Origin of the sequence: Aeromonas sp. sia0103, from assembly GCF_963895295.1 — a bacterium.
Lineage (GTDB): Bacteria > Pseudomonadota > Gammaproteobacteria > Enterobacterales > Aeromonadaceae > Aeromonas > Aeromonas encheleia.
In genome coordinates this window covers 172705-228803 of record NZ_CAWQKG010000011.1, presented here as the reverse complement: position 1 = coordinate 228803, position 56099 = coordinate 172705, and the positions used below count along the sequence as shown (strand labels likewise).

Here is a 56099-nt window from a genome sequence, read left to right as displayed (position 1 = left end):
CACGGTGTGCCGCTGCGTGACATGGAGTTCGTCCAGTATCACCCGACCGGCCTGCCGGGCACCGGCATCCTGATGACCGAAGGTTGTCGTGGTGAGGGTGGCATCCTGCTCAACAAGGATGGCTACCGCTACCTGCAAGACTATGGCCTGGGCCCGGAAACCCCGGTCGGCCAGCCGAAGAACAAGCATATGGAGCTGGGTCCCCGCGATCGCCTCTCCCAGGCATTCTGGCAAGAGCAGCAGAAAGGCCGCGTGATCCAGGGCCCGATGGGCGACGTGGTTCACCTCGACCTGCGCCACCTCGGCGAGAAGTACCTGAAGGAGCGTCTGCCCTTCATCTGCGAACTGGCCAAGGCCTATGTGGGTGTGGATCCGGTCAAGGAGCCTATCCCGGTTCGTCCGACCGCCCACTACACCATGGGTGGCATCGAGACCAACGGCCAGTGCGCCACCCGCATGCCGGGTCTGTACGCCCTGGGCGAGTGTGCCTCCGTCGGTCTGCACGGCGCCAACCGTCTGGGCTCCAACTCCCTGTCCGAGATCGTAGTGTTCGGCAAGGTGGCCGGTGAGCACGCCGGTGAGTTTGCCAAGACCCAGACTCATGGCAACACCGAGGCGCTGGCCGCCAAGGCACAGCAGCTGATCAAGCAGCACCTCTCCTTGCTCGACATCGACGGCACCGAAAACCCGGCCGATATCCGCAACGAGTTGGGCCTGTCCATGGAAGCCGGGGTCGGTATCTACCGTACCGAAGAGCTGATGCAAGGCACCATCGACAAGATCAACGAGCTGAAGGCCCGTTACAAGAAGGTCAAGATCAACGACAAGTCCTCTGTCTTCAACACCGATCTGCTGTACGCCATCGAACTGGGCTACATGCTGGACGTGGCCGAAGCCATGGCCCACTCCGCCATCAACCGGAAAGAGTCTCGTGGCTCCCACCAGCGTCTGGACGGTTACGAAGAGCGGGATGACGTGAACTACCTCAAGCACTCCCTCTCCTTCTACAACCAGGAAGGCGCCCCGACCATCGATTACTCCGATGTGAAGATCACTAAATCCCAACCGGCCAAGCGTGTGTACGGTTCCGAGGGTGAGAAACAAGACGAGGCTAAGAAGAATGGCTGAGATGATCGAAATTGAGATCCTGCGCTACCGACCGGAGCAGGACAACGAGCCCTGGATGCAGACCTTCCAGGTGCCTTACCTGAAAGAGATGTCCCTGCTGGATGCGCTGCAGTACATCAAGGATCAGCTGGACTCTACCCTGAGCTTCCGCTGGTCCTGCCGGATGGCGATCTGCGGCTCCTGCGGCATGATGGTCAACGGCATTCCGAAGCTGGGTTGCAAGACCTTCCTGCGCGACTATCTGCCGGGCAAGATGAAGATCGAGCCGCTCAACAACTTCCCGATCGAGCGCGATCTGGTGGTCGACATGTCCGATTTCATCGAGAAGCTGGAGAGCATCAAGCCCTACATCATCCCGAGCGAACCGCGCAACCTGTGTGACGGCGAGTACACCCAGACCCCGGCCGACATGGCGAAGTATCACCAGTTCTCCATGTGCATCAACTGTGGTCTGTGCTACGCCGCCTGCCCGCAGTACGGCATCAACAAGAAGTTCACCGGTCCGGCGGCACTGGCTCTGGCCTATCGCTACAACGCCGACAACCGCGACGGCGCGTCCAAAGAGCGGATGAAGATCATCAGCCAGGACGAGGGTGTCTGGGGCTGTACCTTCGTGGGCTACTGTTCCGATGTCTGTCCGAAGGGCGTGGATCCGGCCGCCGCTATCCAGCTTGGCAAGGTCGAGAGCGCCAAGGACTACATGATCGCCATGTTCAAGCCGGATTGAGACCAGGAGTGAGACCATGAACAACACCAATAGCAAACGTAAGCCCTACGTGCGCGAAATGAAGAAAGACTGGTGGCTGAAGAACGCCTTCTACACCGGTTACATGATCCGTGAAGGCACCAGTATCTTCGTCTCCATCTACGCCGTGGTGCTGATGTGGGGTCTGCTGCGACTGGTACAGGGTCAGGAAGCGTTCAACGGCTGGCTGGAATCCCTGCAAAGCCCAATCGCCATCCTGTTCCATGTCATCGCCCTGGCAGCTTGCCTGTTCCATGCCAAGACCTGGTTCGCCCTGGCGCCCAAGGCCATGCGCATCTTCCGTGGCGAAGACCTGGTGCCGGAGAAGCCGATCGTCATCGTCCAGTATGTGGCGCTGGCAGTGGTATCCCTGCTTGTCCTGATCATCGTCGCCTGAGGAGAAAACCATGAGACGTTCTGACGAACCTATTTACTGGGGTCTGTTTGGTGCCGGTGGCATGGTGGTCGCCATGCTGCTGCCGGTGATTGTCCTCATTACCGGTCTGCTGGTGCCCATGGGCATCATGGACGTGGAGACCATGAGCTACGAGCGCGTGCTCGCCTTCGCCAGCTCCTGGTGGGGTGCCTGTATCCTGCTGGTGATCATCGCCCTGCCGATCTGGCACGGCATGCACCGCATCTATCACGGCCTGCACGACCTTGGGATCCACACCACCAAGCTGCACCACTATGTGTTCTATGGCTTCGCCTTCCTGGTGTCTGCCATCACGGTCGGCCTGCTGATGGTGCTGGTACTCCAGTAATCCTTCAGTTGCCAGCAACACATGATAAAACCGGGCCCAGTGCCCGGTTTTTGTTTGGCTGTCGTTTAGCCTGCGGGCCAAGGGCGCGGCGCTGGCCACAGGGCCCGCAGGGGGGCCGGCATGACGCCGAGGCGCAGGGCGGGCGTCTGATGCCAATCCGCCAGCTTTTGCAGCGCCTTCGCCAGATCCTGTGCCAGGCTGGCGCTCACCCTGACTCCCTGCTCCAGATAGAGGCTCTTGACCTCGAACAGCCCCTCCTTGCGATGAGCCTTGGCATCCAGCCGTCCCACCAGCTTGCCGCGGCGCAGCAAGGGCAACACGAAGTAACCGTACTGGCGCTTGGGCGCCGGGGTGTAGCACTCGATGCGGTAGTCAAAGCCAAACAGCTCGCTGGCCCGCTTGCGATCCCACACCAGGGGATCGAAGGGTGACAGCACGGCGCTGTGGGTCGCCTTGAGGGTGCCGGCCTGCGCCTGCACCAGCTCATCGGCTAGGGAGGCGTGGACGAAGGCGCCGTGCTGCCACCCCTCGACGCGCACGGGCAGCAGCTCCCCCTCGTCCGCCAGCTGATGAAGCTGGGCATCGTACTTGCCACGGCGCAGGCGGTAGTAGTCCGCCACCCAGCCGGTCTTGATCAGCCCGAGGGCACGGCAGCTGGCGCGCACCATGTCGCGCTGGGCCTGTGCTTGGCTCGGCAGATCCCGGCCATCGTCCCAGCCCGGGCGCACCCGCTCGGCGAGATCGTAGACCCGCTGGAAGTTGCGCCGCTCGCTCACCATCAACCTTCCGGCGGTGAACAACACCTCCAGGTGTCGCTTCTCCGGCTTCCAGTCCCACCAGCCGTTGCCCTTCTGTCCCTTGCGCTCGAAATCGGCCGCCCGCACCGGGCCCTGCTGGCGAATGCGCTCGACTATCTGTTCTATCTCGTCGCCATGGGTCTTGAGCCACTGGGCCGAGAACTTCCAGCCCATGGCGGCGGGATCCAGCATGCGATGACGCAGCAGCCGGTAATCCTCGCGGGGAATGAAGCAGGCCTCGTGGGCCCAGTACTCGAAGATGTCACCCCGCGCCAGCAGCTGATCCAGCCAGGCGGGATCGTAGTGACCGAGCCGGCTGAACAGCACCAGATAGGGGCTGCGCGCCACCACCTGGATGGTGTCTATCTGCAGCAGCGCCATGCGGCGGATGCAGGCCAGCAGGTCGGCGGGGCCCGCCTTGCGTTTGGGGGGGGTCAGCAGGCCCTGAGCCGCGAGCTGCAGATGACGGGCGTCTTGCAGCGAGAGATGGGGAATGGACATGGGGATACCAGCTCCTTGGTAACAGGCCCCCAGCATGCCCAACTCATGGCCAAATGAAAACGGCCCACTCAGGGTTTGGTGATGACGACCACATCGGCATGGGGGAAACAGACCGCCGCCTGCCAGCGAGCCGCCAGGGCACGAAACGAGGCCTCGGCGAAGAAGACGATGTGAGTCGGATCGTGGCGGTAGCGCCAGCTCCTGAAGCGCTCGTCGCCGAGCACCCGCTGGGTCTGCAACACCAGGATGCCGCCGGGCTTGAGGCAATCCCAGAGCCCGTCCAGCACCGCACGCGGGTCGGCGATGTGCTCGATCACCTCGGTGCTGGTGATGAAGTCGTACTGCCTTGTCAGCAGCTCAGGCTCGTCGGCGTAGAACTTGTCGTAACCCGCCATCTCGTAGCCCGCCTCCCGTCCCATGGCGATCAGTGCGGGGCCGGGGCCACAGCCGAAGTCGAGGCCGGAGGCCGGCGCCGGCACCCGGGCCAGCACCTCGCCGAAGGCCCGCATCAGGAAGCTGCGGTAGCGTGGATCGTCCACCTGGTTATCGTGCCCGTCGTAGACCGCCTTCTCCGCCGCCGGCGCCAGATGGCAGGCCGGATCCAGCCAGACCAGCTCGCAGCTTTGGCAGCGATGGTAATGCTTGCCGGCGACGGGCAGCGGGTAGCTGTGGCGAGCCAAGCAGAGGGGGCAGCTGGCGCTTGATGACATGGCGGATCCTCATGGGTGACAGCCGCGCAGATTGCCTGCCCGCCGCCCTGCTGACAACTTTTTTTGCTCCTTAAGGGTCTCTTAAGTTTGCCCTCTTACTCTCAACCCATCGCAAGAGAAGGAGCCAACCATGACCATAGAGATCCAAGCCCCCTACAGGTTGACCCTGGCCGAATCCCCGCCGCAGGTCATGGCGCTGCAAGCTTTTATCCAGGCTGCCTACGGCCTCGAATTCAACGCCCACATTCCCCATTTTCTGCCCTGCCTACTCGGCCTCTATCGGGCAGACGGCATGCTGGTCGGCGCCTGCGGCCTCAACCACGCCAGCACAGGGGGGAGTGAATGCCCCCTCTATCTTGAGCAGTATCTGGAGCAGCCCATCGAGGCCGCCATCGAAACCCGCCTCGGGGTACGTCCGGCCCGCAACCGCATCATCGAGGTGGGCAATCTGGCCTGCAGCGAACCGGGCAATGCCCGCCTGATGTTTGCGGCGCTGTGCCGCCTGCTGTGTGACAACGCGCTCGACTACGTGGTGTTCACCGGTACCGCCAAGCTGCGCAACAGCTTTGCCCGCCTGCGCCTCAACCCGGTGGAGCTGGCCCCCGCCCAGGCCCATCAGGTGGGTGAGGACGCCAGCGCCTGGGGGGAATACTACCGCTGCCAACCCAAGGTGATGGCAGGCGACATCAACCATGGGCGAGACGTGCTCGCCCAGAGCAGCCTGCTGCTCAACCTGCTGGGGCCCATGCCCATCCTTTTTAGCCATGCCGACCATGACGGTGACAAGAGGTGCGCCCAATGAGCCTGTTCGACGCCATCGCCCGCCACGCCAGCCTGACGCCACAGCAACCAGCGCTGCAGGGCAGCCAGGGAGTGCTGGATTACCAGACCCTGTGGCAGCAGATCCAGCGCCTGGCCGACCGGTTGCAGCAGGCCGGCATCGCTCGGCTGGCGCTGCAGCTCGACAACGGCCTGCCCTGGGCGCTGATCGATCTGGCCTGCACCCGGGCCGGGATCGTGGTCATCCCTGTGCCTCACTTCTTCAGCCCGGAGCAACAAGCCTGGTTGCTGGCAAGCAGCGGGGCCGATGCCCTGGTAGGACCCGAGCATGAGGGATGGCAGGCCTGCGAGCCCCTGACCCTGTCGGTCGGCGAGCTGCCGCTGTGGCGCAAGCAGCCGGCACAGGTGCCCCCCTTGCCAGTCGGCACCGCCAAGATCACCTACACCTCCGGCAGCACGGGGCAGCCCAAGGGGGTCTGCCTCTCCCTTGAACAGATGATGGCGGTCTGCGATTCGCTGGCAAGACGCGTCGCGCCAGCGCGGGTCGAGAAACACCTGACTCTGCTGCCACTGACCACCCTGCTGGAGAACCTGACCGGCCTCTATGTGCCCTTGCTTACCGGCGCCTGCAGCCAGATCCCCTCACTCAAGGAATTGGGGTTCGAAGGCTCCAGCAAGCTGGATCCCGCCACCCTGGGCCGGGCCCTGCTGCACTGGCCCAGCCACAGCCTGGTGCTGGTGCCCGAGTTGCTGCGTTTGCTGCTCGCCCTGTGCGGCGCCAATGGGGCGCTCGCCGAGCGCCTCGCCACCCTGCGCTTCATCGCCGTGGGCGGGGGCAAGGTCGCCCCCGAGCTCATCCGCCACGCCCGCGAGCTGGGGATGCCGGTCTATGAAGGCTACGGTCTGTCAGAATGCGGCTCCGTCGTGGCGCTCAATGGCCCGGAGGAACACCGCCTCGGCAGCGTCGGCCAGCCCCTGCCACATTGCAGGATAGCGATCGCCGCCGACGGCGAGATCCTGGTGGAAGGGGCCGCCATGCTCGGCTACCTGGGCACGGACGAGCCCCCCCCCCGCCAGATTGCCACCGGCGATCTCGGTCATCTGGATGAGCAGGGCTACCTGCACATCACGGGGCGCAAGAAGAACCTGCAGATCACCGCCTTTGGCCGCAACTTCTCCCCCGAATGGGTCGAGGCCCAGGCCCAGCTCTGCCCCGCCATCGTCCGCATCGTCATCTTCGGCGATGGCCAGCCCGCCAACGTGGCGCTGATCCAGCCGCTGCCCGGCGCAGATGCCCAACTGGCGCAACAGATCGAGCAGCTCAACCAGCGCCTGCCCGATTACGCCCGTATTCACCACTGGCTGCCGGTGGCACTGGATCAACACCCGGAGCTGCTGACCGCCAACGGTCGCCCCAGTCGCGAACGGATCTATCACCACTTTTCCCGGCAGATCAGCCAATGCCTCACAGGAGAGCGCTCATGAGCTTCTACCAGACCCTGCAACACGCCACCGCCCGGGAGCGTGAGCATCTGTTTCGCGCCCCCATCATCGAAGCCTGCCGCCGCGGCGATATCAGCCGAGAGACGTATCTCGCCTTCCTGGCAGAGGCTTACTACCACGTGCGTCACACGGTGCCGCTGTTGATGACCACCGGCGGCAAGCTGGGGCAGGAGCATGAGTGGCTACGAGAGGCCATCAAGGAGTACATAGACGAAGAGTACGGCCATCAAGAGTGGATCCTCAACGACATCCGCGCCTGCGGTGGTGATGCCGAGGCGGTGCGCCACGGCCAGCCGGGCCTGCCCATCGAGCTGATGGTGGCCTTTCTCTATGACCAGATCCAGCGCGGCAACCCCATGGGCTTCTTCGGCATGGTGCAGGTGCTGGAAGGCACCAGCGTCGCCATCGCCCTGACAGTGGCGGACCAGCTCAAGAGCGGGCTCGGTCTGCCGCCCCAGGCGATGAGCTACCTCAGCTCCCACGGTGCGCTGGATCAGGAGCACCTCAAGTTCTTCGAATCCCTGATGAACCGGCTGGAAGACCCCGCCGATCAGGCCGCCATCATTCACTCGGCCAGGGTGGTCTACCGCCTCTACGCCGACATGCTCTATCAACTAACGGATGCAGAGACACGATGAAGCTTGAAGGAAAAAAGGTGCTGCTCACGGGCGCCAGCGGCGGGATCGGCGAAGCGCTGGCCCAGGAGCTGGCGGCGCAGGGGGCGCACCTGTTGTTGCACGGACGCAGGACCAGCACACTGGAGCGCCTCTGCAAGGAGCTGACCCATCCGGAACGTCACCAGATCGTGGTCGCCGACCTGAGCTCCCCTGAGGAGCGGGCGCGCCTGCTGCAACACCCCGCACTGGATGAAGGGCTGGATGTGCTGATCAACAACGCCGGTTGCAACCAGTTTGCCTGGCTGGAGGATCAGAGCATCGAACAGGTGGAACGCCAACTGCGGCTCAACATAGAGGCGCCGATCCAGCTCACCCGCGCCCTGCTGCCGAGGCTGCGCAAGCCCGCCGTGGTGATGAACATCGGCTCCAGCTTTGGCGGTATCGGTTATGCGGGTTACAGCGTCTACTGTGCCAGCAAGTTCGCCCTGCGCGGCTTCAGCGAGGCGCTGGGACGCGAGCTGGAAGGCACCGGCGTCAAGGTGCTGCACTTCGCTCCGCGCGCCACCCGTACCCATCTCAACTCGGAAGCCGCCTACGAGATGAACGCCGCACTCGGCACCCGCACCGACAGCCCGCAGGACGTGGCCGAGGCCGCCGTCATCGCCCTGTGCAACGAAACCCGCAGCAGCTGGCTCGGCTGGCCGGAGAAGTTGTTCGTGCGCCTCAACAGCCTGCTGCCGGGCCTCGTCGACAAGGCGCTGGCCAGGCAAAGACCCATCATCGAGCGCTATGCCCGCCACTCGGCCGCGCCCGCCGCGGGCAAGTCGGGCAGCCCCACTGCCGTCATGACAGAGAAGGAACCTTAAGATGAAGCACAGCATTTACCGCACCCTGTTTAGCCGCCATGCCCTCTTGCTGCTCACCCTGGGGAGCGGTCTGGCCCAGGCCGCCGACGCCCTGCCCAGCATCCAGCAGCAGTGGGCCCACTGCCAGTATCAACAGACCGGCAAGGCCAAGGAGAGCTGCCTGGAGCAACTCAGCGGCCAGGCCGATCAGGCCAGCGCCAAGGAGGCCTTTCGCACCGATCTGCTGATCTGGTCGGCCATCGTCAAGAGCACCTGGGCCGGCGCCAAGGGTGGGCTGGGAGCCCTCGGCCTGGTGAAAGAGGCCAAGGCCAGGCTGGAGATAGCCATCAAGCAGGATCCCAGGGCGCTGGAGGGCTCCGCCTACACCAGCCTGGGGTCGCTCTACTATCAGGTGCCGGGCTGGCCGGTGGGTTTTGGCGATGACGAGAAGGCCGAGCAGTTGCTCAAGCAGGCACTGGCCATCAACCCGAACGGCATCGATCCCAACTACTTCTACGGCGACTTCCTGCTCGATCAGGGCCGCAAGGCCGAAGCCAGGGCCTATCTCGACAAGGCGCTGGCCGCGCCTAGTCGCCCTGGTCGTGAAGTGGCTGACGAAGGGCGACGAGGGGAGATCCGCGAACGCCTCGCCAAGTTATAAAAACACGCTGAACCAAACAGTTATTTCAACTCTGCCCACCCGCTTGCATACTGGTGGGCAGCGTCGTTTCAGAGAGAATGACGATGCGGATCCTGGTGGTCGCAGATTTTGCATGCTCATGCTGGTGGGCTGCGTCGTTTAAGGGAGAATAAGAATGCGGATCCTGCTGGTGGAAGATGATGTGATGCTGGGGGATGGCATGGTGGATGCCCTTCGCCACAGTGGTTATACGGTGGACTGGTTGCAGCAGGGGCTGCCCGCCCTGTCGGTGCTCAAGAGTGAAGAGTTTGCCGCCCTCATCCTGGATCTCAATCTGCCCGATATCGATGGCATCAGCCTGCTGCGCAAGCTGCGCAGGGAGGGGCACCAGCTGCCCGTGCTGATCCTCACCGCCCGCGATGCCCTCGACGATAGGGTGGTCGGGCTGGATGCGGGCTCCGACGACTACATGGTCAAGCCCTTCGCCCTGCAGGAGCTCAATGCCCGGCTGCGGGCCCTGGTGCGGCGCAGCAAGGGCCAGGCTCAGGCCACGCTGGAGTATGGCGACATCCTCCTCTACCCCGAGTCGCAACAGGTCACCTATCAGGGCGAGCCCGTCAGGCTCACCCCCCACGAATACAAGCTGCTGCTGGAGCTCATCAGCCAGAGCGGCCGGGTGCTGAGCAAGGAGCAACTGCAACAGAGCCTCTACGGCTGGGACGAGGGGGCCGAGAGCAACGCGGTGGAGGTGCACATCCACCACCTGCGCAAAAAGCTCTACTCGGAGCTTATCCGCAACATCCGCGGTGTCGGCTACATCATCCCCCAGCTTGATCAGGCCACACGGATACCCGCACGATGAGACGCCCCAGTTCCATTCGCCGTTTCCTGCTCGCCGGGGTCCTGGCCCTGGTCAGCGTCAGCCTGGCGGTCAGCGGCTTCATCGGTTACCTGGAAGCCAACCACGAGATGGAGGAGCTGTTCGATGCCCGTCTCGCCCAGTCCGCCCGCATCACCAACCAGCTGCTCAGCCGTTATCTGGAGCAGAGCGGCGAGCTGCCCAGCGATGGGGCCGTCTACGAAGAGTGGGAACAGGCCATTCCTGACGAGCCGCATCAAGAAAAACGCAGTTTCAGTCATCTGGGGGAGGACAACGAGTTCACCCCCTTCGGCCACGAGTTCGAGCACAACCTCTACTTCCAGCTGCTGAACGAGCAAGGCGCCATCCTGCTGCGCTCGCCGAGTGCGCCGACCCAGCCGCTGACCACCCTGGAGCGAGGATTCAACAGCGAGACCAAGGATCACCACGAGTGGCGCACCTTCACCCTCTACAACGAGGAGCAGCGCACCTGGCTCATAGTGGCGGAGCGGGATGACGAGCGCGGCGAGCTGGCCAGCAAGATGGCCACCCTGACCATGCTGCCGCTGTTCATCACCCTGCCCTTCCTGCTCGGCCTGCTGTGGTGGCTGATCTCGGCGGGGCTGGCCCCGCTGCGCCAGGTGGCACAAGCCATCAGCGAGCGCCATCCCGCCAACCTGAGCCCGCTCAACCTGGCCATCAAGGCCGAGGAGTTGACGCCGCTGGTGGGGGAGATCAACCGGCTGATGCACACCCTGGCCGACACCATAGAGCGGGAGAAGCAGTTCACCAACGAGGCGGCTCACGAGCTGCGCACCCCGCTGGCGGTGCTGCGCATTCACAGCGAAAACCTGATGGCGGCGGAGGACGATGCCAGCCGCGAGCAGGCGCTGCGCAAGATGTTGCTGGCGCTCGATCGCAGCGATCGGCTGATCCGCCAGCTGCTGACCCAGGCCCGCATCGACAATCAACAGGCGCTGGCGCTGAACAAGCTGGATCTGAGCCAGCAGTTGCAAGGCACCCTGGCTGCCCTGGCCCCCCTCGCCCTGAAGAAAGGGCAGCAGCTCTCGCTGGAGGGGGCCGAGCACCTGCAGGTGATGGGGCAGGCGGTGTTGCTGGATCTGATGTTCGGCAATCTCATCGACAACGCGGTGCGCTACACCCCGGCAGGGGGCGAGATCGCGGTGGTGATCACCGCGGAAGGCAACAGGGTCAGGGTCGACATCAGGGACAGCGGCCCCGGCATCCCCACCGCCGCCCTCTCCCGCCTGTGCGAGCGCTTCTTCCGGGTCAATCCCCAGCAGGGGGACGGGGTGGGGCTCGGCATGGCCATAGTCCGCCGCATCGCCGAGCTGCACGGCGCGGATCTGGATGTGCACAACCGGCCCCATGGCGGGCTGGAGGTGAGCATCTGGCTCGCGACCCCGCCCCAGCCGGCCGAGCACAAATGACGACGGCCCTGTGCGGGCCGTCAACCTTGTGCAATGGGCCTTCGCCCTAAGTCAGCCCCGCTTAGCCACAGCTGGGCTGGACGGTAAAGGTGCGGCTCGCATCCACCGGTCCCAGCTCGGCCAGCAGGCGCCGCCCCAACAGCACCGGATAGATCATGTCGCTGCGATCCCGCAGGGTGAACCACTCCTTGTAGACCTTGTCGCCGAGGCAGATGGACATGCTGACCGTGGGTCGCTGCTCCATGCCGCCGGCGCCACGCACCGTCACGCTGCGCTCCACCGGGCGCTCCAGAGTCTGGCGCACCACCTTGTCCGTGTTGGCGTCGGTCAGCTCCAGGGTGAAGCGCACCCAGGACTTGCCATCGCGCTTGAAGTGCTGCAACGAGCGCGCATCCAGGGACGAGGTGAGGGCGCCGGTATCGAGTTTCATCTTCACCGCCACTCCATCCGGCATGATCAAGCCCTTCTCGATCCAGCCATAGACGGTCGGGGCCGCCCAGACGCCAGGCGACAGGCAGAGGCTGGCCAGCAACAACCAGCGAAATTTATGTGATCCGGGCACGATGTCTTCCTCGTCGGCGCGGACCGGCAATGGCCCGCCCTGCCAGAGTGGGCAGCCTGCTGGCGACTGTCAACTGGCAAAAAGCACGCAGTGGATAAAGTCGGGAAGCCAGACAGGCCGCAGGCTCAGGGCGCGACAACCGCTGACCGAGGGAGAAAATAGGGCGGAAGACGAGGTGGGGAGCGACGCGGTACAGAGGTGCTGGATGACCCTGCTGCCGCGCTCAGGTTGTGACGCCAAAGGCTACCACAACGATGAATGAATTATCAGTCTTGTTCTGAGGCGATTTTTCCCTAGACTGTTGTAAACCGGAGGCCTCGAAAACCTGCGGTTTTTTTGCGCCTGCCGAAAATTTGCCCACTGCAAAAGTGACTTTCAACAAGGCTCAATAAAGGAATTCGTCATGCGTATCGAAGAAGACTTGAAGCTAGGTTTCAAGGATGTCCTGTTCCGCCCCAAGCGCTCCACTCTCAAGAGCCGTTCCCAAGTCAGCCTGACCCGTCAGTTCACCTTCAAACATACCCAGACCCAATGGCAGGGCGTGCCCGTCATCGCCGCCAACATGGACACCGTCGGCAGCTTCGCCATGGCCAGGACCCTGGCCGGCTTCGAGATGATGACGGCGGTACACAAGCACTACAGCCTCGCGCAGTGGCAGACCTTCGTCAACGAAACCGACCCGGCCCTGCTCGGCCACGTCATGGTATCGACCGGCACCTCGGAAGAGGACTTCATCAAGACCCGCCAGATCCTGGCCATGTCGGCGGCCCTGCGCTTCATCTGCGTTGACGTGGCCAACGGCTACTCCCAGCACTTCGTCGAGTTCCTGCGCAAGATCCGCGAGGCCTGCCCGGATCATGTGATCCTGGCTGGCAACGTGGTCACCGGCGAGATGGTGGAGGAGCTGATCCTCTCCGGCGCCGACATCGTCAAGGTCGGCATAGGCCCGGGTTCGGTCTGCACCACCCGCGTCAAGACCGGGGTCGGCTACCCCCAGCTCTCCGCCATCATAGAGTGCGCCGATGCGGCCCACGGCCTCGGCGGCCAGATCGTCGGTGACGGCGGCTGCACCTGCCCGGGGGACGTGGCCAAGGCCTTCGGCGGCGGCGCCGACTTCGTGATGCTGGGCGGCATGCTGGCGGCCCACGAGGAGTGCGGCGGCGAGGTGGTGGACGTGGAAGGCTCCCCCTTCATGAAGTTCTACGGCATGAGCTCGTCCAGTGCCATGGACAAGCACGCCGGTGGCGTCGCCGACTACCGCGCCTCCGAGGGCAAGATGGTGTTGCTGCCCTATCGCGGCCCGGTCGAGAACACGGTGCGCGACATCCTCGGCGGCGTGCGCTCCACCTGCACCTACGTAGGCGCCAGCCAGCTCAAGGAACTCACCAAGCGCACCACCTTCATCCGGGTGCGCGAGCAGGAGAACAACGTCTACGGCAAGGAGTAAGCTCCTCTACCGTTACGTGTGCTCCACCTGCCTCTATGTGGTAGGCGCCAGCCAGCTCAAGGAGCTGACCAAACGCACCACCTTCATCCGGGTGCGCGAGCAGGAGAACAACGTCTACGGCAAGGAGTAAACCCGCCCTCTAGCATCCGTCACTCGCTGACGGTTAGAAGCCAATCTACCGGTGTGCTACCCTGCACACCGGTTTTTTTATCTCTTCTGCGTATCCGGTGACCCGCCCATGACGACCTCTTCGCCTCTCCCTCTGCCCCCCTTCGACTGGGACATCTTCTGCTGCGTCGTGGACAACTTCGGCGACATCGGCGTCACCTGGCGGCTCGCCCGCCAGCTGGAGCAGGAGGGGCTGGGTAAGGTACGGCTCTGGGTGGACGATCTGACCAGCTTCGCCCGCATCTGCCCCGGGCTGGATCCCGAGCTGGACGGCCAGTGGCAGCAGGGTATCTATATCCAGCACTGGCGCCCCAGCCTGCCGCCGTCCGTGATCCCGGCCCGGGTGGTCATAGAGGCGTTCGCCTGCGAGCTGCCCACCGCCTTCGCCCATGCCATGGCCGGGCAGACCCCGCCCCCCTGCTGGATCAATCTGGAGTATCTCAGTGCCGAGAGCTGGGTCGAGGAGTGCCACGGCCTCGCCTCGCCGCAGCGGGTCGGCAATCGGAGCCTCGACAAGTATTTCTTCTTCCCGGGCTTCACCACCAGGACCGGCGGCCTGCTGTGCGAGCGGGGGCTGATCGCTGAGCGGGAGCGCTGGCAGCAAGATCAGGCGGGGCTCGACGCCTACTGGGCCAGCCTGGGGCTGGCACCCAAAGCGGCAGACGAACTGAGGGTCAGCCTGTTTACCTACGAGAGCGCGGCGCTCATCAGCTTGGTCGAGCGCTGGTGCCAGGGCCCGACCCCGGTCACCCTGCTGCTGCCGCTCGGGCGCTCACTCGGGGATGTGCTGCGCGGCGCCGGGCTGGAGCACGCCCTCCCCACCGCCCAGGCCGGGGATCTGCTGTACGCGGGCCAGCTCGCCATCAAGCTGCTGCCGATGACGGATCAGGCCGGTTACGATCGACTGCTGTGGAGCTGCGATCTCAACCTGGTGCGCGGCGAGGACTCCTTCGTGCGCGCCCAGTGGGCGGCCCGACCCTTCCTGTGGCACATCTACCCCCAGGAAGATCTCGCCCACCTGACCAAGCTGGACGATTTTCTCGACCACTATCTGGCCGACTTGCCGCCCCAGGCAGCCCGGTGGCTGCGCGCCTTCAACCATGCCCTCAACCAGGGCGACGATGTCCGCGAACTCTGGGCCCAATGGCCGCAATACGACACTATTTCGCAACAACATGCGCGAACCTGGTCACAGAAGTTGCTTGCCGATGGGGATCTCGTCACTCGGCTGGTGAAATTTTTAGAAAGCCGTATATAATCTGGCAGTTTTTATCTGCCCGTATACGCACAGGAATTTTTTACATGAAAACCGCACAGGAAATCCGCGCTGGTAACGTCGTCATGATCGGTACCGAGCCGATGGTGGTCCAGAAAGCCGAATTCAACAAATCCGGCCGTAACTCCGCCGTGGTCAAGATGAAGCTGAAAGGCCTGCTGAACGGCAGCGCCACCGAGACCGTATTCAAGGCCGACGACAAGCTGGAAGTCGTTCAGCTGGAGCGTAAAGAGTGCACCTACTCTTACTTCTCCGACCCGCTGTACGTCTTCATGGACACCGAGTTCAACCAGCACGACGTCGAGAAAGACAACCTGGGTGACGCGCTGAACTACATGGTTGACGGCATGGAAGACATCTGCGAAGTGACTTTCTACAACGAGAAAGCCATCTCCGTCGAACTGCCGACCACCATCGTCCGTGAAGTCGAGTACACCGAGCCGGCCGCCCGTGGCGACACCTCCGGTAAAGTGACCAAGCCTGCCCGCCTGAAGGGCACCACCTACGAGCTGGCCGTGGCCGCCTTCGTAGAGATCGGTGACAAGATCGAGATCGATACCCGTACCGGCGAGTTCAAGCGTCGCGTCAACTGATCCGACTGCTCGAACCCCGTGCTGAAAAAAGCGAGCCCCTGGCTCGCTTTTTTTTTGTCCATGGCGCGGGCAGGCACCACATTCAGCCCCGGTCAGTGACAAGGCCCCGGACATTGGGGAGAATTCAGTCGGCCCCCTTTCGCCCGACGCGGGATCCGGCTAAATAATGAAGTCATGTTTCTCCCTCACCACAGGTCCGCTATGACATCCCATCAAAAACTCCTGCTGCTGTCCCTCACCCTGGTGCTGCTGGTGATCTCCGGCTGGCAACCCTATGACAGGGTCACCTGGCTGCTGGAGGTCGCCCCCGTGCTGATCGTCGTGCCGCTGCTGTGGCTGAGCAATGAACGCTTCCCGCTCACCACCCTGCTCTACCTCGGCATCTTCCTGCATGCGGCGGTCTTGATGCTGGGAGGGGCCTACACCTATGCCAGGGTACCGCTCGGCTTCGATCTGCAGCAGTGGTTCGAGCTCAGCCGCAACCCTTATGACAAGATTGGCCACTTCTGCCAGGGCTTCATCCCCGCCCTGGCCTGCCGGGAGATACTGCTGCGCGGCCACCATGTGCAGGGCAAGCGCATGCTGGTGTTCCTGGTGCTCAGCGTGGTGCTCGCCATCAGTGCCAGCTACGAGCTGATCGAGTGGGGCGCCGCACTGGCGCTGGGTCAGGGCGCCGACGAGTTCCTCGGCACCCAGGGGGATCCCTGGGATACCCAGTCCGACATGTTCTTCGCCCTGATCGGCGCCATCAGCGCCCTGCTGCTGCTCTCCCCCCTGCACGACAGGCAGCTTGGGAGGCTTGCCCGCCGCTGAGCCAACGGAGAGGGAGGGGCAAGCCCTTCCCTCTCCCTGCCTGCTCTCGCAGATCCCCCTTCAGAAAACCGGCCCGGCGCCGCTAACCCTGTCAACCGGGGAGCGCATCATGGCCAGATTATCCTTACCACTGCTGATATTGACCCTGCTGGCGAGCACCACCTCGCCGGCCAGCGAGATCTCGCCCCCAGCCCCGCTCGATCACTGGCAGGAGAGCGACTGGAAGGGGGTGGCGGACAGCGCCCAGATAGACAAGCAGCGGGTGCTGTTTGCCAAACACGACAGCGACAACTACCTGGGACTGGCGATCCTGCTGCCGGACTGGCAGCGCAGCGGCCAGCTGTGGCAGCTGACCCGGGCCCTCGGCCGGCTCGGCTTCGACACCCTGCTGTTGCTGCCCTCCCCCCAGCAGACAGAGCTGGATCCGGCCGCCGAGAAGAAACAGCAGGCCATCGACCAGTTTCGCCAGCAATTTGCCGAGCGTATCGTCAAGCTGAGTGACGCCAAGTGGCAGGAAGGTGGCTTCAAGCTGCTGCTGGCCCAAGGCACCAGCGCGGCCTGGGCCGCCAACCTCATCGCCAGCGAGCAGCTGCCCGCCCCCGATGCCCTGGTGCTGCTGGATGGCTTCTTCCCCAACCAGCTGAGCAACCAGACCCTGGCCAAACAGGTGGCCCAGGCCAGCGTCCCTACCCTGGATCTCTATCAGGAGGACGGCGGCCGCTGGCCGCTGCTGGCGGCCGAGGCCAGGCGCAGCGAGAGCCGGCGCAGCCACAAGCTCAATTACCGTCCCTACGCCCTGATGGAACTGGACGAGACACCCGCCCGCATCCAGGGCTGGCTGACCCATCTCGGCTGGATCTGATCTTCCCCGGCCGGGGGATGAGCGGCTTCCGACGCGCCATCCGCCACCAGCCCAGCTCATCGGGCTGGCCCCCGCCCCCCCATCTTTGGCATCATGGCGTCTCTGCAGTGGCAGAGAATGGCAGGAGGCTTAATGCAGCAAATCGTGTTTCTCGACAGCGACACCCTGGACGCCGGTATCAACCTGCGTCGTCCCGACTTTCCCCATCACTGGCAAAGTTACCCGCACACCACTCCCGAACTGGTGGTGGCGCGGCTCAGGTGCGCCAGCATCGCCATCATCAACAAGGTGCGCATCGGCAAAGCCGAGCTGGCCCAGCTGCCGGAGCTGCGCTTGATCGCCCTAGCCGCCACCGGCAGCGACAACCTGGATCTGGAGGCATGCCGCGCCGCCAACGTCGCCGTGTGCAACATCCGCAACTACTCGGGCCCCTCGGTCCCCGAGCACGCCATGGCGCTGATGCTGGCCCTGTCGCGCAACCTGTTTGCCTGGCGCCAGTCCCTGCTGGAGGGGCGCTGGCAACAGAGCGGCCAGTTCTGCTTCTTCGATCACCCCATCTCGGATCTGCACGGCAAGCGGCTCGGCATCATCGGCAAGGGCACCCTGGGACAAGCCCTGGGCCAGCGGGCCAGCGCCCTCGGCATGGAGGTGCGCTATGCCCAGAGCCAGGTCGGCGCGGCGGCAGACGAGGATCGGCTGCCGCTGGACGAGCTGCTGCAGAGCGCGGACGTCATCAGCCTGCACTGCCCGCTCACCCCCTACACCCGCCACCTGATAGGTCCGCGGGAGCTGGCCATGATGAAGCCGGGTGCCCTGCTGATCAACGTCGGTCGCGGCGGCCTGGTGGACGAGCAGGCGCTGCTGATGGCGCTGGCCAACGGCCGGCTCGGTGGCGCCGGCTTCGACGTGGCGAGCCAGGAGCCGCCGCCCCCCGACCACCCGCTGATGCAGGCCCTGCAGTACCCGAACTTCATCCTGACCCCGCACGTGGCCTGGGCCAGCGAGGAGTCGATGCAGCGCCTCGCGGATCAGCTGATCGACAACATCAACGCCTTCGCCGAGGGCCGACGCCAGCACCGGCTGGTCTGACGCAGGGCCTCGACACAGGCCCAGCCGGCTGGCAGATCCCAGCCGAAGGAGCTCGACTCCCAAGGCAGTGACGTTGCGGCAAAGAAGCGAAAAAGAGAGGGGAGGCACCATGCCTCCCCTCTTCTATTGTTCCCGATCAGAGCCGGGGTCGAGACCAAGCTGCGGTTGCACCTCGTCTCTTTGCACTTGTCTCTGTGCTTATTTCTGCGCCTATCTCTGCACTATCCGCACATGGCCGAACTCATGCCTGCTGGCACGGCCTCCATCGCGCCTCAACGCGGAGAGACAGAGGGTGGCAACGGGATGCCCCGCGCCTCCATCACCACCCGCAGCCGATCCGGGTAGTCGGTGATCATGCCGTCGACCCCGTTCTCCAGCATGCGGTTCATGGTGCCCTCATCGTCGACCGTCCAGGGGATCACCTTGATGCCCTCGGCATGGGCCGCATCGACCAGATCCGGGGTGGTGTACTCCACATAGCCAGGATCCCCGTAGCGACCCCCCTGGGGATCCCCGTGCACCGGAGAGATGGCGTTGGCACCGAAAGAGGCCACGGCCTGCACCAGATCCCCATTGAAGTCATCGATGTCGATCCCCCCCAACCAGGGAGAGGCGCCCGGCATGCCAACCTGCAGGAATGGCTGGCCATTGGTCAGGGCTATGATGGGCAGGCTGGGTTCGAGCTCCCTTGTCAGCATGAGCGCACCCCAGTCGAAGCTCTGTATGGTCGCCTGCCGCATCAGGCCGGCGTCACGGATATCCTTGAGCACCGTCTTGACGAAGATCTCCCGGGGGGCCGTCTCCTCCGGTGCGGCCGCCTCGACCTTGGTCTCGATGTTGAGCAGCACCTGATCGGCCTGGTAGGACTTCACCAGGGCGAACACCTCTTGCAGGGTCGGCATGGTGGCGCCGGGGACCAGCACCTGCTCGGGAAAATCGGCAAGCGGCAGGGAGCCGCAGTCCAGGGTCTTCACCTGCGCCAGGGTGAGATCCTTGATGTATTTGCCCACGTAGGGGTACTGGGGATCCCCCTCGCTGGCGGGCCGGGTATCCAGACACTTCTTGTCCGAGATCTTGCGATCATGGGTCACGACCGCTATGCCATCCCGGGTGATCTGGGTGTCCATCTCCAATGTGGTGACCCCCATCTCCAGGGCATTGGTAAAGGCGGCCAGGGTGCTTTCCGAGACGAGGCCGAGGCCGCCACGATGCGCCTCTAGATCGAAGGCCCTGGGCTCGTTGAACAGGTGTGGTGGGGTATCAGGCTGGGATGTCGACTCATTGTCATTGCAGGCCGAGAGCAACAGGGGAGAAAAGAGCACCAGGCTAAGGAGGCGAGGTGTTGGGATAGACATGAGAATAACCTTGTTGAGTAAGAGGTCCGGCTAACCTAACTCCTTTATATTGCTAAAATATTAATAGTATTGATGTTTTGATCATTACTTTGTTCGTCTGTCTTCCACCGGGGACGTTGGACCAAGGCGCCGGATGTTTTACGGCCCGGATACCGCAGCCATACCGCAACGAAAAATGCCAGTCAGGCTTGACTGGCATTCTTGTCACGAACCACTGGCTCACCCCACGGATGAGATCAGTCGTCGTCGTGCCATCTGTGCTTCTTGTGCTTTTTGTATTTCTTGTGGTGCCTGTGAGAGTGCCCGTCGTCGTAATAGCGATCGTTGTTGCTCTTGTGGCCGTCACCTGTCTTGGCACCTATGGCAGAGCCACCGGCCCCGCCGATGCCGGCACCGATCAGCTGACCGGTGCTGCCGCCCACGCTCTTGCCGATGGCGGCACCACCCAGGGCACCGACGGCGCCCCCCAGGGCGGCCTCGTTCTTGTTGCCCTTGTTGGCCGTGGCCGCGCCACCGGCCGCACCACCGACTGCGGCACCGACCAGAGCGCCGGTATCACCGCCCAACTGCTTGCCGATCATGGTGCCCGCGACGCCACCGGCACCGCCACCGAGTATGGTGTTGAGGGTTTCAGAGGCCAGTACCGGGCCGCTCGCCAACAGCAGCGCGCCCAACAGCGCCATTGCGCTCATGCCGTGCTTGTTCATCTCCATGGGGTACTCCTGTCAAACCTGATGACTGATTGATTATTTTTCCCTGCACTATACAAAGCGTCCCGGACTCCGCTACTGAAATAACGGCCTCTCCGCCGGCAGGCAGACTGTCTCTCCTTCGCGACATGACGCAATCAAACAAGCTAACAGACTGAAAATTAATTAAAAAAAAAGGTCACATGGGAAATAATCCCCGCTGCGACCCCTTTCTCAGGCATTCAGGCTCTCTTTCTCATGGTGGCGCTCAGACAGATACTGTCACCACCTCCCCTTTGGGGGCAGATTGAGTGGGTGACAGATGCCAGCAGTCCCGTCCCTGTCGCTTGCTCCGATAGAGCTGTTCATCGGCGCGCTCGAACAAGGTGCCCTGCTCCTGCGGGTAGTGGGCGCCCCCCGCACTCAGGGTGACGGGCCCCATGAATTCGCGCCATTGCAACGCCCGCACCCGGACCAGCAGGGTAGTGAGGCGCTGCGCCAGCTCGCTCTGCTCCCAGGGCAGCAGGGCGGCGAACTCATCGCCACCGATGCGATAGACCCGGCCCTCCCCCAGTTCAGCCGCCAGGGTATTCGCCACCCGGCAGAGGACCGAATCCCCCACCCCGTGGCCCCAGTTGTCATTGATCTGCTTGAAGCAATCCAGATCCAGCAGCACCAGCCAGTGGGGGATCTGCTCCTGCTCCAGCCTGAGCCTGTGCTGATCGAAGGCACGCCGGTTCATGATGCCGGTGAGGGGATCGTGCAGCAGGGCATCCTGCCCCTCCAGCAGACTCGCCCTGACCATATCGATCTCCCCCAGGCTGCCGTGCACGAACCAGGGCTTGCGGCGAGCCGGTCGGCGTACCTTCAGCGGATCCCGCACTATGCCATCCAGGGAGCCTGCCACCAGCGCCTGCTCCTGGCGGAAGATCCGCACCAAGAAATGGATGCTGCAAAACCAGGTGGCGAGCATCAGGCTCAGGGGCAGCACCACCAGCAGCAGCGCCTCGTAGAGACTGTCGTGAAACAGGGCGGGGGGCAGATAGATGTTGAGATCCCAGTCGATGTCGGCCAGCTCGAGTCGAAGCTGGCGACCCTGCCGGATCACGTCCAGACCGATCCCGTCGGGCTCAGGTTTGGTCGAGAGCCCGCTCGGCAACAACGCTAGATTGTGGCCCACCACCAGCCGCCCGCTCCCACGCTGGCTGAGGTAGATGGTCGCCTGGTTTTCCCCCATGGCCCGTCGCAGCGCCTGCTGGATGCTGTTGAACGACATGTCCACCATCAGCAGGCCGAGCAGCGAGCCGTCGGCGTCCCTCACTCGCTTGATCAGCGTCAGGATCCGCTGCTGGGTGCCAAATTCTGCGTAGGGGCCGAACCAGACCAGCTCGTCCCCCGGCATCGAGAGCACCTTATACCAGGGCCGCTGATCGGCCCGGTATGCCGCCGGCAGATCCAGGCGGGGATAACTGCTGATCCGGTCGGATCGCACGCTGTAGAAGTGGATGTAGTGGCTGTCGCGCTTGATCTGATGGGCGATGGCCCAGAGAGGGTTGTCGGCCGGCTCGCCACGGGCGATGGCGGCCTTGTCCAGGGAGGCCTCCAGCACAGCCAGCTGACGCCGATTGGCCAGCACCAGCTCGTGGAGCAGGGCCGCCTCGATGGAGCTGATCATGTGGCCGTAGCCGGCCACCGTCTTGTCGATGCTGCGCAGGTAGCTGGCCACGGCCAGCAGCAGGGTGGCGACCAGCACCAGTATGCCGAGGAGAAACGAGAGCGGGGTCAGGAAGTAGTAACGCTGTTTGATGATCTCTCCTGCCATGCCGCCCTCTATAAAATGTCATACGAGAGCGATTCTATGGTGGAAAGTGTTTTAAAAAAAATGATTGAAATCATTAACTACCAAGGTTATTGATTAAAACCATATCAACCATGGCAGATGGGCGATGCCACTCTCTGCATATGAATATCAATAAAAAGTAGAAACAGTCATCACCCTGTGTTGACGGTTTCTTGGGCAGAGGGTGATATAGTCCATGACTCGAGTGATCGGAGCCAGATGGCCTCTAAGACCACCCCTGGCGATGATGATTTATCACATCAAGGAGATGTTATGAGCAGTCCGTTTATCGAACAGATCAAAGTACGTCGTACCATCTATGCCCTGGGTGACCAGGTTCCTCATTCACCGGCAAAGCTGACCGCTTTGATCCAGGATGCCGTCAAGCACAGCCCTTCATCCTTCAACTCCCAGAGCTCCCGTGCCGTCATCCTGTTTGGGGCCGAGCACCACAAGCTGTGGGACATCGTCAAGGCGGAGCTGAAGAAGATAGTCCCGCCCGAAGCCTATCCCCAGAGCGAAGCCAAGGTGGATGGCAGCTTCCGTGCCGGTTTCGGCACAGTGCTGTTCTTCGAAGACAGGGCCGTCATCCAGGATCTGCAGCAAAAGTTTGCCCTCTATGCCGACAACTTCCCGATCTGGTCCGAGCATGCCACCGGCATCGCCCAGTTTGCGGTCTGGACCGCCCTGGCACAAGAGGGGATCGGCGCCTCCCTGCAGCACTACAACCCGCTGATCGACGAGGCCGTCCGCAAGGAGTGGGATCTGCCCGCCAGCTGGCTGCTGCGCGCCCAGATGCCCTTCGGCAGCATCAAGCAACCGGCCGGTGACAAGACCTTCATCGACGACGACGTCCGCTTCCGGGTCTTCGGCTAAGCATCCACGCCCCCTCAACCAGGGGGCGTTTTCTCACCCCGTCCGCGCACAGCTTCCCAGCTGCCCCCATACTCAGGGCAAACCACCCGCCATCAGGAGAGCCGCATGGGAGAGGCCACACACCAGCGCATCTTGTCCACTCTCAACCCCTTGTTTGCCCTGCAGTCCGTCGCCACCATCATCATCCTGTTTTCGCTCGTCGGCATCTTCACCCGCCCTCCCAACCTGCTGGCGGCCTTCTGGCCCGCCAATGCCGTCCTGCTCGGCATCATGCTGCGTTACCCGCCCCTGGCCTCGCCGCCTGGCTGGCTGGGGGGACTGATCGGCTATCTGCTCGCCGCCCTCTTCACCCAGGACCCACCGCTCAGGGCGCTCTATCTGGCCAAGCACAACGGCCGCAACCGGGTCGAGCAGCACAGGGTCGAGGCGCCGAACGGCCAGCCGGGGGAGGCTGCGGCCTCCCCCGACGCGGAGCCGCACGCCCCCTGATACCCGTGCGGATGAGGGCGAGAGTCGGGGCCCAGCCTCAGTCGAGCAGCCGGTTTGGAAAATGGAGCTGCAGGCCGGTCTCATCCTCGCTCAGCCGGACCTGCCGCCAGTCCCGCAGCCGCGCCCTCACCCGGCTGTCGAGCAGTTTGTCGCCCCCGATCTGCACCACCTGGCAGCCAGCCTGCAGGGCGCTCTGTATGCCCGCCGCCGCATCCTCAAACACCAGGCAATCGGCGGGGGCGAGGCCGAGCCGGCTCGCGCCAAGCAGATAGGGCTCGGGATCCGGCTTGCCCCGCACCACATCCTCGGCCCCAATCAACAGCCTCGGCAACGGCAAGCCGGCGCTGGCCAGCCGGTGCCGTGCCACCCGCTGACTGGCCGAGGTGACCAGCGCCCAGCGCGCGGCCGGCAGGCTCGCCAGCAGGGTGCGGGCCCCGGCGATCGGCTCAGCCGCCCCCGTGTGGCGGATCTCCAACTCGTCGAGCAGGGCTAGCTCCACCGCCAGGTCCAGATGCGGCGCCAGGGTCCCGAGCACCTCCCGCGCCCGCACCCCATGGCACATTGCCAACAGGGGTTCAGGCGCCAGCTGATGGCGACGGCACCAGAGTCGCCACACGGTTTCCACCTCGCCGGTGGAGTGGATCAGGGTGCCATCCATGTCCAGCAGCAGGGCCCTGGCCCGCAAGATCTGTGCGCTCATGGGGTCGCCCCCGCCAGCAGGGACTCGGCGCCGGACAGGGAGGCGGCCAGTGCCTGGCGCTGGGCCCCCGCCTCGTAGCAGGCGAGCGCCTGCTCGGTGTCGCTCGCCCACACCTGCAAGGGGGCGAGCACGAAGCCCTGTTGCAACAGGCTGATCAGCAGCTCGCCCGTCTCCGGGGCGGCCAACGGCTGGGCCATGATCAGCCTCCCCTTGAGCAAAAACAGATAGCGTTCGGTGTGCATGATGCGATTCCTCGTTCCCGGTCAAGCCAGCAGTTGGCCCGTTACGACACCATTAGAACAAGGCAGATAGATAATTTATAATCACTAAATCGCCACATTGGATAACCAAACGGAATGAAATTCGACCTGAGGCAACTGCAGGCATTCGTGATGCTGGCCGAGACGGCCAACTACCGGGAGGCCGCCCACCGGCTGTTCATCACCCAGCCGGCGCTGACCAAGCAGATCCAGGGGCTGGAGCTGACGCTCGGTACAACCCTGTTCAACCGGGGCCGTCACGGCGCCGAGCTGACCGCCATCGGTGCCCAGTTGCTCACCCAGGCCAGCGCCCTGGTCGAGCACGGCAAGGGCTTCGAGCGCCATGCCCTGGCACTGGCGAGCGGCGTCGCCGGGCGGCTCAAGATGGGCTTCGGGCTGTCGAGCTTCGCACTGGCCCCCTCGCTGGTGGCCCGCTTCAAGCAGCAGGCCCCCGATGTGATGGTGCACCTGCAGGACATGACCTCGGCCATCCAGCACGAGCGGCTGCTGTCGGGGCAGTTGCAGCTCGGCTTCATGCGGCGGCCAGAGGCGCCCCAGCTGCAGGAGTACCGGCTGTTGACCGATCGGCTGGTGCTGGCCGTGCCGACCCAGATGACCAGACCGGATCCCGCCCGCTTCGATGTGGAGTGGGCGCTGACCCATCAGCCGCTGCTGCAGATGGTGGGCCATCGCTGCCCCGGCCTCAGCCAGCAGATCGCCAGCTTCCTCGGTGCCAACCGGCTGACCGGCATGATCCAGGAGGCGGAAGACATTCAGACCCTGGTGGCCCTGGTCGCCGCCGGGATAGGCAACGCCATACTGCCGCGCAGCGTCAGCTTCATCGCCGGCCCGGACGTGACCCTCTACCCCCTCTCCGGGCCCTACTCCGAGTGGGAAATCAGCCTGGTGTGGAACCCCTCCTTCGCCGATCCCATCCGCGATCGCTTCCTGCAACTGGTCAGGGAGACCCACCCGGAGGCCATTACCGCCCCCTGATGGCGACGGGGCGAACAAAAGAAGGGCCGCTCGGCTCAGCCGAGCGACCCTTGCCACCTCGAGGGCTCAATGGCCGCACCACTGACGTTCACAAGGAATGCCATCCCCTCTCCCTTTGCCATCCATCTTGGTGTTAGGGCAATTTTCTAGGAACCAGGTCGCCTCCTCGCAGGAAGTCATCTGGGAGCAGTAGACCCGGCCGTCGCACTGACGGATAAAGGTAGATGCCTGTGGCGTGCTATGGGAACTGCTGACCTCATCCTGACTGAAAGAGGAAACTGAGGAGGGCGAGACCGACTCGGCCGAGAAGCGGGAGTAGATGGAAAACAGCCCCGCCAGCACCAGCAGGGGGATCAGCTTGCCACGCCAGTCACCCCTGCGCCTATAGGAGGGCTGGAGGCGGGGCCTTGGTGCCGCCGGTCGATCAGAGCGGCTTGCCATGCCGACAGATTCATTGCGCGCAGGCGAGGGCCGCTCGCTGGCGGGGCCGGTTCCCTGCGCCAGAGACAGGGGCCGATCGGGGAAATACACCTGCAGGGCGCGGGGCTTGTCGTCCTTGCCCACCCCCAGCAGGTAGGAGACCCGCTCCCCGACCTCCGGGGCCCTGCCATCGAAGTGCAGGGCGGAGACATGCACGAAGATTTCGGCCCCTCCCTGCTGCGGTTTGATGAACCCGAAGCCGCGCTGGGGGTTCCAGCTCGCGATCCTGCCCTGATAACCCATGCCCTCATCCTTGTGGCCACCGACTAAGCCCCATCATGCCTCGAAACGGACCCGTCTCGACAGGGGCTGGCGGATAAAATGTGAGCGACGTGGGCAATGCCGGCGGCGGGAGCTCAACTCAGCTGGCCGACCTTGATGATCTCGGCGATGCGGCCGAGCATCCGCAGCGAGCCGTGGTGCTCTATGGCATCGGCCGCGGCGCAGGCATCCTCCAGGATGCTGATGGTGTAGTCCCGATCGTGACCATCCCGGGCGGCGGCCTGAATGGCCCAGCTGGTGCTCACCCCGCACAGGTAGAGATGATCGATCCGGTTGGCCCGCAGGGCGGGCTCCAGCGCGGTGCCGTAGAAGGGGCTGACCCTGGGCTTGGTCAGTACCAGATCGCCGGGCTGCACATCCAGCTCGGGATGAAAATCGGTGCCGCTATCGGCCAGCGACAGCGCGCCGAACTGGTGCGCCCGGCCAAACATCGGGGAGCCCTTGGGTTGCAGCCGATACCCTCCGTCAAAGCCCACCTTCATCAGGATCACCAGCCAGCCCTGAGCGCGGGCATGGGCCAGCGCCTGATTGGCGTGGGTGATGGCATCCTGCTCCAGCACATGGGCCGCCGAGGCGGCGATGCGCCCGTCCGGGTGGGCCAGATCGTTGATAAAGTCGATCACCAGCAGTGCCTTGTTCATGGTGCAAGCTCCCTCGTTGTTTATACCAGCCCCAGTGCGTAGCGTAGCGCCATCTCCTTGAGCGGGCCCGCCCTGTCCGCCAGGGTGAGCGCCAGATTGCGGGCGAGCCTGAGCGGCCCTATCTCGTTGCTGAACACCCCGTAGAAGAGATCCATCCCCGACTGCATCAGCAGGTTGTCCGGACGGCGCCGGCGCTCGTAGCGCCCGGCCAGGGCGAGCTGGTGCCAGTCGCCGCCGGCCTTGTGCAATAACTCGACCCAGCAGTCCACGTCCTTGAAGCCGAGGTTGACCCCCTGCCCCGCCAGCGGGTTGATGGTGTGGGCGGCGTCGCCGAGCAGCAGCACCCGCCCGGCGTGATAGTCGTTGGCATGGCGGCGCACCAGCGGGAAGCTGCCGTTGCCGGTCACCAGGAAACCGCCGAGCCGGGCCGGGAAGTGCTGGCGCACCTCGGCGGTCAGGGCCTCATTGCTCATGGCGGACAGGGCCCGGATGCGGGCCGGGCTGTCGTACCACACCAGGGAGCCGTGCCGGCCCGGCAGCGGCAGAAAGGCGCGCGGGCCGCTCGGGGTGAACTGCTGCCAGGTGATGTCTTCCTGCTCGAAGTCGGTATCTATGTTGATCAGCATGCAGTGCTGGCGATACTCGAAGCGCGACACCCCGATCCCGGCGAGACGGCGGGTGAGCGACTCGGCGCCGTCGCAGGCCAGCACCCAGCGCGCCTGCAGCTCGGTACCATCGTCGAGCAGCAGGGTGGCGTGGTCGGCGCTCTGCTGCAGCCGCGTCACCGCCGCCGGGGTATGGGTCTGGATGTTGGGGAAATCTTCCATTCGCTTCAGCAGGGCGAGCTGCACCAGCCGGTTCTCGATGATGTAGCCGAGCTGGGGCAGGCCGAGGTCGGCGGCATCGAAGCGGGTGGCGAAGCCGTCCAGCTCCCAGGTCTCCAGCCGGCGATAGGGGCACAGCCGCATCTGTTGCAGCCCTTGCCAGGCACCGGCCTGGGTCAGCAGGGCCACCGAGGCCTGGCTGATGGCGGAGACCCGCAGATCCAGCGGCTGCTCGGGGGAAAACGGTGCCGGCAGCTGGGTCTCGATGACCCGGACGTTGAGGCCCTGGCTCGCCAGCAGACAGGCGGTGGCGGCACCGACCATGCCGGCGCCGACGATGGCGATATCACAGTGTTGCATAGCGAGTTTCCTGAGAAAGGGGTCGCCCCGGACAAGGATAGAGGGGCCAAACCGAATGGGGGCATGATACCGCAAGGGGGCGCGATAAACAGTGAGACAGGCGGCGAATTGCCGTGCCAAATCAGGGGCAAAGCCCGTGCTGGCGGGAGGACTGGCCCCAGTGGCGGGCTGGATATTCGCTAGTCAGTGCCCGGATTGCGGAGTAAAATGCCCGGTCCTTTGACCCTGTCGATTACAAAAAACAGTCAAGAGTAGCGATGAGCAAGAAACTTCACATTAAAACCTGGGGCTGCCAGATGAACGAGTATGACTCGTCCAAGATGGCGGACCTGTTGGACGCCAGCCATGGTTATCAGCTGACCGATGAGCCCGCAGAGGCCGACGTCTTGCTGCTCAACACCTGTTCCATTCGTGAGAAGGCGCAGGAGAAGGTGTTCCACCAGCTCGGGCGCTGGAAGAAGCTCAAGTTGAAAAAGCCAGGCCTGGTGATAGGTGTGGGTGGCTGCGTCGCCTCTCAGGAAGGAGCTAGCCTGCGCCAGCGCGCCCCCTATGTGGACATCGTATTCGGCCCGCAGACCCTGCATCGTCTGCCCGCCATGATCAAGCAGGTCCAGGAAGGTCGGGGCGCCCAGATAGACATCGCCTTCCCCGAGATCGAGAAGTTCGACAACCTGCCAGAGCCGCGCGCCGAGGGCCCCACCGCCTTCGTCTCCATCATGGAAGGCTGCTCCAAGTACTGCTCCTTCTGCGTGGTGCCCTACACCCGTGGCGAGGAGGTGAGCCGCCCGCTGGACGACGTGCTCTACGAAATCGCCCAGCTCGCCCAGCAGGGCGTGCGCGAGGTGAACCTGCTCGGCCAGAACGTCAACGCCTACCGCGGCCCGACCTTCGATGACCAGCACTGCACCTTCGCCGAGCTGCTGCGACTGGTGGCCGCCATCGACGGCATCGACAGGATCCGCTACACCACCAGCCACCCCATCGAATTCACCGACGACATCATCGAGGTCTACAAGGACACGCCGGAAGTGGTCAGCTTCCTGCACCTGCCGGTGCAAAGTGGCTCCGACCGTATCCTGACCATGATGAAGCGTCCGCACACGGTGCTGGAGTACAAGTCCAAGATCCGCCGCCTGCGCAGCGTCCGTCCCGACATCACCATGAGCTCCGACTTCATCGTCGGCTTCCCGAACGAGACAGACGAAGACTTCGAGGCCACCATGAAGCTGATCGAGGAGATCAACTACGACATGAGCTTCAGCTTCATCTACAGCCCGCGCCCCGGCACCCCGGCCGCCGATCTGCCGGATGACGTCGACATGGAGGTGAAGAAGGCCCGCCTGGCCCGGCTGCAGAACCAGATCAATCACCAGTCGATGCTCATCGGTCGCGCCATGCTGGGCTCGGTGCAGCGCATCCTGGTGGAAGGCCCCTCCAAGATGGATCCCATGCAGCTCAGTGGCCGCACCGAGAACAACCGGGTGGTCAACTTCGAGGGCTCCCATACCCTGATCGGTGGCTTCGCCGACGTGGAGATCACCGACGTGCGGCCCTACTCCCTGCGCGGTCTCTTCATCCGTGGCGAGGACGAGATGAATCTGCGCATCGCCACCGCGCCGAGCGAGATCCTGGCGCGCCGGCCCGACAACGTGCCCGATGATCTGGGCGTCGCGGCCTTCAGACCCCACTAATTTCCCGATCCCCCTCCGCCAGCCGGAGGGGGAAACAGCTGAGACGAGGACACTTTGAGCCGACACATCTCGACCCTGAACCTGCACCTGGAGCCCGCCGACAACCTGCGCCTCGCCAGCCTGTGCGGTCCCTTCGACGACAATCTCAAGCAGCTGGAGCGCCGTCTCGGCGTCGAGATCAGCTACCGTGACAACCATTTCCAGCTGCTCGGCAAGCAGGCCCAGGTGGACGCCGTCGCCGTCATCCTCAAGCACCTCTATGTGGAAACCCAGCCCCTCAAGGGCGGCAAGGTGACCGACATCACCCCCGAGATGGTGCACCTGTCGGTGCAGGAGTCCCGTGTATTGGAACAGAGAGAGTTGGAGCAGGATGACGAGGCGCCGAGCCAGCCCCATGGCAAGGAGGTGACGGTCAAGACCAAGCGCGGCCTCATCAAGCCCCGCAGCCCCAATCAGGCGCAGTACATCGCCAACATAGTGCGCCACGACATCAGCTTCGGCATAGGCCCGGCCGGTACCGGCAAGACCTATCTGGCCGTGGCCGCGGCGGTGGACGCCCTGGAGCGCCAGGAGATCCGCCGCATCCTGCTGACCCGCCCGGCGGTGGAGGCGGGGGAGAAGCTTGGCTTCCTGCCGGGGGATCTCTCCCAGAAGGTGGACCCCTACCTGCGTCCGCTCTACGACGCCCTGTTCGAGATGCTGGGCTTCGAGCGGGTGGAGAAGCTGATCGAGCGCAACATCATAGAAGTGGCGCCGCTCGCCTATATGCGCGGAAGAACATTGAATGATGCCTTCATCATCCTCGACGAGGCCCAGAACACCACCACCGAGCAGATGAAGATGTTCCTGACCCGCATCGGCTTCAACTCCAAGGCGGTGGTGACCGGTGACATCACCCAGGTGGATCTGCCACGCAGCACCAAGTCCGGCCTGCGCCACGCACTGGAGGTGCTGCAGGGGGTCGATGGCCTGTCGTTCAACTTCTTCGAATCCAAAGACGTGGTGCGCCACCCGGTGGTGGCCCGCATAGTGCAAGCCTACGAGGCGTTCGACGCCGCGCAGGCCGAGTCCCTCCCGGCCAAGTCCAATAAAACCAATTCAAGAGAAGAGAGTGCCCAATGAGCGTGACCCTGGATCTGCAACTGGCCTGTGCTGACGAGCAAGGACTGCCGACCGAAGCCCAGCTGCAAGGCTGGCTCGACGGCACCCTCCTCGGCTTTCAGGATGAAGCCGAGGTGACGGTGCGGCTGGTGGACGAGGCGGAGAGCCGCGAGCTCAACCTCACCTACCGCGGCAAGGACAAGCCCACCAACGTGCTCTCCTTCCCGTTCGAAGCCCCTCCCGGCATGGAGCTGCCCCTGCTAGGCGATCTGGTGATCTGTCGCCAGGTGGTCGAGGCCGAGGCCGCTGAACAGGGCAAAACCCTGGACGCGCACTGGGCTCACATGGTTGTGCACGGCAGTCTGCATCTGCTAGGTTATGACCATATCGAGGATGAGGAAGCCGAGGAGATGGAGGCGCTGGAGCGCGACATCATGCAGGAACTCGGCTTCCCCGACCCCTATCTTGACGATGAGGTCGACGCCTGAATACGAACGGAAAGCCGAGGCGATGGCGCACCGCAGGCGCGCGACATCCGGCAGAAACTCGGCTTCCCAACACCTAATATTGACGATGAAGAATGAGTGCCGAGGAGGCGGGTCACAGTATTGAAACAGACTGCGACCATCCTCACTTAGCACAGCCAAGAACCCCTATGTTCAATGAGTAACCAAGAGAAAAAATGACCGACGAACACCCTAGTACCGGCTCGCCGAAGAAAACCTGGCTCGACAAACTCAGCCAACTCTTCCAGGGCGTCCAGGGCGAGCCAAAAGACCGTAACGATCTGGTGGACGTGATCGCCGATGCCGAGGAGCGAGACCTCATCGATCAGGACACCAAGGACATGATCGAAGGCGTGCTCGAAATAGCCGAGCTGCGCGTGCGCGACATCATGATCCCCCGCTCCCAGATGGTGACCATCGAGAAGTCCCAGCCGGTGGACCAGTTCCTGCCGGTCATCATCGAATCCGGCCACTCCCGCTTCCCGGTGATCAACGAAGACAAGGATCATGTGGAAGGCATTCTGCTCGCCAAGGATCTGCTGCCATTCGGCTTCGGCGGCCACCATGCCAGCGAGCCGCTGCAGCTCGAGCAGATCCTGCGCCCCACTGTGATAGTGCCGGAAAGCAAGCGGGTCGATCGGCTGCTCAAGGAGTTCCGCGAGGAGCGCTACCACATGGCCATAGTGGTGGATGAGTTCGGCGGGGTCTCGGGTCTGGTGACCATCGAGGACATATTGGAGCTCATCGTCGGCGAGATCGACGACGAATTTGACGACATAGAGGATGAACAGGAAGAGATCCGCCGCATCAGCAAGCGGGTCTTCTCGGTCAGCGCCCTCACCGAGATCGAAGACTTCAACGACTTCTTCGGCACCCAGTTCAGCGATGAAGAGGTGGACACGGTCGGCGGCCTGGTGATGCACGCCTTCAGCCACCTGCCGAAGAAGGGTGAGGAGATCGAGCTGGACGGCTACCTGTTCAAGGTCATGCATGCAGACCGCCGTCGCCTGCAGCAACTTCAGGTCAAGATCCCGGAGAATCACGCGGCTGCCCAGCCCGAGTCCTGATCCCGCGTCATCATGATCTGACCATTCAGCGCCCCTGCTTGCAGGGGCGCTTGTCATTTCAGCACTGCCGTCTCGCCTGCTCGCCACCATCAACCCCGCCTCAATACGGTGTCGAAATCCCGATGGCCGGGAGGCTCGCCGTTGGCGCGCTTTGCGGTTAAGATGTCGGCCACTTAACTTTTATTCAGCCCAATTCGAGCCCCTAGCCCAGTGAAATCGAAACTTCTGACAAGCCTATGTGCTTTTGCTTGTGGCGCACTCGCCGTGCTGGCCTTCTCCCCCTTCGGCTACTGGCCTCTGGTGATCCCCTCCCTGCTCGGGCTCTATGCCCTGCTGGACAAGGCCAACCCCAAACAGGCCGCCTGGCGCGGTTTTGGTTACGCCATGGGGCTGTTCCTGCCGGGTCAGTGGTGGATCCACGTCAGCATGACGGAGTTCGGCGGCATACCGCTGCCGGCGGCCTTCGTGTTGCTGGCGGGGCTGGCGGCCTATCTGTCGCTCTACCCGACCCTGGCCTGCTGGGTCTTTGCCCGCTTCTTCAGCGGCCGCCACTGGAGCCGTTGGCTGCTCGCCTTCCCGGCGCTCTGGCTGCTGGCTGACTGGCTGCGGGGCTGGGTGATGACCGGCTACCCCTGGCTCTGGTTTGGTTATACCCAGATCGACGGCCCCCTCAAGGGCTTCGCCCCCATCCTCGGGGTGCAGGGCATCACGCTGGCGCTGCTGCTGTGCACCTCCGCGCTCTGGCTGACCTGGCAGAGCCGCAAGCCGGCCTGGCTGCTGTTGCCCGTCGCCCTGGTGGGCGCCGCCCAGGGGCTGATGCAGCTCAACTGGGTGACCCGGGGTGAACCGGTCAAGGTGGCGCTGGTGCAGGGCAACATAGCCCAGTCCCTCAAGTGGGATCCGGAGGCCCTGGTGCCGACGGTGCGCACCTATCAGGATCTCAGCCGCGAGAACCAGGATGCCGACGTCATCATCTGGCCGGAGTCCGCGATCCCGGCCATCGAGAAGGAGATGGGCAGCTATCTGGAGAGCCTGGACAAGGCGATGAAGGTGAACGACACCGGCCTGCTGGCGGGTATCATCCATTACGATCCGGTGCAGCAGCGCTTCTTCAACACTGTGCTGGGCATGGGGGTACAGGATCTGGACGGCAAGCAGTCCTACCACTACGAGCACAAGAACCGCTACTCCAAGTACCACCTGCTGCCCATAGGGGAATATGTGCCGTTTGAAGATTGGCTGCGTCCCATAGCCCCCTTCTTCAACCTGCCCATGTCCTCCTTCAGCCCGGGGGATGCGGTGCAGCCGAACCTGATCGCCAAGGGGCTCAAGTTCGCCGCCGCCATCTGCTACGAGATCATCTTCCCGGACGAGGTGCGCCGCAACGTCCAGCCGGATACCGACTTCCTGCTGACGGTCTCCAACGATGCCTGGTTCGGCACCAGCATAGGCCCCTGGCAGCACATGGAGATAGCCCGCATGCGCGCCCTCGAGCTGGCCCGTCCGCTGCTGCGCGACACCAACACCGGCATCACCATAGTCACCGAGATCGACGGCAGCATCATCGCCCAGATCCCGCAGTTCGAGGCCGGGGTGCTACGCACCGAGGTGCGGCCGGCCCACGGCTCGACCCCCTACCTGCGCTTCGGCAGCTGGCCGCTGTACGGCCTGACCGCCCTGCTGCTCGGGCTGGCGCTGACGCTGCGCCCCCGTGCCCACCCCTGGGCACGCCAGCTCTGAGCCAACGCTCGCCCATAAAAGAGGCGCCCTCTAGGGGCGCCTCTTTTCATTGCCAAGGATAGCGGCGGCACTCAGGGTGACAGCGGCTCGCGGTGATACTCGTTGGCGCCGCACTCAGGGCAGGTGCCGAGTCGCTCCGGATGTAGCACCGTATGGCGCCATTCGCAGTGATCGCACACCAGCACCCCGAGCCCGACCCAGTCGCCGGCCCGGTAGATGCCCTTGTGTTCCAGCTCCTCCGCCAGCTCACTCCACTCCACCTGGGCCCGGTCGGTCACGTCCGCCAGCCAGGACCAGGCGGTATCCTTCAACGCCAGCATGAAGGCGGACTCCGGCGCCTCGGCCCGCCCCTCGTCGTAGTTGCCAAGATCCCGCTTCACATACTCGGCGATCAGCGCCAGCTCGTCCTGGGTCAGATCCCCGGCCGCCTCCAGATAGGCCTGCACCTTGTCGATCATCCGGTTGAGGCGCTCCCCCTGGAACTCTTCGGTCTCCTGCCATTGCTTTTTAAGCTGAGCGATGAAGGCTTCGTACCCTTGTCGACGTTTGTCCATGGTCGTTACTCCTCTGCTGAACCCTGATCGTGCCTGGCACGAGGCGGGGCGGATGCTGGCGGTTGTTGCCGCCGCAGGATATGGGTATTCTATCGGGATTTCCCAGCTGATTTATCTATTCATTTCACAGATCCGGATGTCACCAATGCAAGAGCAATACGTTCCCCAATCCATAGAACCAGCAGTGCAACAGCACTGGGATGCCAAGAAAACCTTCAAGGCCGTGGAGAAAGTAGACAAAGAGAAGTTCTACTGCCTCTCCATGTTCCCCTATCCGTCTGGTCGTCTACACATGGGGCACGTGCGTAACTACACCATAGGTGATGTGATCTCCCGTTATCAACGGCTCAATGGCAAGAACGTGCTGCAACCCATCGGCTGGGATGCCTTCGGTCTGCCGGCAGAAAACGCCGCCATCAAGAACAACACGGCACCGGCGCCCTGGACCTACGAAAACATCGAATACATGAAGAACCAGCTGAAGATGCTGGGGCTCGGCTACGACTGGGATCGCGAGCTGGCGACCTGCAAGCCGGACTACTACCGCTGGGAGCAGTGGTTCTTCACCAAGCTCCACGAGAAAGGCCTGGTCTACAAGAAGACCTCCTCCGTCAACTGGTGCCCGAACGACATGACGGTACTGGCCAACGAGCAGGTGATCGACAACTGCTGCTGGCGCTGTGACACCCCGGTGGAGCAGAAAGAGATCCCCCAGTGGTTCATCAAGATCACCGACTATGCCGAAGAGCTGCTCAACGACATCGACAACCTGGACGGCTGGCCAGAGATGGTCAAGACCATGCAGCGCAACTGGATTGGCCGCTCCGAAGGGGTCAACATCCACTTCCAGATAGCCGATCAGGATGGCGACCTCGAGGTCTACACCACCCGTCCTGATACCTTCATGGGCGTGACCTATGTGGGCATCGCCGCCGGTCACCCGCTGGCCACCCAGGCTGCCGCGACCAATCCAGAGCTGGCCGCCTTCATCGAGGAGTGCAAGCACACCAAGGTGGCCGAGGCTGAGATGGCGACCATGGAGAAGAAGGGCATGGCCACCGGCCTCTACGCCATTCACCCGCTGGATGGCCGCAAGGTGCCGGTCTGGGTCGCCAACTTCGTACTGATGAACTATGGCACCGGCGCCGTGATGGCGGTGCCCGGCCACGATCTGCGCGACCATGAGTTCGCCACCAAGTACGGCCTCGAGATCAAGGCCGTCATCAAGCCCGCCGAGGGTGAGGTGCCGGACGTTGCTGCCGCTGCCTATACCGACAAGGGTGTGCTGTTCAACTCCGGCGAGTTCGACGGCCTCGAGTTCCAGGCCGCCTTCGATGCCATCGCCACCAAGCTGGAAGCGATCGGCAAGGGCAAGCGCACCGTCAACTTCCGCCTGCGCGACTGGGGCGTCTCCCGTCAGCGCTACTGGGGCGCCCCCATCCCCATGTTGACCCTGGCCGACGGCACAGTAGTGCCGACCCCGGAGGATCAACTGCCGGTGCTGCTGCCGGAAGATGTGGTGATGGACGGCATCCAGAGCCCGATCAAGGCCGATGCCGCCTGGGCCAAGACCACCTATAACGGCCAGGAAGCCTTCCGCGAGACCGATACCTTCGACACCTTTATGGAGTCCTCCTGGTATTACGCCCGCTACTGCTCCCCGGACTACGACAAGGGCATGCTGGATCCCGCGGCCGCCAACCACTGGCTGCCGGTGGATCAGTACATAGGCGGCATCGAGCACGCCTGTATGCACCTGCTCTACGCCCGCTTCTTCCACAAGCTGCTGCGTGACGCAGGGCTCGTGAACAGCGACGAGCCGTTCAAGCGCCTGCTCTGCCAGGGCATGGTGCTGGCCGACGCCTTCTACTACAAGGACGAGAAGGGCGGCAACGTCTGGGTCAGCCCGACCGAGGTCAAGGTGGAGCGTGACGACAAGGGTCGCATCACCAAGGCCACCGACCTTGAGGGCCGTGAGGTGATCCACTCCGGCATGACCAAGATGTCCAAGTCCAAGAACAACGGCATCGATCCCCAGCTGATGGTGGAGCGTTACGGCGCCGATACCGTGCGCCTGTTCATGATGTTCGCCTCCCCGGCCGACATGACCCTGGAGTGGTCCGACTCCGGCGTCGAAGGGGCCCAGCGCTTCCTGCGTCGCCTGTGGCGCCTGACCTTCGAGCACGTCAGTGCAGGTGCCGCCCCCGCGCTGAACCTGGCCGCCCTGACCGGCGATCAGAAAGCGGTGCGCCGCGAGCTGCACAAGACCATCGCCAAGGTGAGCGATGACGTGGGTCGTCGCCAGACCTTCAACACCGCCATCGCCGCCATCATGGAGCTGATGAACAATCTCTCCAAGCTGGATACCGGCGATCAGGATCGCGCCCTGATGCAGGAAGCGCTGGAAGCGGTCGTGGTCATGCTCTACCCCATCACCCCGCACATCGGCTTCGAGCTGTGGAAGATGCTGGGCAAGGAAGGGGACATAGACGTCGCGGCCTGGCCGGTGGCCGACGAGAGCGCCATGGTCGAGACCGAGAAGCTGGTGGTGGTGCAGATCAACGGCAAGATGCGCGGCAAGCTGACAGTGCCGGCCGAGATCAGCCAGGCCGAGGTCGAGAAGCTGGCCATGGCCGATGCCTCGGTGCAGAAGTTCACCGAAGGCCTGACCGTGCGCAAGGTGGTCTACGTACCGGGCAAGCTGCTCAACATCGTCGCCAACTGATGATCCGACGGCGGGCTGGTGCCCGCCGTCGTTCCAGCCATTCAAAGAGGAATTCACATGGGCATGTCCCTTACTCGCTGGATTGCCATCGCGCTGACGGGCCTGCTGCTGCAGGCCTGCGGTTTTCAGATGCGGGGCACCGCTATCCCCCCCGAGCTGATGACCATGAAGGTGGTCGGTGACAACAAGAGCGATTTCTACCGGCTGGTGACCACCCGCCTCAAGGCCTCAGGGGTGACCCTCGCGGACAAGGAAGGCATCCCGGTGCTGACCCTGGCCGGTGTCAGTAGCAGCAGTCAGGTTGCCTCCGTCGACTCCATCGGTCAGGAGCGTGAGTACCTGCTGGGTTACAGCACCCAGTTCAGCATCACTGTGCCGGGCAAGCCGACCCAGGTCTTCCCCATCACCTTCAACCGCAGCTTCCTGAACAAGCCGGATGCGGCGCTCGCCTCGTCTCGCGAGCAGGAGCAGCTCGGCAAGGAGATGCAGGAGCAGGCCGCGAACCTGGTGATCCGTCAGCTCAGCCAGGTCAAGTTCTGATGCGAGTATCTTGATGAGAGTCTACCCCGAGCAGTTTGCGGACCATCTCAAAGCAGGGCTCAAGCCCTGCTATCTCGTTTTTGGTGACGAGCCGCTGCTCAAGCTGGAGGCCATCGACGCCATCCGGCAGGTGGCCGGCAAGCAGGGTTTCGATGAACGCCACAGCTTCGTGGTCGAAGCCGGGCTGGACTGGAACCAGGTCTACGATGCCTGCCAGGCCATGAGCCTGTTCTCGGCCCGCCAGATCATAGAGCTGGAACTGCCCGCCAAGGTCGACAAGGATCTCGCCGCCCGTATCACCGAGATCGGCAAGCAGCTGCATCCCGACCTGCTGCTGGTACTGAGCGGCAATCGCCTCAACCAGACCCAGATGAAAGCAGCCTGGTTCGACAAGCTGAGCCAGAACGGCACCTATGTGCCGGTCAACCACCCCGAGCCCCGCTTCTTCCCACGCTGGATGAGCGCTCGTTTTCAGCGTTTCGGCCTCAAGGCTCTGCCGGACGCCATCAACTTCATGTGCCACGCCTATGAGGGCAACCTGCTGGCCGCGAGCCAGGAGATAGAGAAGCTGACCCTGCTGGCGCCGCCCCAACCCATCAGCGTCGCCTATCTGCAAGAGACCATCATACGTCACGCCCATTTCACGCCGTTCCAGCTCATCGATACCCTGCTGGAGGGCAAGGTGAACCGGGCCCAGCGCATCCTGCTGGCGCTGCGGGCCGAAGGCACCGAGCCCGGCATGCTGGCCTGGGCCCTGTGCCGCGAGCTGGAGCAGCTCACCGAGCTGGCGCTGGCCGCCCGCGCCGGTCAGCCGCTGGTGGAGCACTTCTCCCGGTTGCGCATCTGGCAGAGTCGCCAGCAGCTGATCCAGCAGGCCCTGACCCGGCTGCCCTTCACCAAGCTGCAGCAGCTGTGGCAGCTGATGGCCCAGCTGGACGACGCCCAGCGCCGCTTCGATACCGAGCGGGCCTGGCTGATGCTGCAGACCCTGGCGCTCGGTTTTCGCGATGGCGCGCCGCTGCCCCTGCTGGAGCCTTCAGCATGCTGAAGGCACCCATCGGCATATCGGGAGGGACCTTCGATCCCATCCATATCGCGCTCCTTGAGCTAACAGGGACAGAAACATGCTGAAGGCGCCTATTGGCATCCTGGGTGGCACCTTCGATCCCATCCACATCGGCCATCTGAGACCCGCCATCGAGGCCCAGGGCGCGCTCGGGCTGGCCGAGGTGCGCCTGGTGCCGAACCATATCCCGCCCCACAGAGCCAGTCCGTTCTGCACCGGCGAGCAACGCCTCGCCATGGTCAGGCTGGCGGCGGCGGAGACCCCGGGCTTCGTGGTGGATGAGCGGGAGCTCAGGCGAAACAGCCCCTCCTACACCATAGAGACGCTGATCGAACTGCGACGGGAGCTGCCGGACACCCCGCTCTGCTTCCTGATGGGGATGGACTCCTTGCTCGGCCTGCCGGGCTGGCACCGCTGGCGGGAGCTGCTCGACTATGCCCACCTGGTGGTGAGCATGCGCCCGGGCTGGCAACCGGACTACCCGGCCGAGGTGGCCAGCCTGCTGGCCCGCCACCAGAGCAGGCAGGTGTCGGATCTGCACCGCCACCGCCACGGCCACATCTGGCTGGCGGACAACCTGCCCATAGAACTGTCGGCCACCCGGCTGCGGGCCCTGCTGGCCGCGGGTCAGGATCCCAGATACCTGTTGCCGGCATCGGTGGCCAGCTACATCCGGCAGCAAGGGCTCTACCAGCCCGCACCCTGAATGCCGGACAGGGCCAAGGCATCGCCCCCGACCACAATCCCGTGCTCGGCAGAGCCGACACCCTGAGGCGCAGCCAGCATCGGCTTGACTATTGTCTGGCCCGGTTGCGCACTATAGTGATCAACAAGGGCCCCGCCCGTCGGCGGTGACCCCGGCTCCCTTGCCCTTTACCAAGCTGGGAAACGGGAATGACCATGATATAATCCGCCGCCCTCATGCTGTACAAGCGCGCCGGAAGATAGGAGAAGACATTGCAAGGCCAAGAATTACTCGCCTTTATCGTCGACAAGATCGATGACATGAAAGGCCGCGACATCATCACCCTGGATGTACGCGGCAAATCCAGCATCACGGACACCATGATCATCTGCTCCGGCAACTCCAGTCGCCATGTCAGCTCTATCGCCCACCATCTGGCCAGCGAGGCCCGCCACGCCGGGATCGCGCTGCTCAGCGTGGAAGGCCAGCTCACCGGTGAGTGGGCGCTGGTGGACCTGGGGGTCGTCATAGTGCACGTGATGCAGGACGAATACCGCGACTTCTACCAACTGGAAAAACTCTGGGGCGGCGCCCAAGTGCCAACGCAATAGAGTGTGCAGGCGTAACAAAGGGTGCAAGTGTAATAAAAGATGAAGATCCAGTTGATTGCGGTGGGCACCAAGATGCCCGCCTGGGTAGAGCGTGGCTTCGAAGAGTACCGTCGCCGTTTCCCGAAAGACATGCCGTTCGAGTTGGTCGAGATAGGCGCAGGCAAACGCGGCAAGAATGCCGACATTCCCCGCATCCTGCAGAAGGAGGGGGAAGCCATGCTGGCCGCCGCCGGCCGCTCCCGCCTCGTGACCCTGGACATCCCGGGCAAACCCTGGACCACCGAGCAGCTCGCCGCTTCGCTGGAAGCCTGGAAGCTGGATGGTCGCGACGTGGCACTGCTGGTGGGGGGGCCCGAGGGTCTCTCCCCCGAGTGCAAGGCCGCCGCCGAGCAGAGCTGGTCGCTGTCACCGCTGACCCTGCCCCATCCGCTGGTGCGGGTGCTGGTGGCCGAGAGCCTCTATCGCGCCTGGAGCATCACCACCAATCATCCGTATCACAGGGAGTGAGCCATGAGTCTCTGGTCCATCACCCCCCATGTTCATTCATGTCACAGGGAGCGGCCCCATCGGGTTTCAGTCGCTGCCCTTCATCGGCCATAAGGTAACGGCATGCTGAAGAATCGCATCGAGATGCGCGATCACAGTGCCGAGGGACGGCTGTTCTTCCGGCGCACCCTGGTCGCCTACATCGGCATGGTCATCCTCATGCTGGTGCTGCTGGGGAACCTCTACTACCTGCAAGTAGAGTCTTACGACACCTATCAGACCCGTTCCAACGACAACCGCATCCGGGTGGTACCGGTGGCGCCGCCACGGGGCCTCATCTATGACGCCAACGGCGTGCTGCTGGCGGAGAACCGCCCTGTCTACAGCCTGGAAATCGTACCCGAAGAGACCGGCGATCTGGAGAAGACCGCCGACGAGCTGATCACCCTGCTGGCACTGCCGGAGGGGACCAAGGAGAAGTTCCTGGCGGAGGTCAAGCGCCAGCGCCGCTTCAAGCCGGTCCCCCTGTTCGAGAAGCTGACCGAGTACCAGGTCGCGCTCTTCTCGGTCAACCAGCACAACTACCCGGGCGCCAGCATCGAGGCCTATCTCAAGCGTTACTACCCGTTTGGCGATACCCTGACCCATGCGCTCGGCTATGTGGCCAAGATCAACACCCGCGACGTGGAGCGCCTCGATAAAGAGGAAAAACTCGCCAACTATGCCGCCACCAAAGACATCGGCAAGCAGGGGGTGGAGAAGTTCTACGAGGATCAGCTGCACGGCGTGGCGGGCTATCAGGAGGTCGAGGTCAACAACCGCGGCCGGGTGGTGCGCACCCTCAAGTTCCAGCCCCCCGAGCCCGGCAAGGACATCTACCTCAACATCGACATCCGCCTGCAACTGAAGGCGCAGGAGCTGCTGGCCGGTCGCCGGGGCGCCATCGTCATGATGGATCCCAACACCGGCGCCATCCTGGCCATGGAGTCGAGCCCGAGCTACGACCCCAACCTGTTCGTGACCGGCATCTCCAACACCAACTATTCGGCGCTGCTCAACGATCCTGCCCGCCCGCTAGTGAACCGCACCACTCAGGGCATCTATGCCCCCGCCTCCACCGTCAAACCCATGATGGCGGTGATGGGGCTGAACGAGGGGGCCATCACTCCCAACTACCGTTACTTCGGCGGCCCCAGCTTCTCCATCCCGGGCACCACCAAGAAGTTCCGCGACTGGCGCCGTTGGGGCCATGGCTGGCTCGATGTCTACCGCGCCATCGAGGTGTCGGCGGATACCTATTTCTACGATCTCGCCTACCGGGTCGGCATCGACAAGATCCACGCCTACATGACCAAGTTCGGCTTCGGTCAGTACAGCGGCGTCGATCTGTACGAGGAGACCAAGGGCGTCATGCCGTCCCGTGACTGGAAGATGGCACGCTGGCGTCAGCCCTGGTATCAGGGGGACACCATCTCCATCGGCATCGGCCAGGGCTACTGGAGCTCCACCCCGATCCAGCTGGCCAAGGCGATCAGCATACTGACCCAGAACGGTCACGACGTGACGCCGCACCTGCTCAAGAGCACCGCCTCGGCGGACGGGGTGGTCAACGCCCCCATCAACCCGAACGTGGCCATCGCCGCCAAGAGCGACACCTACTGGCAGGTGGCCAAGGACGGCATGTGGCGCGTCATCAACGGCCATGAGGGCACCGGCCGTCGCGCCTTCGCCAACACCCCCTACAAGGCGGCGGGCAAGTCCGGTACCGCCCAGGTGGTGGGCCTGAAAGAGAACCAGGTCTACAACGCGGCCACCACCAAGGTGGAGCACCGCGACAACGCGCTGTTCGTCGCATTCGCGCCATTCGAGGCGCCCAAGGCGGTGGTCGCCCTGGTGCTGGAGAACGCCGGTGGTGGTAGCTCCATGGGCGCGCCTGTCGCCCGTCACATGCTGGATGCCTACCTGCTGCCGCCGGAGCCCCAGCTGCCGCCCGCCCCCAGCAAGCCGCCCACCCTTAGCCCGGATCAGAGCGAGGCCGTTCCCCAATGAGTAACTCCGCACACCAGCAGAGCATCTTGCCACCCCAGGCCATCCATGCAGCACGAGGGCTTCTCCCATCATGAGTAACTCCGCTCGCCAACAGAGCCTCTGGTACCGACTGCACATCGACCTGCCGTTGCTGCTCGGCCTGCTGGCGCTGATGACCCTCTCCATGGTGGTGCTCTACTCCGCCTCGGGCCAGGATCTCGACTCCATAGTGCGCCAGCTGGTGCGCGGCGGCCTCGCCTTCGGCCTGATGATCGGCCTGGCCCAGCTGCCGCCCTCCCTCTATGCGCGCTGGTCGGTGCCGCTGTTCGTGGTGGTGGTGCTGCTGCTCATCGCGGTGGACGTGTTCGGCCACATCGGCAAGGGGGCCCAGCGCTGGCTGGATCTCGGCTTCATGAAGTTCCAGCCCTCCGAGGTGATGAAGCTCTCCATGCCCATCATGGTGGCCGCCTGGCTCAGCCGACACTCCCTGCCCCCCAAGTTCAGCCATGTGCTGATCGCCCTGGTGATGGTGCTGCTGCCGACCCTGCTGATCGCGGCCCAGCCCGATCTCGGCACCTCCATCCTGGTGGCGGCCTCCGGCTTCTTCGTCATCTTCCTGGCGGGGATCAGCTGGTGGCTGATCGGCCTGGCGGTGCTGCTCATCGCCGCCTTCATGCCGGTGCTCTGGTTCTTCCTGATGCACGACTATCAGCGCCAGCGGGTGCTGATGCTGCTGGATCCGGAGAAGGATCCCCTCGGCCGTGGCTACCACATCATCCAGTCCAAGATAGCGATCGGCTCCGGCGGCGTGTTCGGCAAAGGCTGGCTGCAGGGCACCCAGTCCCAGCTGGAGTTTCTGCCGGAGCGCCATACCGACTTCATCTTCGCGGTGTTCAGCGAGGAGTTCGGCCTGGTGGGCGTGGCCCTGCTGCTGGTGATCTACCTGTACATCATCAGCCGCTGCCTGTTCATCTCCATGCAGGCCCAGAACAGCTTCGAGCGCCTGCTCGGCGGCGCCCTGACCCTCACCTTCTTCGTCTATGTGTTCGTCAACATGGGCATGGTGAGCGGCATATTGCCGGTGGTGGGGGTGCCCCTGCCGCTGGTGAGCTACGGCGGCACCTCCATGGTGACCCTGATGGCCGGCTTCGGCATCTTGATGTCCATTCAGACCCATAGAAGGCTACTGGCCTGATGAGGTGGATATATTCTGCCTGTCGTGGAGGCCCCCTGCCGCTGGTGAGCTACGGCGGCACCTCCATGGTGACCCTGATGGCCGGCTTCGGCATCTTGATGTCCATTCAGACCCATAGAAGGCTGCTCGCCTGATGAGATGGGGCTGGATGCTCTGCTGCTGGGCGCTGACGACGAGTGCAGCCCCGGAGTCCGAGCGACTGGAGCGGCTGGCAGAGCAGCAAGCCGTGCCGCTGGCCGAGTTGCAGGCCGCCGCCGCCCAGGCGCAGTTGCGCCAGGAGATCCTCGATACCATAGGCCGGCCCTGGGAGGCCAAGCCCTGGCACCGCTACCGCCCGCTGTTCGTGACCGAGGACAGGATCCGCAACGGGGTCGGCTTCTGGCAGCGTCACGCCGAGGTGCTGGCCCGGGCCGAGCAGACCTATCGAGTGCCCGCCGCCCTGATCGTCGCCATCATCGGCATCGAGACCTTCTATGGCCGCCAGATGGGCCGCCACTCGGTGCTCGACAGCCTCTACACCCTGGGCTTTCACTACCCCGCGCGCGAGGAGTTCTTCGCCAAGGAGTTTGCCCAGCTGGTGCTGCTGGCCAAAGAGGAGAAGTGGCCGCTCACCCGCCTCAAGGGCTCCTATGCCGGCGCCATGGGCATGGGCCAGTTCATGCCGTCCAGCTACCGCCACTACGCGGTGGACTTTGACGGGGATGGCAAGCGGGATCTGTTTGCCAACCCGGTGGATGCCATCGGCAGCGTGGCCAACTATTTTGCCCAGCATCGCTGGCGCTGGGGGGAGTCGGCCGTCGAACCCGCCTTGATCGGACTGGCTCCAGTAGGTACCCTGCTTCGGCCCGAGCCCGAGCTCAGGCAACAGTGGGCCGAGCTGGCCGCGGCGGGCATCGAGCTCGCCACCCCGCTGGCACCGGACACGCCGGTCAAACTGCTGGCATTGGAACAGGCCGATGGACCGGAATACTGGGTCGCGCGCCACAATTTTTATGTGATCACCCGCTATAACCGCAGCCCTCTGTATGCGATGGCGGTGCATCAACTCAGTCAAGCAATCCAGGAAGCGTATGCATTACAGCCACAAACTTCTCCCGCTCAGCCTGAGCTTGTTGCTGGCCGCCTGTAGCAGCCAGCCGGAGCAGCCCCTGCCCCAGGAACCCGCCTCGCAGGAAAAACCGCCGGTGATCGAGATCCCGCAGGCGACCGGCGCCATCCCGCGCCCCGAACCCATGAGCGCAAGCGGCAACCGGGACTACTGGATCGGCAAGCAGAAGTACGAGGTGTGGCGCGACATCAAACACTATCAAGAAGAAGGCACCGCCAGCTGGCTGGCGCTGGAGCTCGATGGCAACAAGACCGCCAATGGCGACGTGCTGGACAGCAAGCTGTTCAGCGCCGCCCACCGCAACCTGCCGCTGCCGAGCTATGTGCGGGTCACCAACCTGGACAACGGGCTGGAGACCATAGTCCGGGTCAACGATCGCGGCCCGTTCGACAGCGATCGCCTCATCGATCTCTCCCATGCCGCCGCCCAGCAGCTGGGGATGATAGAAGGGGGTGAGGCGCGAGTCCGGTTGGATCTCATCAACGACAGGCCGGATCAGATGGTCGAGATGGTGCCCATGACACCGATGCAGCCCCTGCAACCGGCGGCGCCCGCCGAGCAGGGCGCCTTCCTCGGAGATCCCCAGCCTGCGGCTCCCTCGGCCGCCGCTCAGGCCGACGCCCCCGCCAAGCCCGCCGCCACGGCGACCAGCACCCTCTCCGCCCCCAAGGCCGCCAGCGGCCAGGGCAAGATGATCCAGGTGCTGGCCAGTGGCTCCCAACCCAGGGCCGAGGCTCTGGGCAAGGTGATGACCCAGCGCTATGGCGTGCCCTACCAGGTGGTGGCGCACGACGCCCTCTTCCGCGTCCTGCTGGGGCCGGTCGCGGCCGATCAGCAGAGCACCTTGCTGGAGCAGATCCGGCAGGGGGGGCTGGAGCAGGCCTTCATCGTCCCCTGATCATCGGCGCCACCATGGCCCGCGCCCTCACGTCGTATCCCGGCGTGACGGCGCGGGAAATGGATAAAAACCCGTTCAAGATCGCATGCCGGGCTATGACCGGCGAGCGCATCTGGTATAGTGAAACCCGCTTTTTTTAACTTGGGTACAACCCATCCAGGCTCCAGGAATTCCAAGATGTCCAAATTTGCCCGTTCCGTTATTCTGGCCTCCCTGTTAAGCGCCACCGCTCAGGCCAACCAGCCGGTGCCGACGCCGGACGCCAACCAGCCAGTACCGACCAGAGACGTCCCCCAGGCCGGCCTGCCGACGCCAAACGCCGCCCCCATGGTCGTTCCCGCCGCGCCTGAGATCTCCGCCAAGGCCCATATTCTGATCGACTACTACTCGGGTCAGGTGCTGGCCGAGCAGAACGCCGAAGAGCGTCTGCCGCCCGCCAGTCTGACCAAGATGATGACCTCCTACATCATCGGCCAGGAGCTGCTGAAGGGGAACATCAAGCGCACCGACATGGTGACCATCAGCCAGAACGCCTGGTCCAAGAACTACTCCGACTCCTCCAAGATGTTCATCGAGGTGGGCAAGCAGGTCTCGGTCGATGACCTGAACAAGGGCATCATCATCCAGTCCGGCAACGACGCCTGCGTCGCCATGGCCGAATTTCTGGCCGGCAGCACCGACTCCTTCGCCAGCCTGATGAACTCCTGGTCCGCCAAGCTCGGCATGAACGACAGCCAGTTCAAGAACCCGCACGGTCTGGATGCGGAAGGCCACTACAGCACCGCCCACGACATGGCGCGCCTGGGTCAGGCCCTGATCCGCGATCTGCCGGAGGAGTACAAGATCTACTCCCAGAAGTCGTTCGTGTTCAACGGCATCACCCAGCACAACCGCAACCGCCTGCTGTGGGATCAATCCCTGCAAGTGGATGGCATCAAGACCGGCCACGTCAGCCAGGTCGGCTACAACCTGGTCTCCTCCGCCACCAACAACGAAGGCATGCGCCTGATCGCCGTGGTGCTGGGCGCCAGCAGCGAAGGCTCCCGCGCCGCCGAGAGCAAGAAGCTGCTGACCTACGGCTTCCGTTTCTTCCAGAGCCTGACCCCCTACAAGGCCGGCACCGAGCTGGTCACCCAGAAGATCTGGATGGGCGACAAGTCTGAAGTGAAACTCGGCGTCGACAAGGACGTGTCCGTGCTGGTCACCCGCGGTCAGGGCAACAACCTGAAAGCGGACTTCCAGCTCGAGAGCGAGCTGAAGGCACCGCTGGCCAAGGGCCAACGGGTCGGTACCGTCTACCTGAAGCAAGGCGACAAGGAGATCAAGCAGGTCCCGCTGGTCGCCCTGGAAGAAGTGCAGGAAGGCGGGCTGATGAGCCGCCTGTGGGATTACCTGGTGATGCTGGTCTCCAGCTGGTTCAAGTAAGCCACAGCGAAAAATAGTGACATGATAGCGGCGCTTATGGCGCCGCTCTGTTATTGGCTGGTTCAACCAGCGAATACCCCTGCAAACTGCAGGTTCCGCCGACTGTCGATTTGTGGTAAAAAGCAGCATCTCCATGTCTTGTCGACCAGCCCGGGCCTTGATCCCGGCGTGGGCCGTGCCCATATTGACTCGTACTGGCGGCCCCGATGGGCCATCGGCCACCAGGCCACACAAGATTAAAGATGAAGTCGTTTCACGACGACGCCAAAAGGTGAGTAAATGAATACCAAGTTTGATGAACTGCTGGAGTTCCCCTGCAAGTTCCCGTTCAAGGTGCTCGGCATTGCCGACCCGACCCTGCCGGACCAGGTGGTGGAAGTACTGCAGCAGCACGCCCCCGGTACTTACAGTCCCGTTGTCCAACCCAGCTCCAAGGGCAAGTATCACTCGGTTCGAGTGACGGTCACCGCCCAGAGCAAAGAGCACATCGAAGCCATGTACCACGCCCTTGGCAAGATCGAGCTGGTGAAATACGTACTGTAATTTCTCTCTCGCCCCGCCAGGGGCGATTGATTTTGCGTCACCCCCGAGAGCTGACCCATGGTGCCGACTCAAGCGCCAGCCTGTGAGGAAAAGATGTCACCCCAGATCCCCGCTCAGCCACAGCTGCTAGTCAGACAGCTGGGCCGCCGCCCCTACCAGCCGGTATGGGATGCCATGAAGGCCTTCACCGACGGTCGCACTAGCGATACCCCGGATGAGTTCTGGGTGGTGGAGCACGATCCCGTCTACACCCAGGGTCAGGCAGGCAAGGCCGAGCACCTGCTCGCCCCCGGCGACATCCCGGTGGTGCAGAGCGATCGCGGCGGTCAGGTGACCTATCACGGCCCCGGCCAGCTGGTGCTCTATGTGCTGGTGGATGTGCGCCGCAGCAAGCTCTCGGTACGGGAGCTGGTCACCTGCCTGGAGACCGCCATCATCAAGACCCTGGCAAGGAGCGACATCGAAGCCTATGCCAAGGCCGATGCCCCCGGCGTCTACGTGAAGAACGAGCTGGGCATGGAGGCCAAACTGGCCTCGCTGGGCCTGCGCATCCGCAAGGGTTGCTCGTTTCACGGGCTGGCACTGAACATCAACATGGACATGACCCCCTTCCTGCGCATCAATCCGTGCGGCTATGCGGGCATGGCCATGACCCAGACCAGCGCCCTGGGTGGCCCGCAGAGCGTGGCCGAGGCGCAAGCCATTCTGGTGGCCGAGCTGGCCAGCCTGATTGGTTATCAGAGCATCAGCCATGTCGAAGAGGCCCCATGAGCGAGCCCGTGGCATGCGGCTACGAGGGTATGAAAATGACCCTTGCGGCTATCAACCTGACAATAACAAACACCGAGAGTGAATCATGAGCAAACCCGTTCGTATGGAGCCGGGCGTCAAGCTACGCGATGGCGACAAGATGGCCCTGATCCCGGTGAAATTCATGCCGGATCCCAACGAGGAAGTGCTGCGCAAACCGGACTGGATGCGGATCAAGCTGCCGCCGTCGAGCCAGAAGATCGAGCACATCAAGAGCACGCTGCGCAAGAACAAGCTGCACTCGGTCTGTGAGGAAGCCTCCTGCCCCAACCTGGCGGAGTGCTTCAACCACGGTACCGCCACCTTCATGATCATGGGTGCCATCTGTACTCGTCGTTGCCCCTTCTGCGACGTGGCCCACGGCCGCCCGCTGGCGCTGGATCCCGACGAGCCGCACAAGCTGGCGCTCACCATCAAGGAGATGGGGCTGAAATACGTGGTCATCACCTCGGTGGACCGCGACGATCTGCGTGACGGCGGTGCCCAGCACTTCGCCGACTGCATCAAGCAGATCCGCGAGCACAGCCCGCAGACCCGCATCGAGATCCTGACCCCGGACTTCCGTGGCCGGATGGAGCAGGCGCTGGAGGTGTTCCGCGAGACCCCGCCGGACGTGTTCAACCACAACCTGGAAACCGCCCCGCGCATGTATCGTGTCGCCCGCCCCGGCGCCGACTACAAGTGGTCGCTGGAGCTGCTGCGCCGCATCAAGGAGATGCACCCCCATGTGCCGACCAAGTCCGGCGTCATGATGGGTCTGGGCGAGACCAACGAGGAAATCGTGCAGGTGCTCACCGATCTGCGCGAGCACGGCGTCAACATGCTGACCCTGGGCCAGTATCTGCAGCCGAGCCGCCACCACCTGCCGGTGAAGCGCTACGTGCCGCCCGCAGAGTTCGACGAGCTCAAAGAGGTCGCCATGGCGCTGGGCTTCTCCCACGCCGCCTGCGGCCCCTTCGTGCGCTCCTCCTACCATGCGGATCTGCAAGCCAAGGGCGAAGAGGTCAAATAACCTCGCAAGGAAGAGAGGCCAGACTGCCTCCCTCCTTCATCAAAAAAGAGCGCCCAAGGGCGCTCTTTTTATTGGTGCTATTTTATCCGCCATGACGCCTCCAGAGGCCAGAATGTTTGCCCTGCTCCCTCTTAGCGGGTTAACGTGACCGCTCATTTTCTCTTTGAGTGATCAGCAGGATGCCGACCCCCCTCGTCCGTTTGCTCCCCATGAGCGAGCACCACTACCCCGTCTATTGCGCCTACTTCATCGAGGATTACGCGCAAGATCTCGCCAGCAATCATGGCCATGATCTGCCCACCGCCCGCCACAAGGCCGAGCAGAGCCTGCACCAGTCCCTGCCCCAGGGGGTTGCCACGCCAAATCATCACCTGCTCTGCATAGTGCCCGCAGACGGGCCGGGGGCCGATGACGGCACGCTCGACATAGATACCCAGCCACTCGGCTACCTCTGGCACGCCATCGACACCGCTCAGGGCGAAACCTTTATCTGCGACTTTTACATGGCGCCAACCCGCCGTGGCCTGGGCTATGGCAAGGCCGCCATGGCGGCGCTGGAGGCCAGCTTGCAGGCGCTGGGCATCCACCGGATCAAGCTGAGGGTGGCCCATGACAACCCGCGGGCGCTGGCGCTCTATCAGGAGCTGGGCTTCACCATCACCGGCTACAACATGGTCAGGCATCTGGGCTGACGGCCTGCAAAGTGGCCATCAGCGGGTCATGGCTCAGAGCGAGATGCCGGAGAAGGACATGAAGCCGAGCGACATCAGGCCGGCCACGATGAAGGTGATGCCTATCCCCCGCAGCCCCTCGGGCACATCCGAATACTTCATCTTCTGGCGCAGGCCGGCGATGGCGACGATGGCCAGCAGCCAGCCCAGCCCGGAGCCCGCCCCATACACTACGGATTCGATAAAATCGTAATCCCGCTGGGCCATGAACATCACACCGCCGAAGATGGCGCAGTGCACCGTCAAGAGCGGCAGGTAGATCCCCAGGGCGTGATAGAGCGCCGGGAAGTGCTTGTCGAGCACCATCTCCATCACCTGCACCAGCGCCGCCAGCACCCCGATATAGACGATGAAATCGAGAAAGCCGAGATCAAACTCCCCGAGGAAGGTGCTCTCCGGGCGCAGGATATGGCGGTAGATCAGGTTGTTGAGGGGAATGGCGATCACCATCACCACCAGCACCGTCATGCCGAGGCCGAAGGCGGTGTTGATGTTCTTGGACACGGCCAGGAAGGTACACATGCCGAGAAAGAAGGCCAGGGCCAGGTTTTCGACAAAAATCGAATGAATGAACAGGGTTACATAGTATTCCATCGGGCAGGCTCACAGGTTGCGCAGGCAAGGCCCGTCCCGGGCGGCCATCATGCCGGTGGGGACGGGATCACAACGCGCGCCGACGCACAGCGGCCATGTGCCGACATCTTGCGATGACTCAGGTCAGAGCTATGTGGGGTCGAACGCGCGCTTAACGACAAACCGGGCGCGAGTCGCCGTGGCAGAAGCGAAATTGCAGGTGATGGCAGAGCAGCAGCCGCTGGTGCAGATGGCCGAAGTAGTCGGGCCGCCGCCTGAGGTAGATGAGGGGGAGGAAGAACAGCAGGCCGCAGAGCAGGCCGAGGATGTCGTGCTGGAACCAGGCCAGCAGCATCTGGTAACGCTCGGGGGCGGCGCCACTCTCCAGCCGTCGCCCCTGCTCGACACCGAGCCGCCACTGGCCGCCCGGCAGCAGGCTGACGCTGTCGATGAGGCCGGAGTCGGATGGCTGGTGCAGCTGCATCGAGGCCGTCGGCCCGCTCGCTGCCGGTTGACCGGATGCACCGACCCCGCCTGCCGCGAACGCGGCAAGCCACAGCAGGCAGGCGACGGCGAGGGCCATCAGCCCTGTCGGTAATCGGCCGAGGGGTGGCAAGAGATCAGCACCTTGAAAAGGCAAATAACGAGATGAGTCGAATATATCATAACTCATGCCATTATTGGGCTTTCGTTGCCATTGGTTAGCTTGGCTTGATGCTTAACACCCTTTTTATCGGTTAATCTGGCATCAAGACATGAGCATACAGAGCGCCAACGGCCACCCTGGGGTGGCCGTTGGCTCGCGTGGCACACGAAGAGACGAGGCTTAGGCGCCGGCGGCTTCCAGATGCTCCACCAGCAGCTGGACGCTGCGGTTGCCGCGCCACTCGTTGACATCGAGCCGATAGACCAGCCGCACCCGCTTCACCGAGGCATCGGGCCAGCGCTTGAGATCGACCCCGAAGGCAATGGCATCCACCGCGCGGCCCGAGTCCGTGGTCAGCATCATCTTGAGATGCTTCTCCCCCACCAGCCGCTGTTGCACCAGCACGAACTCGCCGTCGAACAGCGGCTCGGGGAAGGCCTGCCCCCAGGGGCCGGAGGCGCGGATCAGCTCCGCCAGCTCCAGGCTCAGCTCATCGGGCAGCAGCTCGCCGTCGGTGAGCAGCACCCCGGTCAGCAGCTCCGGCGTCACCAGCTCGGCGATGACGGCTTCAAATGCCCGGCCGAACGCCTCTATGTTCGCCTTGGGCAGGGTCAGCCCCGCCGCCATGGCGTGGCCGCCGAACTTGCCCATCAGGCCGGGATGGCGAGTATCGAGCAGCTCCAGCGCATCGCGCAGGTGCACGCCGGGGATGGAGCGACCCGAGCCCTTGAGCTCGGTGTCGCTGCTTTCGGCGAAGGCGATCACCGGTCTGTAGTACTTCTCCTTGATCTTGGAGGCCACCAGCCCCACCACCCCCTGATGCCACTCGTCTCTGTGCAGCACTATGCCGCTTGGCACCTCGCCATCGCGAAAACGGATCTGCTCCAGAGTGGCGAGCGCCTCCTGCTGCATGCCCTGCTCTATCTCCTTGCGCTCCTGATTGAGGCTGTCCATCTCCGCCGCCAGCTGGCGCGCCAGATTGATGTCATCGCACAGCAGGCAGGCGACCCCGAGGGACATGTCATCCAGCCGGCCGACCGCATTGAGCCTGGGGCCCAGCGCGAAGCCGAGATCGGCGGCGCACAGGCGGCGACCGTCGCGGCCCGACACATCCACCAGCGCCTGGATGCCGGGGCGGCAGCGGCCGGCCCGGATCCGCTGCAGCCCCTGATGGACCAGGATGCGGTTGTTGCCATCGAGCGCCACCACGTCGGCAACGGTGCCGAGCGCCACCAGATCCAGGTAATCCGCCACATTGGGGGCGCGAATGCCCTGACTCTCATACCAGCCGGCCTGCCGCAGATGGGTGTTGAGCGCCGCCATCAGGTAGAAGGCGACCCCCACCCCGGCCAGGGACTTGGAGGGGAAGTCGCAGCCACGCTGGTTAGGGTTCACTATCGCATCGGCAGCGGGCAACTCATGACCCGGCAGGTGATGATCGGTGACCAGCACCTGCATGCCGGCGGCCTTGGCGGCGGCCACCCCGGCGATGCTGGAGATGCCGTTATCCACGGTGATCAGGAACTCGGCGCCCCGGACCACCGCCAGCTCGACGATCTCCGGGGTGAGGCCGTAGCCGAATTCGAAGCGGTTGGGCACCAGAAAGTCGATGCTCTTCCCCCCCATGGCCCGCAGCGCCAGCACGCACAGGGCCGAGCTGGTGGCGCCGTCACAGTCGAAGTCGCCGACGATGAGGATGCGCTTCTGGGCAATCAGGGCCTCGGCCAGCAGCGGCACCGCCTGCTCCATACCAAACAGGCGCTGGGGCGGCAACAACTGGCTGGCGCTGCGCTCCAGCAATGCGGGGTCCTCGACCCCGCGACTGGCGAAGATCTGGCGCAGCAGAGGATGCAGGGTATCGGGCAGGTGAGCGTCATCCACTCGGGGACGACGACGGATTTGCAGGGGCATGAATTCGATCCTGTCTTCTAATACGGTGAGCCGATGGCAAGGCGGTATCATACACGCCCGAGACGAGCGGGTCATAGCGGCAGGGACGGCGAGGAGGCTCTCGCCCCTGCTCAGGAGAGCTGGGGCTCGGACGGCAGAGGGGGAGTGGAGCGCTCCAGCACCCGGTAGAGGGTAAGCCGGGAGATCCCGAGATGACGGGCGGCCTCGGTCACATTGTTGCCACAGAGCACCAGGGCCCGGCGCACGGCCTCGCACTCCGCCTCGGCCCTGACCAGGTTCAGGGGGCGTATGCCTCCCTCTGCCTGCGGCAGGGCCAGCCCCAGATCCTGATGATCGATGCGCTGCCCTTCGCACAGGACCAGCGCCCGCTCCAGTCGGTTCTTGAGCTCCCGCACATTGCCAGGCCAGTGATATTGCAACATCTGGCGCATGGCGCCGGCGGTGAATCCCTGTACCCGGGGATTCAAGATGCCGCCCATCTTGGTCAGAAAATACTGGGCAAGCAGCATGATGTCCTCCCCCCGCTCACGCAGGGGGGGCAGCGTCAGATCCAGCACGCAGAGCCGGTAGAAGAGGTCGCTCCGAAAATGCCCCTGCTCCATCTCCTGATCCAGCACCCTGTTGGTCGCGGCTATCACCCTGATGTCCACCTCGATGGGCCCAGCCCCACCGACTCGCACTATGGTGCGCTCTTGCAGAAACCGCAGCAGGTTGACCTGCATCGGCAGGGGGAGATCCCCTATCTCATCGAGAAACAGGATGCCATGGTGCGCCATCTCCACGCAGCCGATGTGGCGCCGACAGGCGCCGGTGAAGGCCCCCTTCTCATGACCAAAGAGTTCTGACTGGATCAGGGAGGGCGGAATGGCGCCGCAGTTGATGGCGACGAAGGGGCCATCCGCCCGCAGGGAGTGGCGGTGGATCTGGCGGGCCACCAGCTCCTTGCCCGTGCCGCTCTCCCCTTGCAGGATCACCGACGAGTCGACCTTGGCCAGCCGCTCCACCCGACTCATGATCTGCTGCATGACCGGGCTGGCACCGATCAGCCCCCCCGTCTCCTTGCCATGACGGCAAGGGTGGTGAACGCTGCCCCTCAGGCAGGCGATGCCGAACGCGTGTCCCAGCACGGCCAGCAGGCGCTCATCCCCCACCGGCAGGCTGTGATAGTCGAAGCAGTAGTTCAGGAGCAGCTCCTGCATCCTGGGCTGGGCGAGCAGATGAGGGGGGGCAAGCGCCACCCAGACCATGGTGCCGCAGGTCTGGCGAAAGAGCGCCTCCAGCGCCTCGGTGGCGCCTTCATTCAGCAGCACCAGGCCCACCCTGGGCGCATGTTGTGCATAGTGACCGAAGGCTTCCTGCGGCGACGAGGCCGAGCAGAAGCGCCAGCCGAGCGAGGATGCCTGTGACGAAGGGCACCACACCCCACTCGTGTTGACACACAGTAGCGTACGCATCTCCATCTAATACACCTCGCCACACGGCGGCTGAACAATGTGCAAAGTATTGGATAGATGGCGTACTTACGCCACTCGATGAGACAGGGGGAGAAAGCGAGTCCCTTTGCTTAAAAAATAAAATAAACAAAATAAAATCAAATATATACCTTGAACCGTCAGTGAATTAACCAGCCACCAAGGCAAGGGACATGACCCACTCTGTTCCATCCCTGAGACAGCGTCAAAAGCCCCCCTTTTGTGCTCAGTCTGCCCCGGCGCCGGGCCGGCATGAAAATCCGCTCCATTCCGCTAACAACCCTCCCGCCTCCGCTCATCCCCTTCCTCTGCTTTTTCCTTATTTTTCAATCAATTGAATTCTTGGAACAAAGCCTGCACCGATGCTGCGCCGAGCCGGCAGCCCAACAGAGCCGGACGACACAGACAACAACAAGCAAGAAGCAAAAGGAATGCAACATGGATACGTTATTTCCCCCTCTCGGGGTTGGGCTGTCGATCTATGCCAGCCTCACCAAAGTGGCCCCCTATCCACGATTTCGCGCACAGGGCATAGGACCGCCCCTCTGCTCATAGTCAGGCCCCTCGGTTCAGGCAGTCGCGGCCGAATGGAATGGAACAAAAAACCAAAGGATAGGAAGAGGAAAATGCTATGAAACCAAGTACGCACAATCGCCTGCTCAGATCGCTGGCGATCCCCTTGCTCGGGGTGGCCTCGCTGGGGGGACTCTCCAGTCTCACCCCCGCCTGGGCCGGTATCTTCCCGGGTCTGGAGCAGGAAAAATGCATGGCTGACGCCTTCGGCGGAAGCCTCAACTGTACGGCCAAAGACATTGAGGTCTCGCAGGTGGTTCCGGTCAATCCGAACCAGGAGTGCGTCAACGGCCAGGTGTTCACCTTCAACGCCAACGTGACCGTCAAAACCAACGCCAGCGTGCGGTATGACACCACCTTCTACCTGCCGAGAACAACCAAGAGCCCGATGGAGCTTCAAGGCGGCGCACCAAACTGCAGCCTGTTGCTGCCCAAGGCGAGCGACGCCGGGGAAAATGGC

At 63.6% G+C, this 56099-nt stretch carries 57 protein-coding genes and 1 pseudogene (2 of these 58 only partly in view); 42 read left to right on the top strand and 16 right to left on the bottom strand.

What is annotated here, in order from left to right; all coding sequences use genetic code 11:
• The 4 genes in view from frdA to frdD are tightly spaced (at most 16 nt apart) and all read left to right on the top strand, a layout consistent with a single transcriptional unit that may run on beyond the window.
• Positions 1–1128, top strand: partial view of a fumarate reductase (quinol) flavoprotein subunit gene (gene frdA / locus AACW18_RS03735; RefSeq protein WP_042652717.1) — the 3' portion only. The gene continues 657 nt to the left of window position 1, outside the view; the window shows 1128 of its 1785 coding nt (coding positions 658–1785); the start codon falls outside the window, past its left edge; it ends in the stop codon at positions 1126–1128.
• Positions 1121–1855 carry a succinate dehydrogenase/fumarate reductase iron-sulfur subunit gene (locus AACW18_RS03730; RefSeq protein WP_042040876.1) on the top strand — a complete coding sequence of 245 codons (735 nt, stop codon included), beginning with the start codon at positions 1121–1123 and terminating at the stop codon, positions 1853–1855. Before frdA ends, AACW18_RS03730 begins: the two co-directional genes overlap by 8 nt.
• A 16-nt stretch (positions 1856–1871) precedes the next feature.
• Positions 1872–2270 (top strand): fumarate reductase, encoded by a 399-nt coding sequence (locus AACW18_RS03725; RefSeq protein ID WP_042652718.1) that lies wholly within the window; start codon positions 1872–1874, stop codon positions 2268–2270.
• A gap of 10 nt (positions 2271–2280) precedes the next feature.
• Positions 2281–2637: a fumarate reductase subunit FrdD gene (gene frdD, locus AACW18_RS03720; RefSeq protein WP_025326128.1), complete on the top strand. Its 357-nt coding sequence runs from the start codon at positions 2281–2283 to the stop codon at positions 2635–2637.
• Between the two features lie 65 nt (positions 2638–2702).
• Here frdD and AACW18_RS03715 read toward each other — a convergent pair whose 3' ends face one another.
• The gene (locus AACW18_RS03715; protein WP_218387871.1) at positions 2703–3935 is read right to left on the bottom strand and encodes a winged helix-turn-helix domain-containing protein; all 1233 of its coding nucleotides are present in this window, start codon (positions 3933–3935) and stop codon (positions 2703–2705) included.
• A gap of 68 nt (positions 3936–4003) precedes the next feature.
• Positions 4004–4645, bottom strand: coding sequence for a class I SAM-dependent methyltransferase (locus tag AACW18_RS03710; RefSeq protein WP_218387870.1), 642 nt, complete (start codon positions 4643–4645; stop codon positions 4004–4006).
• Positions 4646–4775: 130 nt separating this feature from the next.
• Between AACW18_RS03710 and AACW18_RS03705 the strand changes: the two genes are divergently transcribed.
• The 7 genes from AACW18_RS03705 (at position 4776) to AACW18_RS03675 (ending at position 11340) form a co-directional block, all read left to right on the top strand.
• On the top strand, positions 4776–5447 hold the full coding sequence (locus AACW18_RS03705; RefSeq protein ID WP_042652721.1) for a thermostable hemolysin: 672 nt from the start codon (positions 4776–4778) through the stop codon (positions 5445–5447).
• Positions 5444–6910, top strand: a complete 1467-nt coding sequence (locus AACW18_RS03700) for an AMP-binding protein (RefSeq protein ID WP_218387869.1) — start codon at positions 5444–5446, stop codon at positions 6908–6910. The genes AACW18_RS03705 and AACW18_RS03700 overlap by 4 nt, the downstream gene beginning before the upstream one ends.
• A complete protein-coding gene (locus AACW18_RS03695) occupies positions 6907–7566 on the top strand; it encodes a TenA family transcriptional regulator (protein ID WP_218387868.1) in 660 nt (219 codons plus the stop codon). The genes AACW18_RS03700 and AACW18_RS03695 overlap by 4 nt, the downstream gene beginning before the upstream one ends.
• On the top strand, positions 7563–8411 hold the full coding sequence (locus AACW18_RS03690) for an SDR family oxidoreductase (protein WP_218387867.1): 849 nt from the start codon (positions 7563–7565) through the stop codon (positions 8409–8411). The genes AACW18_RS03695 and AACW18_RS03690 overlap by 4 nt, the downstream gene beginning before the upstream one ends.
• 1 nt (position 8412) lies before the next feature.
• Positions 8413–9051, top strand: a complete 639-nt coding sequence (locus AACW18_RS03685) for a tetratricopeptide repeat protein (protein WP_218387866.1) — start codon at positions 8413–8415, stop codon at positions 9049–9051.
• 154 nt (positions 9052–9205) lie between these two features.
• Complete coding sequence (locus AACW18_RS03680; protein WP_218387865.1) at positions 9206–9892, top strand: response regulator; 687 nt, start codon at positions 9206–9208, stop codon at positions 9890–9892.
• On the top strand, positions 9889–11340 hold the full coding sequence (locus AACW18_RS03675; protein ID WP_218387864.1) for an ATP-binding protein: 1452 nt from the start codon (positions 9889–9891) through the stop codon (positions 11338–11340). The genes AACW18_RS03680 and AACW18_RS03675 overlap by 4 nt, the downstream gene beginning before the upstream one ends.
• Before the next feature lie 61 nt (positions 11341–11401).
• Here the strand turns inward: AACW18_RS03675 and rloA3 are convergent, their stop codons facing one another.
• A complete protein-coding gene (rloA3, locus tag AACW18_RS03670) occupies positions 11402–11875 on the bottom strand; it encodes a retropepsin-like aspartic peptidase RloA3 (RefSeq protein WP_445206809.1) in 474 nt (157 codons plus the stop codon).
• A 430-nt stretch (positions 11876–12305) separates the two neighbouring features.
• On the opposite strand from rloA3, the gene AACW18_RS03665 reads away from it, so the two are divergent.
• The 6 genes from AACW18_RS03665 to AACW18_RS03635 all read left to right on the top strand — a co-directional run bounded on the left by AACW18_RS03665 (position 12306) and on the right by AACW18_RS03635 (position 18150).
• The gene (locus AACW18_RS03665; RefSeq protein WP_218290589.1) at positions 12306–13349 is read left to right on the top strand and encodes a GMP reductase; all 1044 of its coding nucleotides are present in this window, start codon (positions 12306–12308) and stop codon (positions 13347–13349) included.
• Between the two features lie 238 nt (positions 13350–13587).
• Positions 13588–14775, top strand: a complete 1188-nt coding sequence (gene earP / locus AACW18_RS03655; RefSeq protein ID WP_218387863.1) for an elongation factor P maturation arginine rhamnosyltransferase EarP — start codon at positions 13588–13590, stop codon at positions 14773–14775.
• A gap of 44 nt (positions 14776–14819) precedes the next feature.
• A complete protein-coding gene (efp, locus tag AACW18_RS03650; protein ID WP_042652731.1) occupies positions 14820–15386 on the top strand; it encodes an elongation factor P in 567 nt (188 codons plus the stop codon).
• Between the two features lie 201 nt (positions 15387–15587).
• Positions 15588–16199, top strand: coding sequence for a DUF2238 domain-containing protein (locus tag AACW18_RS03645; RefSeq protein WP_218329537.1), 612 nt, complete (start codon positions 15588–15590; stop codon positions 16197–16199).
• Positions 16200–16308: 109 nt separating this feature from the next.
• Complete coding sequence (locus AACW18_RS03640) at positions 16309–17061, top strand: DUF3530 family protein (RefSeq protein ID WP_218329538.1); 753 nt, start codon at positions 16309–16311, stop codon at positions 17059–17061.
• A gap of 132 nt (positions 17062–17193) precedes the next feature.
• On the top strand, positions 17194–18150 hold the full coding sequence (locus tag AACW18_RS03635; RefSeq protein ID WP_218387862.1) for a D-2-hydroxyacid dehydrogenase: 957 nt from the start codon (positions 17194–17196) through the stop codon (positions 18148–18150).
• Between the two features lie 272 nt (positions 18151–18422).
• Here AACW18_RS03635 and AACW18_RS03630 read toward each other — a convergent pair whose 3' ends face one another.
• The 3 genes from AACW18_RS03630 to AACW18_RS03620 all read right to left on the bottom strand — a co-directional run bounded on the left by AACW18_RS03630 (position 18423) and on the right by AACW18_RS03620 (position 22016).
• Positions 18423–19505, bottom strand: a complete 1083-nt coding sequence (locus AACW18_RS03630) for a glycerophosphodiester phosphodiesterase (RefSeq protein ID WP_042652735.1) — start codon at positions 19503–19505, stop codon at positions 18423–18425.
• Between the two features lie 236 nt (positions 19506–19741).
• The gene (locus AACW18_RS03625; protein WP_042652736.1) at positions 19742–20218 is read right to left on the bottom strand and encodes a glycine zipper domain-containing protein; all 477 of its coding nucleotides are present in this window, start codon (positions 20216–20218) and stop codon (positions 19742–19744) included.
• 244 nt (positions 20219–20462) lie between these two features.
• Complete coding sequence (locus tag AACW18_RS03620) at positions 20463–22016, bottom strand: GGDEF domain-containing protein (RefSeq protein WP_042652737.1); 1554 nt, start codon at positions 22014–22016, stop codon at positions 20463–20465.
• A gap of 291 nt (positions 22017–22307) precedes the next feature.
• Between AACW18_RS03620 and AACW18_RS03615 the strand changes: the two genes are divergently transcribed.
• Together AACW18_RS03615 and AACW18_RS03610 are read left to right on the top strand one after the other, a co-directional pair.
• Positions 22308–22910 (top strand): nitroreductase family protein, encoded by a 603-nt coding sequence (locus AACW18_RS03615; RefSeq protein WP_218387861.1) that lies wholly within the window; start codon positions 22308–22310, stop codon positions 22908–22910.
• A gap of 105 nt (positions 22911–23015) precedes the next feature.
• Positions 23016–23399, top strand: coding sequence for a hypothetical protein (locus AACW18_RS03610; protein ID WP_218387860.1), 384 nt, complete (start codon positions 23016–23018; stop codon positions 23397–23399).
• A gap of 37 nt (positions 23400–23436) precedes the next feature.
• Here AACW18_RS03610 and AACW18_RS03605 read toward each other — a convergent pair whose 3' ends face one another.
• Both AACW18_RS03605 and AACW18_RS03600 read right to left on the bottom strand, forming a co-directional pair.
• Positions 23437–24099 (bottom strand): HAD-IA family hydrolase, encoded by a 663-nt coding sequence (locus AACW18_RS03605; protein ID WP_218387859.1) that lies wholly within the window; start codon positions 24097–24099, stop codon positions 23437–23439.
• Positions 24096–24341, bottom strand: coding sequence for a hypothetical protein (locus AACW18_RS03600; protein ID WP_042652741.1), 246 nt, complete (start codon positions 24339–24341; stop codon positions 24096–24098). The genes AACW18_RS03605 and AACW18_RS03600 overlap by 4 nt, the downstream gene beginning before the upstream one ends.
• Before the next feature lie 114 nt (positions 24342–24455).
• On the opposite strand from AACW18_RS03600, the gene AACW18_RS03595 reads away from it, so the two are divergent.
• On the top strand, positions 24456–25355 hold the full coding sequence (locus AACW18_RS03595; RefSeq protein WP_218290582.1) for a LysR family transcriptional regulator: 900 nt from the start codon (positions 24456–24458) through the stop codon (positions 25353–25355).
• Between the two features lie 66 nt (positions 25356–25421).
• On the opposite strand, the gene AACW18_RS03590 is transcribed toward AACW18_RS03595, so the two are convergent.
• The 3 genes from AACW18_RS03590 to AACW18_RS03580 form a co-directional block, all read right to left on the bottom strand.
• Positions 25422–26078 (bottom strand): cold shock domain-containing protein, encoded by a 657-nt coding sequence (locus AACW18_RS03590; RefSeq protein ID WP_218387858.1) that lies wholly within the window; start codon positions 26076–26078, stop codon positions 25422–25424.
• A gap of 113 nt (positions 26079–26191) precedes the next feature.
• Positions 26192–26758 (bottom strand): cysteine hydrolase family protein, encoded by a 567-nt coding sequence (locus AACW18_RS03585; RefSeq protein ID WP_042652744.1) that lies wholly within the window; start codon positions 26756–26758, stop codon positions 26192–26194.
• A gap of 20 nt (positions 26759–26778) precedes the next feature.
• Positions 26779–27942 carry an FAD-dependent oxidoreductase gene (locus AACW18_RS03580; protein WP_218387857.1) on the bottom strand — a complete coding sequence of 388 codons (1164 nt, stop codon included), beginning with the start codon at positions 27940–27942 and terminating at the stop codon, positions 26779–26781.
• Positions 27943–28199: 257 nt separating this feature from the next.
• Between AACW18_RS03580 and miaB the strand changes: the two genes are divergently transcribed.
• From miaB to lnt, 5 genes are all read left to right on the top strand, one after another.
• Positions 28200–29633, top strand: coding sequence for a tRNA (N6-isopentenyl adenosine(37)-C2)-methylthiotransferase MiaB (gene miaB, locus AACW18_RS03575; protein ID WP_218290579.1), 1434 nt, complete (start codon positions 28200–28202; stop codon positions 29631–29633).
• 54 nt (positions 29634–29687) lie between these two features.
• Positions 29688–30755 (top strand): PhoH family protein, encoded by a 1068-nt coding sequence (locus AACW18_RS03570; protein WP_218290578.1) that lies wholly within the window; start codon positions 29688–29690, stop codon positions 30753–30755.
• A complete protein-coding gene (gene ybeY / locus AACW18_RS03565; protein WP_218387856.1) occupies positions 30752–31222 on the top strand; it encodes an rRNA maturation RNase YbeY in 471 nt (156 codons plus the stop codon). The genes AACW18_RS03570 and ybeY overlap by 4 nt, the downstream gene beginning before the upstream one ends.
• Positions 31223–31416: 194 nt before the next feature.
• Positions 31417–32307, top strand: a complete 891-nt coding sequence (gene corC / locus AACW18_RS03560; RefSeq protein WP_218387855.1) for a CNNM family magnesium/cobalt transport protein CorC — start codon at positions 31417–31419, stop codon at positions 32305–32307.
• A 210-nt stretch (positions 32308–32517) separates the two neighbouring features.
• Entirely contained in the window at positions 32518–34047 is a 1530-nt protein-coding gene (gene lnt / locus AACW18_RS03555; protein ID WP_218387854.1) for an apolipoprotein N-acyltransferase, read from the top strand.
• A 71-nt stretch (positions 34048–34118) separates the two neighbouring features.
• Here lnt and AACW18_RS03550 read toward each other — a convergent pair whose 3' ends face one another.
• Positions 34119–34601 carry a zinc ribbon-containing protein gene (locus AACW18_RS03550; RefSeq protein ID WP_218290575.1) on the bottom strand — a complete coding sequence of 161 codons (483 nt, stop codon included), beginning with the start codon at positions 34599–34601 and terminating at the stop codon, positions 34119–34121.
• Positions 34602–34746: 145 nt separating this feature from the next.
• Between AACW18_RS03550 and leuS the strand changes: the two genes are divergently transcribed.
• From leuS to AACW18_RS03470, 16 genes and pseudogenes are all read left to right on the top strand, one after another.
• On the top strand, positions 34747–37326 hold the full coding sequence (gene leuS / locus AACW18_RS03545; protein ID WP_218387853.1) for a leucine--tRNA ligase: 2580 nt from the start codon (positions 34747–34749) through the stop codon (positions 37324–37326).
• A gap of 57 nt (positions 37327–37383) precedes the next feature.
• Positions 37384–37866: an LPS-assembly lipoprotein LptE gene (locus AACW18_RS03540; RefSeq protein ID WP_218387852.1), complete on the top strand. Its 483-nt coding sequence runs from the start codon at positions 37384–37386 to the stop codon at positions 37864–37866.
• Between the two features lie 13 nt (positions 37867–37879).
• Positions 37880–38914 carry a DNA polymerase III subunit delta gene (holA, locus tag AACW18_RS03535; protein WP_218387851.1) on the top strand — a complete coding sequence of 345 codons (1035 nt, stop codon included), beginning with the start codon at positions 37880–37882 and terminating at the stop codon, positions 38912–38914.
• Between the two features lie 76 nt (positions 38915–38990).
• Positions 38991–39638, top strand: coding sequence for a nicotinate-nucleotide adenylyltransferase (gene nadD / locus AACW18_RS03530; RefSeq protein WP_042652755.1), 648 nt, complete (start codon positions 38991–38993; stop codon positions 39636–39638).
• A gap of 251 nt (positions 39639–39889) precedes the next feature.
• Complete coding sequence (gene rsfS, locus AACW18_RS03525) at positions 39890–40228, top strand: ribosome silencing factor (RefSeq protein WP_042652756.1); 339 nt, start codon at positions 39890–39892, stop codon at positions 40226–40228.
• Positions 40229–40267: 39 nt separating this feature from the next.
• Complete coding sequence (gene rlmH / locus AACW18_RS03520; protein ID WP_042652757.1) at positions 40268–40735, top strand: 23S rRNA (pseudouridine(1915)-N(3))-methyltransferase RlmH; 468 nt, start codon at positions 40268–40270, stop codon at positions 40733–40735.
• Positions 40736–40837: 102 nt separating this feature from the next.
• Complete coding sequence (mrdA, locus tag AACW18_RS03515) at positions 40838–42763, top strand: penicillin-binding protein 2 (RefSeq protein ID WP_218290570.1); 1926 nt, start codon at positions 40838–40840, stop codon at positions 42761–42763.
• Positions 42764–42833: 70 nt separating this feature from the next.
• Positions 42834–43937 (top strand): rod shape-determining protein RodA, encoded by a 1104-nt coding sequence (rodA, locus tag AACW18_RS03510; RefSeq protein WP_042652759.1) that lies wholly within the window; start codon positions 42834–42836, stop codon positions 43935–43937.
• Positions 43938–43963: 26 nt separating this feature from the next.
• A pseudogene (locus AACW18_RS03505) lies at positions 43964–44071 on the top strand (FtsW/RodA/SpoVE family cell cycle protein); the annotation flags it as partial.
• Entirely contained in the window at positions 44071–45066 is a 996-nt protein-coding gene (gene mltB / locus AACW18_RS03500) for a lytic murein transglycosylase B (protein ID WP_371317012.1), read from the top strand. The pseudogene AACW18_RS03505 and the gene mltB, both read left to right, overlap by 1 nt.
• Positions 45008–45943, top strand: coding sequence for a septal ring lytic transglycosylase RlpA family protein (locus AACW18_RS03495; RefSeq protein WP_218387850.1), 936 nt, complete (start codon positions 45008–45010; stop codon positions 45941–45943). The genes mltB and AACW18_RS03495 overlap by 59 nt, the downstream gene beginning before the upstream one ends.
• 177 nt (positions 45944–46120) lie before the next feature.
• On the top strand, positions 46121–47368 hold the full coding sequence (locus tag AACW18_RS03490; RefSeq protein ID WP_042652762.1) for a serine hydrolase: 1248 nt from the start codon (positions 46121–46123) through the stop codon (positions 47366–47368).
• 279 nt (positions 47369–47647) lie between these two features.
• Positions 47648–47911 (top strand): DUF493 family protein YbeD, encoded by a 264-nt coding sequence (ybeD, locus tag AACW18_RS03485; RefSeq protein WP_042652763.1) that lies wholly within the window; start codon positions 47648–47650, stop codon positions 47909–47911.
• A 93-nt stretch (positions 47912–48004) separates the two neighbouring features.
• The gene (gene lipB, locus AACW18_RS03480; protein WP_218387849.1) at positions 48005–48682 is read left to right on the top strand and encodes a lipoyl(octanoyl) transferase LipB; all 678 of its coding nucleotides are present in this window, start codon (positions 48005–48007) and stop codon (positions 48680–48682) included.
• An 85-nt stretch (positions 48683–48767) separates the two neighbouring features.
• Positions 48768–49733 carry a lipoyl synthase gene (lipA, locus tag AACW18_RS03475; protein WP_218387848.1) on the top strand — a complete coding sequence of 322 codons (966 nt, stop codon included), beginning with the start codon at positions 48768–48770 and terminating at the stop codon, positions 49731–49733.
• 179 nt (positions 49734–49912) lie between these two features.
• Positions 49913–50425: a GNAT family N-acetyltransferase gene (locus AACW18_RS03470; RefSeq protein WP_218387847.1), complete on the top strand. Its 513-nt coding sequence runs from the start codon at positions 49913–49915 to the stop codon at positions 50423–50425.
• A gap of 33 nt (positions 50426–50458) precedes the next feature.
• On the opposite strand, the gene nqrE is transcribed toward AACW18_RS03470, so the two are convergent.
• The 4 genes from nqrE to AACW18_RS03450 form a co-directional block, all read right to left on the bottom strand.
• Positions 50459–51058 (bottom strand): NADH:ubiquinone reductase (Na(+)-transporting) subunit E, encoded by a 600-nt coding sequence (gene nqrE, locus AACW18_RS03465; RefSeq protein WP_042652767.1) that lies wholly within the window; start codon positions 51056–51058, stop codon positions 50459–50461.
• A 151-nt stretch (positions 51059–51209) separates the two neighbouring features.
• On the bottom strand, positions 51210–51620 hold the full coding sequence (locus AACW18_RS03460) for a hypothetical protein (RefSeq protein WP_242377170.1): 411 nt from the start codon (positions 51618–51620) through the stop codon (positions 51210–51212).
• Positions 51621–51863: 243 nt separating this feature from the next.
• The gene (recJ, locus tag AACW18_RS03455) at positions 51864–53594 is read right to left on the bottom strand and encodes a single-stranded-DNA-specific exonuclease RecJ (RefSeq protein ID WP_218387846.1); all 1731 of its coding nucleotides are present in this window, start codon (positions 53592–53594) and stop codon (positions 51864–51866) included.
• A 110-nt stretch (positions 53595–53704) separates the two neighbouring features.
• The gene (locus tag AACW18_RS03450; RefSeq protein WP_242377173.1) at positions 53705–55048 is read right to left on the bottom strand and encodes a sigma-54 dependent transcriptional regulator; all 1344 of its coding nucleotides are present in this window, start codon (positions 55046–55048) and stop codon (positions 53705–53707) included.
• A gap of 649 nt (positions 55049–55697) precedes the next feature.
• Between AACW18_RS03450 and AACW18_RS03445 the strand changes: the two genes are divergently transcribed.
• Positions 55698–56099 carry the beginning of a hypothetical protein gene (locus AACW18_RS03445; protein ID WP_218387845.1) on the top strand. The gene runs 1941 nt beyond the window's last position, so only the first 402 of its 2343 coding nucleotides appear in the window; the start codon lies at positions 55698–55700; its stop codon lies off the right edge, out of view.

Coding starts and splice junctions, on each gene's coding strand:
- AACW18_RS03730 (WP_042040876.1), top strand. CDS start 1,121: ATGGCTGAGATGATCGAAATTGAGATCCTGCGCTACCGACCGGAGCAG.
- AACW18_RS03725 (WP_042652718.1), top strand. CDS start 1,872: ATGAACAACACCAATAGCAAACGTAAGCCCTACGTGCGCGAAATGAAG.
- frdD (WP_025326128.1), top strand. CDS start 2,281: ATGAGACGTTCTGACGAACCTATTTACTGGGGTCTGTTTGGTGCCGGT.
- AACW18_RS03715 (WP_218387871.1), bottom strand. CDS start 3,935: ATGTCCATTCCCCATCTCTCGCTGCAAGACGCCCGTCATCTGCAGCTC.
- AACW18_RS03710 (WP_218387870.1), bottom strand. CDS start 4,645: ATGTCATCAAGCGCCAGCTGCCCCCTCTGCTTGGCTCGCCACAGCTAC.
- AACW18_RS03705 (WP_042652721.1), top strand. CDS start 4,776: ATGACCATAGAGATCCAAGCCCCCTACAGGTTGACCCTGGCCGAATCC.
- AACW18_RS03700 (WP_218387869.1), top strand. CDS start 5,444: ATGAGCCTGTTCGACGCCATCGCCCGCCACGCCAGCCTGACGCCACAG.
- AACW18_RS03695 (WP_218387868.1), top strand. CDS start 6,907: ATGAGCTTCTACCAGACCCTGCAACACGCCACCGCCCGGGAGCGTGAG.
- AACW18_RS03690 (WP_218387867.1), top strand. CDS start 7,563: ATGAAGCTTGAAGGAAAAAAGGTGCTGCTCACGGGCGCCAGCGGCGGG.
- AACW18_RS03685 (WP_218387866.1), top strand. CDS start 8,413: ATGAAGCACAGCATTTACCGCACCCTGTTTAGCCGCCATGCCCTCTTG.
- AACW18_RS03680 (WP_218387865.1), top strand. CDS start 9,206: ATGCGGATCCTGCTGGTGGAAGATGATGTGATGCTGGGGGATGGCATG.
- AACW18_RS03675 (WP_218387864.1), top strand. CDS start 9,889: ATGAGACGCCCCAGTTCCATTCGCCGTTTCCTGCTCGCCGGGGTCCTG.
- AACW18_RS03665 (WP_218290589.1), top strand. CDS start 12,306: ATGCGTATCGAAGAAGACTTGAAGCTAGGTTTCAAGGATGTCCTGTTC.
- earP (WP_218387863.1), top strand. CDS start 13,588: ATGACGACCTCTTCGCCTCTCCCTCTGCCCCCCTTCGACTGGGACATC.
- efp (WP_042652731.1), top strand. CDS start 14,820: ATGAAAACCGCACAGGAAATCCGCGCTGGTAACGTCGTCATGATCGGT.
- AACW18_RS03645 (WP_218329537.1), top strand. CDS start 15,588: ATGACATCCCATCAAAAACTCCTGCTGCTGTCCCTCACCCTGGTGCTG.
- AACW18_RS03640 (WP_218329538.1), top strand. CDS start 16,309: ATGGCCAGATTATCCTTACCACTGCTGATATTGACCCTGCTGGCGAGC.
- AACW18_RS03635 (WP_218387862.1), top strand. CDS start 17,194: ATGCAGCAAATCGTGTTTCTCGACAGCGACACCCTGGACGCCGGTATC.
- AACW18_RS03630 (WP_042652735.1), bottom strand. CDS start 19,505: ATGTCTATCCCAACACCTCGCCTCCTTAGCCTGGTGCTCTTTTCTCCC.
- AACW18_RS03625 (WP_042652736.1), bottom strand. CDS start 20,218: ATGGAGATGAACAAGCACGGCATGAGCGCAATGGCGCTGTTGGGCGCG.
- AACW18_RS03620 (WP_042652737.1), bottom strand. CDS start 22,016: ATGGCAGGAGAGATCATCAAACAGCGTTACTACTTCCTGACCCCGCTC.
- AACW18_RS03615 (WP_218387861.1), top strand. CDS start 22,308: ATGAGCAGTCCGTTTATCGAACAGATCAAAGTACGTCGTACCATCTAT.
- AACW18_RS03610 (WP_218387860.1), top strand. CDS start 23,016: ATGGGAGAGGCCACACACCAGCGCATCTTGTCCACTCTCAACCCCTTG.
- AACW18_RS03605 (WP_218387859.1), bottom strand. CDS start 24,099: ATGAGCGCACAGATCTTGCGGGCCAGGGCCCTGCTGCTGGACATGGAT.
- AACW18_RS03600 (WP_042652741.1), bottom strand. CDS start 24,341: ATGCACACCGAACGCTATCTGTTTTTGCTCAAGGGGAGGCTGATCATG.
- AACW18_RS03595 (WP_218290582.1), top strand. CDS start 24,456: ATGAAATTCGACCTGAGGCAACTGCAGGCATTCGTGATGCTGGCCGAG.
- AACW18_RS03590 (WP_218387858.1), bottom strand. CDS start 26,078: ATGGGTTATCAGGGCAGGATCGCGAGCTGGAACCCCCAGCGCGGCTTC.
- AACW18_RS03585 (WP_042652744.1), bottom strand. CDS start 26,758: ATGAACAAGGCACTGCTGGTGATCGACTTTATCAACGATCTGGCCCAC.
- AACW18_RS03580 (WP_218387857.1), bottom strand. CDS start 27,942: ATGCAACACTGTGATATCGCCATCGTCGGCGCCGGCATGGTCGGTGCC.
- miaB (WP_218290579.1), top strand. CDS start 28,200: ATGAGCAAGAAACTTCACATTAAAACCTGGGGCTGCCAGATGAACGAG.
- ybeY (WP_218387856.1), top strand. CDS start 30,752: ATGAGCGTGACCCTGGATCTGCAACTGGCCTGTGCTGACGAGCAAGGA.
- corC (WP_218387855.1), top strand. CDS start 31,417: ATGACCGACGAACACCCTAGTACCGGCTCGCCGAAGAAAACCTGGCTC.
- AACW18_RS03550 (WP_218290575.1), bottom strand. CDS start 34,601: ATGGACAAACGTCGACAAGGGTACGAAGCCTTCATCGCTCAGCTTAAA.
- leuS (WP_218387853.1), top strand. CDS start 34,747: ATGCAAGAGCAATACGTTCCCCAATCCATAGAACCAGCAGTGCAACAG.
- AACW18_RS03540 (WP_218387852.1), top strand. CDS start 37,384: ATGGGCATGTCCCTTACTCGCTGGATTGCCATCGCGCTGACGGGCCTG.
- holA (WP_218387851.1), top strand. CDS start 37,880: ATGAGAGTCTACCCCGAGCAGTTTGCGGACCATCTCAAAGCAGGGCTC.
- nadD (WP_042652755.1), top strand. CDS start 38,991: ATGCTGAAGGCGCCTATTGGCATCCTGGGTGGCACCTTCGATCCCATC.
- rlmH (WP_042652757.1), top strand. CDS start 40,268: ATGAAGATCCAGTTGATTGCGGTGGGCACCAAGATGCCCGCCTGGGTA.
- mrdA (WP_218290570.1), top strand. CDS start 40,838: ATGCTGAAGAATCGCATCGAGATGCGCGATCACAGTGCCGAGGGACGG.
- rodA (WP_042652759.1), top strand. CDS start 42,834: ATGAGTAACTCCGCTCGCCAACAGAGCCTCTGGTACCGACTGCACATC.
- mltB (WP_371317012.1), top strand. CDS start 44,071: ATGAGATGGGGCTGGATGCTCTGCTGCTGGGCGCTGACGACGAGTGCA.
- AACW18_RS03495 (WP_218387850.1), top strand. CDS start 45,008: ATGCATTACAGCCACAAACTTCTCCCGCTCAGCCTGAGCTTGTTGCTG.
- AACW18_RS03490 (WP_042652762.1), top strand. CDS start 46,121: ATGTCCAAATTTGCCCGTTCCGTTATTCTGGCCTCCCTGTTAAGCGCC.
- ybeD (WP_042652763.1), top strand. CDS start 47,648: ATGAATACCAAGTTTGATGAACTGCTGGAGTTCCCCTGCAAGTTCCCG.
- lipB (WP_218387849.1), top strand. CDS start 48,005: ATGTCACCCCAGATCCCCGCTCAGCCACAGCTGCTAGTCAGACAGCTG.
- lipA (WP_218387848.1), top strand. CDS start 48,768: ATGAGCAAACCCGTTCGTATGGAGCCGGGCGTCAAGCTACGCGATGGC.
- AACW18_RS03470 (WP_218387847.1), top strand. CDS start 49,913: ATGCCGACCCCCCTCGTCCGTTTGCTCCCCATGAGCGAGCACCACTAC.
- nqrE (WP_042652767.1), bottom strand. CDS start 51,058: ATGGAATACTATGTAACCCTGTTCATTCATTCGATTTTTGTCGAAAAC.
- AACW18_RS03460 (WP_242377170.1), bottom strand. CDS start 51,620: ATGGCCCTCGCCGTCGCCTGCCTGCTGTGGCTTGCCGCGTTCGCGGCA.
- recJ (WP_218387846.1), bottom strand. CDS start 53,594: ATGCCCCTGCAAATCCGTCGTCGTCCCCGAGTGGATGACGCTCACCTG.
- AACW18_RS03450 (WP_242377173.1), bottom strand. CDS start 55,048: ATGCGTACGCTACTGTGTGTCAACACGAGTGGGGTGTGGTGCCCTTCG.